Genomic DNA, 57,671 nt, shown 5'->3' with positions numbered 1-57,671 from the left:
GCACCAGCTGCTATCGCGGCTTCAATAACACCTTTATCAATTTCTCGTAAAGACGTTTCAACGATTCTCGCAAAAAACGGAATAGCTGCGACTGACAGCGATACGCTAGCAGCTGTTGGTCCAATCGTTGTCTTTACAACAAATTCGGTCAATGGCATAAGAGCAACCAATAAAATAATAAATGGTATTGATCGGACCAAATTGACGACAAATCCTAATATCCTCTGAACCGTTTTGTTTTCCCAAAATAAACCCTTTTCTGTCACATATAATAGAATTCCAACTGGTAAACCAATCACGATTGCGACAGCTAAAGAAATGGAAATCATGTAAATCGTCTGCAAAAATGCTGTGTTAATTTCAGGAATAAGCTCTATAAAGTGGTTGAAATCAAAGCCCATGTTGGAACACCTCCACTTCTGCCTCTCGACTTTCTATATAAGATATCGCTTTATTAATCTCTTCCTTCTGTCCGCGAAGCTCCATGATAAAAATACCTAAAGGCAATTCCTGAATATATTCAATTGAGCCATGAAGAAAATTGCCTTTTACATTAAATTGCTGAAGCGTATCCGATATGACTCCCTCACCGGCAACCGTTCCCCTAAACGTCACCTTGACAATCGGACCCTTGCAACTTTGGTAAATAGCGTCAGGTATATCGAACGAAACAACACTGTTAATGAATTCCTTCGTAAGATCGGCATGGGGTTTAGCAAAAATATCATACACCGAGCCTTCCTCAATGACCTTGCCATCCTGCATAATCGCCATTCGATTACAAATTTCCTTTACTACATTCATCTCATGTGTAATCAACACAATCGTAATATTGAGCTCCTTATTGATTTTTTTCAACAAATTCAATATTGATTTCGTTGTCGTCGGATCTAGTGCTGAGGTCGCCTCATCACAAAGGAGTACTGTCGGGTTATTCGCCAACGCCCTTGCAATCGCTACACGCTGCTTCTGTCCCCCACTTAGCTGCGAAGGATACACTTCACGCTTTTCAGCTAATCCGACCATTTTCAACAGTTCTTCTACTCGGTCTTGTATTTGAGTCTGCGGCACTTTTGCTGCCTTTAAAGAAAAAGCTATATTTTCAAAAACTGTTTTCTGGCTAATAAGATAAAAGTGCTGAAAAATCATCCCGATTTTTAAGCGTGCATGACGCAATTGCTTGCTTCTCAACTTAGCCAGATCAATTCCATCAACTGTGATATTTCCCGATGTTGGACGCTCCAACAAATTAATACAGCGTAGCAGCGAGCTTTTACCTGCTCCTGAGTACCCGACAATCCCGAATATCTCGCCTTTTTTAATTGTTAAGGAAACGTTGTCAACTCCATTTACTATACCGCTTTTAGTTTTGTAAATCTTATTAATATTCTGAATTTTTATCATATGCCAACCTCTATCTCTACACATTTTTTGAAACAAAAATGCCCCTCTCATCTGAAAGGGGCATCGAAATACATCTATCTCGACTTATCTTTCAGAATGTAATACATTCTGCAGGAATTGGCACCTTCCCTATTAAGGGGGTTGCCGGACGTCATAGGGCCTAGTCCCTCGGTCGCTCTCGATAAGCTATAGCTTTATTTGATTTGTTTATGATATTACAGACTTCAGAATAGTCTGTCAACAAAAACCTTTTTGACGTAAACTGTTGAACCGCTTTCATCATTGCAATTTCAATAAAATATTCCAATCCACATACATCGGATTAAAAAACTCCCCATTCTTCTTCGTAGGGCTGAACTGACGATAATGTAAAACTCTACATTTTCGCAAGCCGACTGAATAACACTTTCATCGCTCACTATTTTCATCTGCCAAACAAGCTCATTTAATGTATAGTCTCCACATTTCACATTTTCCGAAAAACAATCATTTCTGAAAAAGCTACCACACCCACTTCATCAAACGTTCCCCTATAATCTATGACTCAGCAAATCTAATAACCATTTACTACCGCTATATTCAAATTCTTTCAGCTCACTATAGACATTTCTAAATAAAGGTTATAGAATTTTATCTATTATTTAAATATTCAAAACTATATTCTCTTCGTAAAGGTGAATTATATGACATATTCAGAACGCTTAAAAAAACTGCCAGTCCAATTTTTTGCAACACTTGTCCTAAAAGTTAACAGCGCTATAGCTGAAGGCAGAGACATTATTAATCTCGGACAAGGAAATCCTGATCAACCTACTCCTGCGCATATCGTCAAAGCCCTGCAAGTGGCGGCTGAAGATGCACAAACTCATAAATATTCTCCATTTCGGGGTTTGGAAGAGTTGAAAGAAACGGCAGCACAATTTTATCACAAGCAATATGGCGTCGAGGTTGACCCTAAAACTGAAGTTGCCATCCTTTTTGGAACGAAGGCCGGACTAGTTGAGCTACCAATGTGCTTGCTCAACGATGGAGAGCTAATGCTCTTGCCAGACCCAGGCTATCCCGACTATTTATCTGGAGCTGTATTAGCAAACGTAAACTATGAAACTTTTCCACTAACAAAAGATAATCAATTTTTGCCGGATTATGAAAGCATCCCTTTAGAACAAAGAACCCATGCAAAGCTAATGTATTTAAACTACCCAAATAATCCTACCGGAGCTACCGCAGATCATGCTTTTTTTGAAAAAACAGTATCATTTGCAAAAGAAAATAACATTACCGTACTTCATGATTTTGCCTATGGAGCTATTGGCTTTGATGGACAAAAACCTATCAGTTTTCTTGAAACGGAGGGTGCAAAAGAAGTCGGCATTGAAATGTACACACTCTCGAAAACTTACAATATGGCAGGCTGGCGTGTTGGCTTTGCTATCGGAAACCCAGCTATCATCGAAGCACTCAATCTCATTCAAGATCATCTTTACGTCAGCCTCTTCCCTGCTGTACAAAAAGCGGCAATCGCAGCCTTGACAGGGGAGCAATCCTGCGTAGAAGAGCTTATCGAACGCTATGAACGACGACGAAATTCCCTCATTGGCGCTTGCAATAAAATCGGCTGGAAAGTCGAAGCCCCAACTGGTTCATTCTTTGCTTGGCTTCCTGTCCCTGCCGGTTTCAAGAGCGAGAGCTTTGCTGATTATTTGCTTGAAAAAGCAGATGTAGCCGTTGCAGCAGGAAAAGGCTTTGGTGAATACGGAGAAGGCTACATTCGTGTCGGCTTATTAGTAGACGAAGACCGGCTAATAGAAGCTATTGAACGTATTGGAAAGCTAGGAATATTCACTTAAACAACTGCGGTATTGAACTGCTCCCTGTCTAGTAAACAATGAATATAATAAAAGCAGAACCCTGAATTCTAAGGGGTTCTGCCGCTCAATCTCTATTGATAACGTTGTTACAGATGCTATTAACGCCTCTTTTAAAATTCGTTTTTTTAATAATACTATTCTATTTTACTGTGCCCCAAAATGAATCGCCCCATGTGATCAATACAGCGTTCTTTTTTTTGAGCACAGAAAAACTCCCCATTAGGTAAGCCAGATTTTTCAAACTGTCTTACCTAATGGGGAGCATAAAAAAAGACCGTCAACATGACAGCCTTGATTTTCTGCTATTGACCTGTTAATACAATAGCTACGGTTTACTTATAACTGGATATAGAGAGATTATATTCTCTAATTCTTTAATCAAATCATCTAAATATGATTGATTTGATACAAATTCAAAGGATAATACAGCACCACTTCCTGTCGGATAACAAGTCTCTCCAGACCATTCTATATGCCCCAACTTATCCATTTCACATTCAAAATAAATAAAGCTATCTAAATTTTTCAATATAGCTTTACCCGATAAATCCTTATTCATTAACTTCAAATCATTTAAAAAATCCCTAATGTCATCAGTTCTTAAACTAGCAATAAAATCAACATAATATCCAGGGATTTCAACTTTGTTTCCATCCCAATAATCAAAGCTATTCGGATATTCACGAGCTATGATATCTATTTCTACTTTAGCTTTTTCTCCCAATAGATGGAATTTCATTTTACCACCTCATATTTTATAACTTATTAGCTTTGGTCATCTTGTACTAATCTGTTCCTTTAACCGAATAGCAAAAAAGAGCTGATCAACCAGCCCTTGATATGAAAGTAATACCCTCGTTAGGGAATAAGACTATTTTTCTATAATTATATAATCTTTCGTTTTAGAATATGGAATACCATGTTTGTTAGCAAAATCAACTAATTCTTTGAAAACGTCGTTGGGATTGAAATTTACAATTCGGATGGTAAGTCCTTTTTTAACTTGCATAAAAGCACCTTTGGTATACCAATTGACTCGTTTAAATTTAATCTGTTTTATTTGATGGGGAAATATACTTGTTTTATATAAAGGCCATTTAAAAAACAATATTTGATACGTCAAATAGTCATTATTTATCACAAATTTATATCTGATACATAATAAAACAAGAATAACTAAAGAAAATATCATTTGGAAGTATAATAACCAATCGAAAAAGTCATTTATTGAAATTGTCAATATCATTAATAGCATTATATACCATAATGCTACTCTTTGAGTCTTTGCGAAATAAACCAACTATCTCTCCTCCCTACATGTTCACTTTAACATAAATATCCATACTCCATTGAAATATACTGCCCCTAGCTGCATAGCAAAAAAAGAGCTGATCAGTATTACACCCCAAAAGTCAGATTTCTAACTTATTGGGGTCACTACATCACAGCTCTGATATTGGAGCGGGTACTCCCGATAGTTTCAGTTTAATCTTTCACAAAGAGAGTTAGCATTAGCTAAGTGCTTCTTTTTCCTCAAAGTTTTACTTCAGCTGAGGATTAGCTCTCCCTTTTTCTTAAAAGTTGCAAAGTCCCTTTTTTCTGTTCTTTAAAGTCCTCTAATTGTCTAGGAACATTAGTTACTCCATGATATATTGCATAAAACTCTTCCCACGGTTTTCCATCCAAGCGATAATATTTTTCTAATATATCTATATAAGTAAACAAAGCCTGTTCCACCACAATTTCAGATAGCTCATACTCGCTTGGCAATTCCATATCCAATCTTTCGCATAACAATTTTTGTATTCTCTTTGCATACTTTATCTGTCCCATGGAAACATCTAGCTTCTCATATTCCTCTTTAATGCTCACTTTCATTTGGTTCCCTTCCGATAAAAAGTCGTTACAAATTATACTCTAATTATTAATTAAAAACAGATAATTTACAATACCTACTATTATATTAAGATAATAATCAATTTAGTTTCTAATCGATTTGCAAGTCATCCCACTAATTACTAAATGTTACAAAAATCAGCTATTTTCCACAAAATCATCAATTTTATTCCATGTATGGATTAATGTAGACTTGTTGATGTGCAAAAACACAAAAAATAAAGACAGCTATCATTATCCGATAACTGTCCTCCCTCTTAGTATTCAGTTAAAAATTGATCAATTAATTTAACATATTTTTCTTTTGGGTAACTCATATAGAGCCCTGAAGCCAATCTGACTGCGTCGCCAAAAAAGAATCGTTCATACAGGGATTGCCGCGATCCGAAAGCACTCATGGATATATCCCATGCCAACCGAAAAATCTTCACTTTTTCTTCTGCTCCAACGATGGCTCCCTGCAAATACAAATCAAGATCCGCACCGATTTCTGATGAAAAATCAGCTTCTGTTGGAATGGCCATAAGCCCACTCGCTCCGATTAATTGAAGTATTTCTGTACATCTTGGATACAAACGAGCAAACAATAAAATGGATGCCTGTAACGGATTTACATCCGGTACCATCGTTCCCCACTTATCCGCCTTGGCATTTACTTCAGATGCAAGCAGCAACGCCTTTAATGATTCCAAACCAACATATATTTCACTGATTTTATCATGTATATGCTGATACTCACCCACCTGAATGGAATCAATTAGCTTTTGAGCAAGCCCCAAAATCATCTTCAGCTTGACGATTCTCCTGCTTGTAACCTGATGCGCAGCCAGTAAATGGAAGCTGCTTTCCTGATAAATTTTCTGAGCTATAAGAGGATTCTCATAAAAGAGCACTCTATCCCAGGGAACCAATACCTGATCAAACACGACAATGGAATCCACCTCATCAAAACGGGAACCAAGCGGATGATCAAATGCCGAATCACGGTAGCTAAATGGTTCTCTGCATATAAATTTCAGTCCCGGCGTGTTGCTTGGAATGGAAAATCCATACGCAAAATCTTTATTATGGCTAGCACCATTAGAAGGAAATACCAGTAATTCATCCGTAATTCCTCCCTGTGTGGCTAAAAGCCTAGCTCCATTAATAACAATCCCATCATCCTTTATTTCTGTCGTCTGCGCAGATATTGTCTGGGTAAAATTTTCAACATAATAGGATGAGCGATTTACCTGTGGATTGATAAAAGTATGGGTGAAAGATAAATCTTGCTCGCGGGCATTCTCAAATATCGTCAGCATGTTTTTAGTGAAACGTTCATCCTGCTCAGAAAAAATAGCCGCGGCAGAAGCAAAGGACATCATCACAGTATTCATGTAATCGGGTGATCTGCCCAAAAACCCCCCGCTCGATTTAGCCCATACTTGTGTCATTAGTCTTCTTTTTTCTAAATCCTCTTTTGTTTTTGGTTCCAAAAAAGAGGTCCCAACCAGATTGCCAGTAACAGGTGAACGAAATGTCATGATATTTCGGTTGGATTCCTTTAATTGCAAATCATATAATGCCGCCTGACTCTTTATGACTCCTTTAAAAGCTTGATGTTCAGAAATTTTACCATTCACTTTTTGTCCATCTATCCATATCGATGAATGAAGATTATCTATTTTTTCGATGTATTCCGATCCAGATCTTGTCGGCATAAAACTCCACCCTTATATATTCAGATACAGTAGACTATGTACATACCATCATAATGTATGTACGAATGTCTAATAATTATCCAAAGGGCTTGGACTTTTTAGGAATGTTTATCCTCTGCCTGCCTGGAAACCCGGATATTGTGTCATTCCACCATCCACAAATAAGCTTAATCCTGTCACATAGCTTGATTCCTTAGAAGCGAGCCAAACTGCACATGCTGCAACCTCTTCAGGCTTACCGATATACCCCATCGGAATAAGATCAAGGACCTGTTTCTTCGCTTCAGGATCATTGAATTTTTCTTCATTGATAGGTGTATTGATTGCGCCCGGACATATATTATTTACGCGAATTCCTTTCGGAGCATACTCCAAGGCAAGCGTTTCACTCATTAGTTTAACCCCACCTTTACTTGCCGCATAGTGGACAAAATGGGGCCATGGAATTTGCTCATGTACAGATGACATATTAATGACGGAACCTTTTATCTTATGTTCAACCATATACTTAATGGCTTCTCTGCTTCCTAAAAAACATCCTGTTAAATTCGTGGAAATAACCTTATTCCAATCTTCAAGGCTTAATTCGTGTGAAGGCATTTCATTTTCAACTCCAGCATTATTAACCATGACATCAAGTGTACCAAATGTCTCAACTGCCTCATTTATTAACCTTTTAACGTCCTCTTCTTTCGAAATATCCGCCTGAACAGTGATGGCGTCCCCACCACAGGCTTTAATGATTCGAACAATCTCATCTAGATCTTTTTCAGTTGAACGATAATTAATAACTACTTTTGCTTTCTCTTCCCCAAAACGAAGGGCCATGGCCTTTCCAAGCCCTTTACTTGCTCCAGTTATAACAACAACTTTACCTTCTAAATCTTTATACATAGTACGTTTCTCCTCTCCACTATTTATTTTTTGGTATATCCCAATATAACGCCTCCGGCAATAACAAGGAGACAGCCTGCGATGACCATTATCAACCTTTTCTTATCCTTTTTCTCACCTAATAAGAAAATCCCCCCAAGCGTGGAAATCACAATACCAGTTTGAGAAAGAGAGTAACTTGTGGCTACTCCGATTTTTGGAACTGACAGAAGAAGTGCAATATTACCCGTTGCCCAAACAAGCCCCGAAAGCATATTTCTCACTGTATATTTATCAAACGCATGCTTCCAAAAGCCTATTACAAGACCAACAATTAGCATTCCGGTAGCCTGCGGAAGAATAGCTGACCAGCCATCAATTTCATACCATCTGATAATAACAACATAGCCTATATACCCTAATGATGATAATGTCAGAGTGATTAAGCCTTTTTTTAACTGACTTCCTTCTTCATCGCTATCATTTCCGACTGAATTAAGAATCACGCCTGCAATCAAACAGCAAAGAGCCAGTATCCCCATAATAATTTGAGCCTTCGTGCTCCATTCATTAAAAACAATCAAACCAAATAAAGAAGTTCCGATTAATTGCATGCCCGTTGAAATGGGTACTGTTTTCGATACACCTATATACTTGACGCTAATAAACTGCCCTGTTTGCCCAATTGCCCACAGTCCTCCTGAAATCAACCCTACAATCCAAACTGTAGGATTAAATACAGGTTCAGAAAAAAACAACATAATTACAGCAAAGAGAAATGCACCCAATGTGATTCCCAATGTTTGGCTATAAGCATTTCCACCAAGTTTTACGCTAATTAATACCAAGCTGCCCCAGCATACAGCAGCTAATAATGCTAGTAATATTCCCGACATACATATCCCACTTTCTACCCTTATAGAATCTTTTTACTTTTATATGGCTGTAAAATACCCTTATTTACCTATCCGGAAACGTTAGGCTGAATTTCCTATTTATATTTAATTCATAATTTTCCACTTGCTTATTATGTAAGCGCTAACATATAGTAATAATTGACAGAATTATCAAAATACTCCTTCACAAGAACTCGAACCCCGTCGCTTTGTCATGGACTACTTTTTATTTTAAGGAGGAATTGGTTTGAAATCGAAAGTAACAAATCTTATTTTGGTCACAGGATTAATCATTAGCTTTTTTGCTTTTTTGCCACAGACAAAGGCGAGTGCCGCTGAAAACCAAGGCAATGATTATCCTATCGTGTTTGTCCATGGTTTAGGTGGATGGGGAGAAGGCGAATTTTTAGGTTACAATTATTGGGGCGGACTAAAGGATGTTCCGGAGTACTTAGAAAGCATGGGCCATCAAACATTTGTAGCAAGTGTCAGTCCAGTAGCCAGCAACTATGATCGTTCAGTAGAACTCTATTATTATATTAAAGGCGGCACGGTAGATTACGGAGCGTCCCATGCCAAACAGCATGGACATTCACGTTATGGGCGCACCTATGAAGGGGTCTACCCTGAGTGGGATGCTGATCATCCGGTTCACCTTGTAGGCCACAGCATGGGAGGATTAACAACACGCAGTTTAGTTGATCTTCTAGAAGACGGCAGTGCAGAAGAACGTGACTATCATCAGGTCCACCCGAATGAAAGTATGTCCTCTCTTTTTGAAGGCAATAAATCGTGGGTGCACAGTGTGAGCAGCATTGCTACCCCACATAACGGTACAACATATGCAGATGATGAAAATAGAATAATATCTTTTGTTAAAGATCTAATCATTAATGTCGCCAGTGTTACAGGGATCAGCCAAGAAAACTTAGTATATGATTTTAAATTGGACCATTGGGGAATTCGCAGAGAACCCGGGGAGTCTTTTAAATCGTATCTCTCCAAAGTCATTAACAGTAAGATTTGGGAGAGTACTGATATAAGTGCATATGATTTAAGTACACCAGGGGCTGCTGTACTTAATCAAAAGGTAGAGACAAAATCAGATGTTTATTATTTCTCCTACACCGGTCAAACCTCCAAAAAGAGTATTTTGACAGGTCAGCATATACCATCTGCTTACACACATCTGTTTCTCCATCAACCTACCAGTTTCTTAGGGAAATTTAGTAGAACTAATCCACAAGATGGACCCATTATAGATAAAAGCTGGTGGCCAAACGATGGATTAGTCAGTACGGTTTCGTCTTTTTCGCCATTTGGACAACCAGCAAAAGCCTATAATGGGGTAGCAGAAAAAGGGAAATGGAACTACTACCCTATCATGAGCAATTGGGATCATATTGATTTTATCGGTATTCTCAGCCTTAGCAGCAAAACGCCAGCCTTTAACGTTTATCCGCTTTATAAAGATATAGCTGAAAATGTACACTCATTGGATGAATAACTGCACTTTGCTTGAAAAAAGGAAGTAAAAAAATGCTTATGCCAAGTTCACTTATTTGTGAATTTGGCTTTTTTATGCTCCATCGAAAGTTGTAGATTCTATCCGTAAAATTACGGATGTAATCTTCCATTTTTAAAAATAGAATAAGAAATAGAAACAATATTTCATGTTTTCTTAATTTATATTGAAATATTATCAGAATGTTATAAAATTACATAATGGGAAAAGGGGAGGGTCAACCATGGGTTTTAAACAGTTTCACCGTACAATTAAAATACGTATTATAGAGTCTTTTTTAAGTTCCGCCATTGGAGGTATGATATTTCCATTCATGGCGATTTATTTATCTTCACATTTCGGGGTAAAAATGGCGGGACTTTTATTGCTGATTAATGTGTTTGTCGGCATAGCGATTAATTTCTTTGGAGGATATTTTTCAGATAGCTTCGGCAGAAAAAAATTAATCGTATTTGCTGAATCGCTTCGATTTTTAGCATTCGTTACCATGATGATTTGCAATTCACCATGGTTTACAGAACCGCTGATTACATTCTTTATGATGACTGTTAACAGTATATGCTGGGGCTTAGCAGGGCCTGCAAATCAGGCAATGCTGATTGATGTCAGCCGTCCTGAGGAACGAAAATCGATGTATACCATTATGTATTGGGCAAATAATCTATCCATCGCTTTTGGCGGTGCCATTGGCGGATTTATGTTTAGAGAATACTTCTTTGAATTACTCCTCGCTCTTTCAATTACTTCATTGATTGCATGGACCTTAATTACATTTTTTATTGAAGAAAGCTACATACCAAATAAAACAGAGAAAAAAACACCACCCCAACATGTCAAACAATTATTTTCAAATTATCATTCTGTTTTTAAAGATAAACTCTTTGTCTTATACGTATTAGCAGGAATCTTTGTTCTATCAATGGAATTCCAATTAACAAGCTATATGAGTATTAGACTGTCAGAGGATCTATCCATTCAGAATCTATTAGGAATCGAATTTGGCGGGATTGAGATGGTCGGGTTCTTACGTACAGAAAATACGATTTTGGTTGTAATTTTAGCCCTGTTTGCGACAAAGCTTGTTTCTAATTTGAACGACCGAAATGTATTAATCACCAGCTGCATTGTCTTTGTAGCCGGCTATGCTGTGATTTCTTACTCTAATAATATCTGGTTCTTATTCGGAGCAATGTTCATCGCAACTGTTGCTGAAGTATTGCGTGTGCCCGTCCAGCAAAATTATATGGCTAATTTGCCCCCTGAACATGCGAGGAGCTCTTATTTAGCTGTAAACGGATTAACCTATAATGTGGCCAATTTAATTTGTTCTCTAACGATTACATTAAGTGCGTATCTATCCAATTTAGCTACATCCATTTTTATTACTGGTATCGGTGTAGCTGGTATTGTTATTTTTATCAAGATCGTTCCTGCTCTCGACAGAAGGATACATCCTGAAACTGAGGCAGAGATTAAGACTCCAATGAGCATAACCGATTAATCGATGAAGTAATCTGGTTTTAAGGTAAATGGAGAATTAACCCCATTCCTCATCTGTTTTATATTGAGTTTAGGGAATCCTCTTTAGCAGAGTAAATATGTAGTTGTACACGAAAATAAAGCTCAAAGCAAAATGCTTTGAGCTTTTTTCGGCGTAAGATAGTGAAATAGGTATTTATTCAAATAAGTCTTCCAAAAGATCTTGTACACGTTTTTTCCTTCTTTCAGTCTGCGTTAAATCAAGCTTATAGTTACCATCCTTTTCAATAAGGATATCTCCTTCCCTTACATCAACAGGCAATTTGCTCAACTCAACATCCACCATACTTTTATCAGTTTTCTCACAGACTGCCAAATTACCTTCTATTCGATTAACAATTAATATCATCGTTTGTTCCTCCTTATTGCTTTGTAAAAGATATTTGCATGTTATATGTCCTCATTTGTCTTTAAAAAAGGATTCTCTCTTTTCCCTCGGCGAGTAGTAATTGGCTGGATTTGTTGCGACTTTTCCGTATCCACCCAAATATCCCCTCAATTAGTTCAACGAAAAATAGACAATATCAGTTAGAGCCATTGCATAAAACAATTAATTATGATTAAATAACAAATCCTTTTACACTAATAATGATTAACGAAAAAAAGGTAATAAGAAAGAGGGATAGTATATCATCTTCCCTCTTTTTAACATTTATTACGCATTAATTTAGTATAATCATTTTTCCTTTTATTTCTTATCTTGGAGAACAAGTAGGATGCAGACATGAGTAAAATGATTATTGCCACTATCACGTATTCATTGATTCCACTAGAATATAAACCTGCTGGAATAAGGGCCAAGATAAAAAAATAAATAAAGTTTCCAACGGCCGTACCTAATATAAACTTTTGCAATGTAATTGAACTTAATCCTGCAATTATATTAATGATGCTGGTTGGTATAAAAGGAGTAACTCTAGCAACCAATATATAAGAAACACCTTTATCTTCAATTTTTTGTAATTGTTCAGGAGAAATTTTCGACGAAAAACGATCAGTGAATAGATACCTAATGAAGATAAAAATGATCATTGCCGCCAGAACACTTGTAAGCCAGCTCCAAATAAAGCCTTTAAAAAATCCAAATACAGTAATGTTGATAGTAATCACGAGAATCAGGGGAATAATTGTAAATGAGTTCTGGATAATCATGATAAACAGCATGAAAACGTAGACATATAGAATGGAGTCCAATACAGCTGTTTTTATATATTCGTGATTACCATTTATAATGGCCTTATAAAGGGTACTTTCCTGTATTTGAACAAAAAAGAAAATAGCAAATAGGAGTAAAAGAGTAATAAAGATTTTTCTGCCATTTAAATGATTATAAATGTTTTTCTTCATCTCTCACCATCTTCTCTTTTGCCTTTTTCTTTCCAGTTTGCACTGGAAAGACAGCATATTACCCTATACCCTAAAATTTAAACTTATAGACTATTTATTCATACATTCAATCCATATTCTTCAAAAAATATTATAATAACATTTCCCGGGTAATAAAAAAAGAAGGCTCAAATTTGTGCCTCCAATATAGCTTATGATTGATGAGTCCATACTGACTTTGTATAGGCTATTTTCAACCCTGCTCTTTCCATATTATTTTGACTGATACCGCCGAAGCTCGCCTGACCAACTATTACCTTACAATTATTTCGTTTTGCCTCTATAATCCGTCGTTGTATTAAAGCTCCCTGAACTCCTTTATTTCTATACTGCGGTATGGTTCCTGCTGCAGCTAAGTATGCCCCCCTCTCTCCCATAAATAGTACACCTATGCCCGCAGGTTTATCATTATAATTAGCTAAATAAAATTTCCATCCAGGCATACCATACAGTATTTCATTATTGCGGGCGATATTTTCTTTTAAAAATAACGGCATATCGAAAGCGTCTATATACAGCTCTGCAAATAAATCAAATTCGTTTGATTTAAACTCGCGTATTGAAACTGATGAATTTTCATCTCCATCTATTAATAACTTTTGTGGATCAGCATACAGATTGGTTAAAAAATCGGTGTGTAAATAGCCAAGGTTTGCAAGGGCCGAATAGAGAATGGATGTTGCATGTGCAGGGGTAATTTCAAATCTCGCTGGAACCCCTTTATCGTTGTATAATTGGATCAATTCATTCAATAAAGGAATATCTTTATCCATTATTCCTTTTATTTTGTTAAATGCTGGACCTGGGATATTTTGAGCCACAAAAGCTATCGCATTACCGAACTTCCGTATTTCTATACCCATAGGATTATCCGGAATTTTTTCTATTCTTGATAATCTCGAATAGAATGCGTCAGTTTCAACTTCTTCAATCCACTTTGCTAATTCGTTAGTTACTACTTGCATCATTACCCTCCCCCTTTACATTTATTGTAAAATATATCAAAAATAAAACAAGGGACTTCCGTTTTGGATGTCCCTTGTCCTTAATGCTTTAATATATAGGCGACCTTTTTAATTGCTTCCTGCATTTTTTTACTATTTTTTAGATACATCTGTTTTGCTTCATTGTCATCTGATGATAGTGCTAATAATTCTAAATCTGCCTGGCATTTTTTCATCGTGGCATATAATAGGGGTCTTTCCTGAGGAGATGGAACACGAATCTTATCGTCGAACAAATCGACTGTTAGTTCACCATATGTATTTACTTGTCCGATGAATACATTATCCAATGTCACATTCATTTTAGCTAATTCATTGTTCAGCCATGACTGATTTTTGCCAATCCGTATAAGTGGTTCAGATAAGATTACTCCATCCATTATAACCGTTTGTGGCTCTCTTTCTTTTGGAACCTTCATATTCAAGTCTTTTGCTGTTAATGGTCTATTTTCTTTTTTCAATAGGACATTCAATACTCCGTTTGCCTCTAATACAGCATAATCTACTTCTGAAATATCAAAAACACCATTCTTACGACACATCTCTAGTAATTCATCAGTAGTAACTTTCTCTTTCTTTAAATTACCTTCCAAAACCTTACCATCCTGCATTAAAACAGTACCATTGCCATCAACAAAGTCACGCAACTTCTTGCTTTTTAGAGTGATCCGGCCTGATACATAAGGAACAGCTGCTGTTGCAACAATCGCAATGATTCCCAGATGGATTTTTTGATCCAGGCCTGTCACAACTTCAGCTCCAATATTTCCTATTGTTATTCCTGTGACATATTCAAACATGGATAACTGGGCTATTTGCTTTTTCCCGAGTATTTTGGTGATGAAGAATAAAATTAGTAAAAAAAGAACGGATCTTACTATGACATCTAACCATTCTGGCATTTCCAATACACATCCTCCGAATGATAAAGAGTTTAGCTTGTTAATATTTCGACTCTTTTTTTAATATCTGTAACAATCTCTCCAACAAGCAACATTGCCTGATGCAAATCCGCAGCAGTCTCTTTTTGTTCTGTATTTAACGCTAAAATTGATAGACTAGCTTCAATTCCTTCAAGATTTGCCAGGCATATCCTTACTGTTGCTTTAACAGTCATCATTCCTACCTCCACTACATAAGGTAATTACCCATTTTATTTTAGTATGTGCTCTAATATTTCTTCTATACTGTCCTTGATGCAGAAGGGCCGGCTTTATTAGCCGTTCGAATATATGAGTATTCATTTGTGGCCTATTAAATCTTCCTCTTCCATTAAATCGGTTAGTATTACGGCGTTTTTTGCTATTGCTTCCTGGAAAAATGTTCGGTATTATACACACGATCTTTACTTAACGCTAAAGCTTCAAGGTTTCCCTGTTTATGTTTATGTATGCTTTTCAAAAATAAAAAAGAGTATATTTCATTTGAATATACTCTTCACTTATTATTCATAAATATTATTTTTTGCTATTTCCTTTAGCCTATTGAGATCCTTAACAAATAATTTACCATTCGATCTACTGATTATATCCTCATTGCAAAGGGTTTTTATTATACGGTTTAAATGTCGGTAGCTTGTTCCAACCATATCCGCAATATCCTTTAAACTTGAACCTACAGCTTCTTCATGATAAACCGGACGCTCACCATCTGTAGTTGTTGATAATAAAAAACTAGCTAATCTCACTTCAACAGGATATAAAAGATTTAATGTTGCTGCATCAGTTTTAGCACGAAATCTACGTGTAACCACGTCTAGTAAAAATGACAGAAACCTTGCGTCATTACCTACAGTATGTCTAATGGTATGAAACGGTATTTTTAACACCAGACAATCAGTACTAGCTTCAATCGTATGAAGTACAAGCGTACCTTGTATATATTCAATATCGCCAATAATTCCTAATGATTTTTGGAACCGCAATATTAAGCGTTTATCATCAGGGGTTATGGTATATATTTTAACTTTTCCTTCAACGAGAAAATACATATCATTGATTTCATCGCCTTTAGAACAAATCAACTGTCCTTTTTTTATTTGCACAACATCAATATCATTTAAATCAATGCCAGAAAAAATCTCGCACATATCATATTTTTTTAGATACTTTAAAATGAACTTCTCTCTTTCAGCTTTTTGCATCAGATGTTTCACCTTCAATTATTTAACCTTCGTTTGTCAGTAATCTTCCCTATTCCATCACGAATTACGAGTAGAAGTATAGCTTTTATATTTGAGATGGTAAATATATAATCATTTCCAACCAAAATAAGAGTGACCTTTTCTACCAAAGTCACTCTACTTTAAATCTATCAAATTATTATGCAATCAGTATATGTTCTTTAATCGTTTCGATCACGCCTGACTGATTATTTGTTTTTGTTTCAAATCTGGCTATGTCCTTTATTTGATCATGGGCATTTCCCATCGCAAAGCTATAATAAGCACTTTGCATCATTTCAAGGTCATTTAAATAATCACCGAATACCATTGTTTCATTATGGTGTATATTTAAAAGCTCTTGTACTCGCTTTATGGCGATGCCTTTATTGGCACCCGCATTCATAATATCCATCCAAAAATAGCCACCGATCGTCACTTGATAATCCTTTTTAAATGAAGTAAAGAAGGTTGCACTGTTTTGCTCAGCCCCCTTGAAATCAAGAAGGCTTACCTTTAAAATCTCATCTTCTACAAGCATTAAATCTTCAACCAAATCACATCGGGCATAATATTTATTTACTTCTGCAAGTGCCTCTGGTTCCGACCTTTCAATATAGGCTGCTTTTTTCCCACAAAGGACGATATGTACTCCCTCAATGGTTCTTGCTATTTTTATAAATTTTCTTGCCTCTTCAAGGTTTAGTGTATGAGAATATAACTCTTCCCCTTTATATACAACATATGTTCCATTCTCAGCAATAAATAGCATTTGTTCTTTTATATCATGAAATCTCTCTACAAGATTATAATATTGACGCCCACTGGCTGCTCCAAAAATAATCCCTTTCTTTTTTAATTTATAAAAAACTTCATAAAAATCCTCAGGGAATTGGTTATGATCATCTAAAAATGTGCCGTCCATATCTGTTGCTATTAATTTAATCATGTAATGCCCTCTCTCCTCGATGCTATTTATAAATTTATTATAAATGACTTCTACCTCTTTTACATGATTCAAAGCATTTTCCATCATCGGTCTCACTTTTTAGAAATTTTTTATATTTATTTTAAAGTCATTATTGGGACATATGTCCTTGTAAGTCAGTTTGTTATATAAGTATAATTCTTCAAGGCTAATGGTTATTTTTATTGCCATTGAGCAAAATGATTGTAAATAAATAAAAAGATTGAGAGGTTTTTTTAATGAGCATTATTCTCGGTATTCTCGGAATCGCATTGCTAATAGGAATTTCCTATTTATTTTCCAATGATAAAAAGAATATCAATTTTAAAGCTGTTGCCATCATGATTGGCTTCCAGTTAGTTCTAACTTTCTTATTACTAGGTACAACTGTCGGTTTAAAGGTAGTTGATGCAGTGGCTGGAGCGTTCAATAAATTATTAAGTTACTCCCAGGAAGGTATCGAATTCGTAATTGGTGGATGGATTCCTGAAGGAGGTTCTCCATTCTTTGTAAATGTCTTAATGCCTGTTATTTTTACATCTGCATTATTATCTGTACTTACACATTACAAAATTCTTCCTTATATTATCAAATATATTGGCGGACTTATTTCAAAAATCACTGGTTTACCTCAAGTAGAAAGCTTCAATGCTGTTAACTCTATATTTTTCGGTCAATCAGAAGCAATTCTTGCAATTAAAAGTCAAATTGGTAAGCTAAATTCAAACAGACTATTTATTGTTTCAACATCAGCAATGGCAAGCGTATCTGCAGCGTTGATTGCATCCTATATGACAATGCTGCCTGCGAAATTTGTATTAATCGCTATTTTCCTTAATATGTTCAGTGCATTAATCATTACTTCCATCATGACACCAGTTAAAGCAACGAAGGAAGATACTGAAATCGATATTAACGATATGGTTCAAACAAAAAATGTATTTGAAGCCATTGGTGCCGGAGCATTAGACGGTGGAAAAGTAGTCGTAATTGTTGCTGTAATGCTAGTTGCATATTTAGCAATCCTAGGACTTTTAAATGGTATTGTTGGCGGAATTGTTGGAGTTGATTTAACTACAATTGTAGGATATCTCTTATCTCCAATCGCTTTCATTATGGGTATTCCAGCAAGCGAAATGATCACAGCTGGATCTGTAATGGGTACAAAATTGTTAGCAAACGAATTTGCTGCGATTTTACAATTCCAACCTTTAATGGCTGACATGTCTGAGAAAGCAGTTGCTGTTATTTCCACATTCTTAATTTCATTTGCTAACTTCTCTTCTATTGGTATCATTAGCGGATCTATCCAAGCGATCAATGGTGCAAAAGCAAAAGAAGTAAGCGCATTTGGTTTCAAACTATTCATCGTAGCTACAATGGCATCTATCTTGTCTGCTACAATTGTAGGATTATTTATTTAATAATTACCTCGGATAGGATTCTTGGAGATAACCCAAGAATCCTATCTTTTTTTATAAAAATTAGCGATCCCTATTCCTACGATTTCTCCTAACTTGTACTTGTATATTTTCCCTTTAAAAATAGTAATGAAAAATCAAAGAAAGGTTACCCTAAGCTTAATCCACGAAAAGGAGTGAGTAATATGGGTAAAGACCGACAAGAAAAGAAGCTGAGAAACAGCAAGCGCGTTGAATCTGATCGTGATCAAGCACTACATAATAATGGTTCTACGCGTTTGGACACAGCTGATGAAGCACGAAAAGACCAATAATCTTGTAGCTTATATAAACTTCTTCACAGGAGGCGTCCAAATGTTTTTTACTCTCATGAAAACCTTACACCTCGGGATTATTGGCGGCGCTCTTTATTTGTTAGTAGAGCTAATATGGAGGGGACATACTCATTGGACAATGGGGGTGCTTGGTGGTATTTGCTTCACTCTGTTTGGGTTCCTGACTCTAATTAAGATCCCGCTGTATCTGAAAGCTTTGGCAGGTACTCTTTTAGTGACCTTCCTAGAGCTATGCGCCGGTCTTATTTTAAATATATGGCTAAAGCTATCTATATGGGATTATAGTGCCCTTCCTTTTAATCTTTATGGACAAATTTGTGTACCCTATGCTCTATTATGGTTGCCTTTATCAATAGCTGGAATTATCCTATATCCGCGTTTACACTCTTGGTTATTCCAGAAAAATCACTCAAACCTTCGCATAAATTAATAAAGGAGACCAATGAGCTTCATTGGTCCCTCACCTATTCAATCATCAATCTAAATTGTTCTTCCGTTATAATAGGCACTTTAAGAGATTTTGCCTTTCTATATTTGACTGTCCCTACCCCTTTTGACCCCATTAATAAGTAATCTGTTTGGTTCGTAACCGCTCCCGCCAGTACTCCACCAGCTTGTTCAATTAATTTCCTGAAATCATATCTTCTTATTGAAAGTGTACCAGTTATAACCACAGTCTTACCTTTTATTCCATGCTGCTCTCGATTGAATACCGGTTTATTCCTGCAATCGCTATTTGTACAATATAGTTGCTCACCATCATTCTTTACTTTATCCCCACAATTAGGGCAAAATTCAGGTAGGACAAAGCAAGTTTCTGTACCTGTCCGTTTTTCTATTTCCACCCCTATAATAGTTTGTACATCCGACATCAAAACCTGGTCGCCAATTCGAATATCCATTAACTTGATTAAAGAGAATCCATGCATCCGAAGGGAATAATAACGTTCTCCTGCTAGATCAATCGCTTTTATTCTGACAATAGACTCAATCCTTCCAGATGGAATTACCTCAGGACAAATATCATCAACTGTTAAAATTGCTTCATCAGATGAAAAAGGTAATATGAACCCTTCGTTGCAGTCATGTGAATCAGCAGAAAGTATTTGCAGACCTGATACGGAATAGCCTATCTCTTGACGGTGATACTCCATAAAAGTCTCGTAAAATAAATGAATTCCTTCAATACTATTTTCAATTTGCTCATAATAGACCACGTGAAATCCTTGATTCTTTAGAAACTCTACCTGTTCAATCTCATTATAACCACTGTCATTATCCAAGCCGAATATATCAACAATATTTGAAACAATGACCCTTAGCTTTCTTTGCTCATAATCCATCTGCTGCTGGAGTATTTTTTTCGTTAAATCTTTATGATGTAAATACAGGCCATTTCGATTCAACTTTTCAAAATCCGAGAAGGTGTGAATGACATGTGCCCTCACCTTTAATAATCCCTTAAACAAAATCTTGTCAGGGACATCTACACTGATTCGAACCACTTGAGTTACATCCACTTCAAAATGGTTTTGATCAACCATGATTACCTTATTAAGAAGTCCATTTTGATATGTCATTTCTACTGTTAAACCATTGATGAGTAATTTGATAAGCAAAGGATTGCCAGCTTGCTTTAAGTATTCTTTAAGTCGTAGTTGGTATTTATCTGTATGAGTCATTGTCAGTTCCTTTATAAAATCCTATTTGACTTGTAAATTGTATATCTATATTTTAACAGGTTGTTTGAACATTTTATTTATGGAAAATTTAACATCTACTATCTGTGATAACGTTCAATTTTTTCCTTCAAACAGGTCTTCCACTTATTCAGTCGCGCACTGGTACATAATCCTTACTGCATTATAGATAATTGAGGTAATTATAGATAAAGAAACCTTATACCAAAAAGTCATCTTTCGATGTATGATAGTTGTTATGACAACTTAGAAGAAGGATGTGGACTATGAAAAAGTGGATTGCGATTATCACCATACTCATACTAGCCATTCTGACTGCAGCCAGCTTCTACTTTTATAAAGTAGCCGTTTATCGTTCTGATAAGGATTTTCTAGATGATAATCCAGATTTAGATGTCTCAACCGACAACTCTCTACTGGAACAGGCACTTTCATGGATGAGCAAATCAAACTTTGAGACTGTATCAATCACTTCTATGGATGGTCTGAAATTAAAAGGCTATTATTTGGAAGCTAATGAACCAACCAATCAAACCGTTATTATTGCGCATGGATACGCAGGCAAGGCTAAGAATATGGCTGCATACGCAAAATATTATCATGAAACTTTAAATTATAATGTGCTTATGCCGGATGCGCGTGGACATGGTGCTAGCGAAGGGGATTATATTGGTTTTGGTTGGCCAGAGCGCAAGGATTATCTTCAATGGATTGATTATATAATCGATCGTAAAGGAGAAGATTCAAACATCGCCCTGCATGGTGTTTCGATGGGGGCATCTACTGTCTTAATGACAAGCGGCGAAGAGCTGACAAATCAAGTAAAAGCAATTATTGCCGATTGCGGATATACGTCTGCCAAAGATGTTCTATCCTATCAATTGAAAAGAATGTATCATCTTCCAAGCTTCCCAATTATCCAAACTACTAGTTTGTTAACAAAAATCCGGGCAGGGTACTCTTTTGGAGAAGCTTCAGCTATCGAGCAGGTCAAGAAGACAAATTTACCCATCCTCTATATCCATGGTGAAGCTGATACCTTTGTTCCAGTTGAAATGGTACATGAGCTTTATGAGGCTACTCCATCAGAAAAAGACCTCTATTCAGTACCGAAAGCAGAGCATGGCAATGCCTATGATATAAATCCAGCATTGTATGAAGAAAAAGTTAGTTCATTTTTAACAAACTATATGCCAAACAAATAATAAAAGCCCTTGTCCTCCATTTCATCTGGAGAATAAGGGCTTTTCAAGTTTACTTCCGTTCTTTTCTTTTTCGAATATACCAAACAATACACAGGATAAATAGCACAATGAGTATGACATAGATTACATTTGAGAAAGTGTCCATATAGTTTACAATCTCATGCCAATTTTCTCCCACACTTGCTCCCAGGTTGACCAGGATGGTATTCCAGACAACTGTCCCTATTGTTGTAAACAAAATGAATAATGGAAAATTCATATTGGACATCCCTGCAGGAATAGAAATTAGGCTCCGAATTAAGGGAATTAGACGGCAGAATAAGACTGTCCAAATACCATACTTATCAAACCAGGCATCAGCCTTATAAATGTCTTCTTTTGTAAGACGAAGGATCTTCCCATACCGATCAATTATTTTTTCCAAACGACTGACATCAAGCAATCGGCCAATGAAATATAAAATGATTGCACCGGAAACCGAACCTATTGTAGATACCAATATGACACCAACTACCGTTAACTGAGTTTCATGTGTCATATATCCTCCAAACGTTAAAATCACTTCAGACGGAATAGGAGGAAATACATTTTCTAAAGCAATTAGGAGAAACACTCCCCAATAACCAAATTGATTCATCAAGTCCATTATCCAAGACTCCAATTGGACCATCCTTTCTATGTATCAGTTATGTGTTATGACCAATCAGAAATACCTTTAAAGCACTATCATAATATTCCTTCTTTGGACAATCATAGTAATCTTCATTATACAATATCAACATAAAGCTAGGAGAAAGTAAAATAAATGCCCTTAGCCTCTCTTATAATATAGGCTAGGAAGAAAAACATATAGATGTATATTTCCAAATTACTGCTGGTGTCTATCATTATTATCATTATAGGGTCTCAACTCAGCAGATATATTTATGCAACCTATGAGTAAATCACGATACGTATTTGACTCCCTTTCTTTCCTGACTTGTCGGTATCATCTATGGAATATCGAAGAGAAGTGATTCTGCTGTTAAGGGGGCATAATAATTATGTTTTCAATCCTATTATTTATTGGTGCCCTTCTTTTTCTATATCTGTTTATGTATAGATTATTGTATGTAGTATATAACGAAATAGCTTTAAATTGGTTTCAAAAATCTATTGAAGTAATGTTTTCGATATTATATTATATTGAAATAATAATTACCAAGTTATACGAGGAGGATTAAATTATGCTTAAAAATCCAATCCTATGGACAAGCATCACAGCCATACTTACTGTTCTAGTTTATATCGATACTTTTTTTCTTGGCGTATTTTTATTCACTATTCCTATGGCAGTGGTAGTTGCTATTATTTCAACAATTATATCTGTACTACAAAAAAAATATAAATACATATTTTATAACTTAGTTTTAGCTATAATTGCATGTTTGTGTTATCTCATATTTCCGTGGTAGTAATAACTTTTCAAAGGATGCCTATTTGGGTGTCCTTTTTTAGTTGGCTAGTTTCCAGAAAAATGTCTTATTAATACGTTCACTCATTAATTAACATTCCTATATTCCGTAACCATTTCTTCAAACATTTGATACTTAAACTTTTTTAAATCTAAATATCTTTTATTATCAATCCTTTTTACCGCTTCCTCTTGATTTACCTTTTTAAATACACTTTTCATATTTATTAAATTCTTCGGTGGATCCAGCCAATTTGAATCTACAATCCTGATAAAACTGGTTAAGTCTGGGGTTATTGGACACACAATCTAGTCTTAAATACATATATCGACCGGAAAATTTCTCTTCAATCCACCGAATTATTTTACACCCCAGTCCCTGCCCTCTATATTCATTATTTACAGCAAGGCGATGTAAATATAAGGAACTATCCTCTTGATTCCCCCATAAATCGAGATCCCATTCACTTTGAATAGATGATAAAGTAAAGGTCCCTATTAGATTATTTTCATACTTTGCTACATAGGTCTCATTGTTGAGAATAGCACGCTCTATATCGAGATCCTCTCCTCCGGACAATAAATAAGACCATTGATCAATTTCCTCAGATTTGAGCCATGACGCAGCCCCTTTTAATAGTTCGATAATCTCCATGGTTTCTGAATCCTTGGCTAATCGAATTTGTAGTTTCATCTATCGCTTACTCCTTTGCGAATTTAATAAATCTGGTTACAGGTTAATAGACAAGGTATAGCTTTTATTCAGGGACAAACTCTCTGTGAATCACGTTTGAAAAAGTTTATATCTTAATCTTACGATTGAACTGAAACGTCGATTACTATCTATGTCTCTTTATAATACCTCAAAAATGCTTGTCCGATTATTGGGCGGACCTCCTTCACTACACGATTATATGCTGAAGGAGATAGAAAAATGAGTTTTAAGAAAATCAATACAGTGATATTGCCCGTAAGTACTTTAAAAATAAAACCAGCCGCGCAAAAAAACACAGCTGGTTTGCCTCTAATACAATCAATCTATGACTGGACTTCCGTTGTCCTTTCACGCCATACAAAGGAAATCAGCAAGCTAATTCCCAATAATATAGCCGCAAAAATATATGGGTAGATGAGATCAATATCAAATAAAATCCCACCAATTGCCGGTCCGATAATATTCCCAACACTCGTGAATGCTGAGTTCATACCACTGACAAATCCCTGATCTTTTCCGGCTATACGAGATAGATAAGTCGTTATTGCCGGTCTGATTAAGTCAAAAGCAAGGAATACCATAAACGTTACCGCCAACACGCTCCAATAAGCGGATGCTCTTGTTAAAAGGAACGCAAAAACAGCTCCTACCAGTAAACATAGCTTAACCAGCCATATTTCCCCGATTACTCTTGTAATTCTCTCGAATAAAAATACTTGTGCGATGACTCCTAATATGGCACTAACCGTAATGAGCATCGCTATATCTTTAGCAGTGAAGCCATATTTTTGATCAACGAATAAGCTATACATAGATTCAAAGGTAGATAGACCAAGTGAAGATGATAAGATAATTAGGAACGGAATAAGGTAAATAATCGTAAATAGCTTATGATATCCTTTCTTGCCAGGTACTTCTTTTGAAGAATTCGTTTCTACTGTGCGCTCAGGTTCCTTCAACATTAAAATGGAGAAGATTCCCGCGAAAATCCCTAGTCCAGCGGCGAAATAAAAAGGCACTCGCGTACCTATATCCGCTAAGAAACCACCAATTCCCGGTCCAATGATAAAGCCTGTATTAATTGCTGCTGATAAATACCCCAATGCTCTTGGACGTTCCTTCATTGTGGTAATATCTGCGATAAATGCTGTTACTGCAGGCATAATAAATGCCGCACTAACTCCACCTAAAATTCTGGACAGGAACAGTACCCATACCTGTTCTCCCAAACCGAATATCAACTCTGATATGCCAAATAAAAACATACCGATTATAATCATACGCTTACGTCCGTATAAATCCACCCATTTCCCTGCAAATGGTGAGAAAATGAGCTGTGCGACCGCAAACGCTGAAACGAGGTAGCCCATAATCGTGCCATCGAGGTTAAGTTCTCGCATAAGTGTAGGCATAACTGGTATTACAAGGCCAATCCCTAAAAATGCAATAAACATATTACTTAATAAAAGGATAAGTACTTTATTCTGATTCTTGCTGCCTGACATCGTTTTACTCCTTTTCTTGTATACTAGTTTATAATTCCTACTAATAAAAATAAACCCTATAGTTACTATAGGGTCAAGTAGATTTTATTCGTACTTTCAATTCAACGATAAAATCATCTTCATTGACTGCCGTATCGGTAAAAGGCATATACAACTCATAGACGATTTTATCAGTTGGTATTTTTCTGTTTATAATATAAGAATAAAGCGTCTCATAAGAGGATTCATATACTCCTTCTGCTGAATGGAAGGCAATACATACGTATTTACCAGCAGGTAATTCACCAATCTCCATATATTTATTTGAGACCGTGATTTCCTCGTCCGTGAGAACTGGTGTAAAGATAGACGTATATTGCCAATCAAGCATAGAATCATATTTTTTTAATGGATACGTCGCACAATAGACACTGTCAAATACCGTTCCATGGTCTTCTAATACTTTCATTAAATGGCCATATTCTTTTACTGGAATGATAGTGGCGGATGAAGGTGCCTGATTATAAGTAAGAATACGCTGTTTATCATATTTTTTTATATACACTTTTTCTAATTGTTCAGGAGAGGGTTGATTTAGTATTTGCTTCTTCTTATAACGCAGAATGGCCTTAACATCCTCCAGCCGACGCAGCTGCTGCTCAATTTTACTTTCCTGCGCATCTAAAAATTCAGCCATCTCCCCCGCTGATAACTGTAATACAGATTTTATCTCACTCAACGGGACTCCGACATGCTTCAGTGATTTAATGATATCCAAATAAAACAGCTGCGTATTGCTATAATATCGGTATTGGTTATCAGGATCGGTATAGGAAGGTTTAAATAAGCCAATCTTATCGTAAAACCGTAGTGTTTGAACGGATGTATTTGTAAGCTTTGACACTTCACCAATCAAAAAATATTGTTTCTCCATTTCTGACTCCTTATTGTCTCTTTCATGCAATTAGATATACTTCATTATAGACTATCAAAGACCGTTTATAAGCCAAAATAAAACTGATTCTAAACGAATCAATGCAATCTGCTCGAATCACCTTTAATTTGTAATCCGTTCAAACTCCAGTCCCAAAAGCTTCTCTTTTATATCAAGTCCACCCCCATAACCGACCAATTTTCCAGTAGCACCGATTACACGGTGGCAGGGAACGATAATAAAAATCGGATTCTTATTATTCGCCATTCCTACTGCTCGAGAGGCACTAGGATTCCCTATCCTCTCTGCCACCTGTTTATAGCTTCTTGTCTCTCCATAAGGAATCTGCAATAATTCCTTCCATACACTCTGTTGAAATGGAGTACCATGAGGATTCAGTTTTACAGAAAATTGTTGCCGTTCCCCTTTAAAATATTCCTCCAGTTGCATAACAGTTTCTTTAATTAACTGTGTTTCCTTAATCTCAGCTTTTATTGGCTTTTCACCTAAAAACACATCTGTAATCCCGATCCCATCTTCTGCGATTCCTACTTTACCTATTAGCGTCGTATAATAATAGGCATATTTATTCCCCACCTAAAATATCCTCCTTTACATTAATCATTCTGTTCATTATTATCTAAAATACCTAATAAATGAGTCATACTCATTATCTAAAGTAAAACCATTATTTTTATACAGTCTTCGCGCTTGTTCATTGTCAGGTGCTGTTTGAAGGGATAATGATTTTGCCCCCGTTTCCGTGCATAAGTTAATAGCTGCATCCATTAACAGCTGTCCAATTCCCTCTCGTCTTGCTTCTTGTATAACATACAAATCATTAAGTATCCAAGTTCGTTTCATGGCAATAGAGGAGAACGACGGGTAAAGCTGTATAAATCCCACATACCTTTTATGATTCACAGCCACAAAAATAATTGAATCCCTCTTTTCTAAGCGCTCACTAATAAAAGTCATTGCACCATCAAAATCACTTGGTTGATGATAAAATTCTCGATACGAATTAAATAATTGGCTAACCCCTTCACGATTCTTTAGAGTGGCCTGATAAATTTCCAACTATTTTATCCTCCTCTTGATTAATTAGTGATTGGAAAATCCATTGCACAGCATCCTTTAAATCTTCAGCAATATACTCTATTGTCATTCTCTTAATTTTTTTCTGATGTTTCAATAATGTCGCATGTCCTGATCCCGTTTTTACAAGTATTTTTAAACAATTTGCCTGTTTAGCTGCTGCCATATCACTCCATCTATCCCCAATCACAATGCAATTTTCTAAGTTTAATAGATGTTTAGAAGCAGCCTTCAATAACATTCCTATCCCTGGCTTTCTGCACTTACATCCATCTTCCGGAGAATGAGGACATATTAAAACATTATCGAAACCAAAGCCTTTTAACTCATCGATAAAATCTTGCTCGGTTGCCATTCCTCTAGAAATCCCTGGCTGATTTGTAAATGCGAAAATTTTTATATTATTTTCTTTAATCTGCTCGATACAAGAATGCGTAAAGGGAAAACACTCAAATTTACCCGGATAATGAATCGTATCATCTCCACCTATTGTTCCGTCTCGATCAATAAAAACTGCTTCAATTTTATTTATCTTATTCATAATATATAATCCCCTTCTTCTTACAATTTCTATATATCAATTACAAAATCCTTTTATATAAAAAACAGGAAGCAAATTGCTTCCTGCATCGTCTCTATTCTTTCACTCTCAACAATCTTAAACTATTTAATGTCACGATTAACGTCGCACCCATATCAGCAAAGATAGCAATCCATAATGTTAACCAGCCTGGAATGACTAATAATAGGGCAATCGCTTTAATTGCCAATGAGAAGGTGATGTTTTGTTTGATGATGGTCAGCGCCTTACGACTTAACTTAATTGTATATGGCAATTTACTTAAATCATCAGACATTAAAGCTATATCAGCTGTTTCCAAGGCTGTGTCTGTTCCAGCACCGCCCATGGCAACACCAAGATTAGCTGCAGCCAGCGCAGGAGCATCATTAATTCCATCTCCAATCATAGCTACACGCAAATTACTTTTACGGAGATTTTTAATATAGTTTAATTTATCCTCTGGTAGTAAGTCAGCCTTTATATCTGAAACACCAACTTCATGACCAATTGCTGCTGCTGTTCCTTCATTATCTCCTGTGAGCATAATCGTTTTTTGTATTCCAATTTGATGAAGCTTCTTAATAACCTCTTTAGAGGATTCCCTCACTTCATCAGCCACTGCAATGATAACTAATATTTCTTTTTCCGTACCAAGAATCATCATCGTTTTACCTTGGGTTTGAAGTGACTGAATCTGATTCCTTTGCTCTGTTTTAATCTGATCCATTAACAAATCTTCAAATAAGTGCAAGCTTCCTACATAATACGTTTCTTTATTAACGCTAGCCTTTATTCCCTTACCTGTAATGGATTGAAATTCATCCACGATTATATCTTTATAACTCAGACCCATTTCTTCAGCTTTTTTTGTTACCGCTGAGGCCAATGGATGCTGTGAACCATTTTCTATTGCAGCAGCAATCATGAATAACTCATTTTTATTTTCAGCAAAGGCGATATAATCTGTTACAGTAGGGATACCTTTTGTAAGGGTACCTGTTTTATCGAAGGCTATTGCATTTAAATGTCCAGCTTCTTCAAGATGAATACCACCTTTAATCAAAACACCATTTTTAGCAGCATTCCCTATGGCTGTTACAATAGCAACCGGTGTAGATACAACCAAAGCACATGGACAGCCTACCACTAAAGCAGCCAACCCTTGATAAATCCAAGCACTCCACTCCGCACCGAAAAATAATGGAGGTACAATGGCAATTAAGAACGCAATCACGATGATTGCAGGGGTGTAATACTTAGCAAATTTATCTACAAAAGCTTGTGAAGGAGCTTTTTCCGCTTGAGCCTCTTCTACTAAATGAATGATTTTAGATAATGTTGTATCTTCTACTCGTTTTGTAACCTCTACTTCGAGCAATCCCTCTTCATTTAATGTACCCGCATACACATCATCATCGATGGCTTTAAAAACCGGAACACTTTCACCCGTAATGGCTGCCTGATTTAAAGTTGACGTTCCTTTTATCACTTTACCGTCCATTGCTATTTTTTGTCCCGGCTTTACAATCATGACGTCACCGATCACAATATTTTCGACATCCACCATAATTTCATGATGCCCACGCCTAATCAAGGCTTCTTTCGGAGCAATATCCATTAAAGATTCAATCGATTGTCGCGCTTTATCCATTGAATAACGCTCCAATGCTTCACTAATGGCAAAAAGGACAACTACAGTAGCTCCTTCACTCCACTCCCCAATCAACGCTGCACCAATAATGGCAATGGTCATCAAGGTATTCATGTCAAAGGTTAATTTCCCTAAATTTTTCAGGCCGTTTATAAAAAGGGTATAACCACCTATTAAAATCGCTGCTCCATATCCAATTGTAGGAATTATCTGATCTTCACCATATATCTGGCCTAAAAACCAGCTAATCACTATTAATATAGCTGAGATATAAACTTTGTAGGTTTCTTTCTGTTTCCAAAACGGAGTCTTTTCGATTTTTTTCTCTTTTTCATCTCGTATTTTTAAATGCTCAAAAGCACCCGCTTTTTCTATATCTTCAATTGTAGCTGAGCCTTGCACATAAATCTTGGATGCTCCGAAATTCACCTTAGCTTCTTTGACTCCATCTAGATTTTTTACATTGTTCTCAAATATATTGGCACAATTAGCACAACTCAACCCTTCAATACGGTATGTTTTTTGATCTGTTTTTACATGTTCATTCATTTCATTTCACCTCTTTCTTGTGCGTTAAGGCAATCATGATGATTTGTTTAATATGTTCATCATCCAATGAATATAGAGCTAATTTGCCCTCTTTTCGATATTTAACAATGTCTTGTTTATAAAGAGTCCTTAGATGGTGAGAAGCAGTCGCAACTGATGAACCAATAATATTCGCTATATCACAAACACATAGCTCTTCATCCTGGCATAAAGCATACGTTATTTTCGCTCTATTCTCATCAGCTAGCGCTTTGAATAATTGAGCAACGCTGGACAAATTTTCTCTTTGTATATCTGTCCTTATGCGATCAACCTTAGTTTGATCAAACCCGTATACATCACATGTATCCTTTTTACTCATTATTTCACCCTCTTCATTCAAACCTTCGTTTGATTATATTATATATCCCTTCTACTTATCATTCAAATATATGTTTGAATATTGAAAAAGGTTTGGGTTATTTTATTATTTGAGCAAAAGTCTATTTCCTTTACTTTCTCGCAGGTATAATCTTATACGGTTATTTTCTAACCTTCCTACTTTCCCAATAATTTTGATTTGATGGTAAAATGAAATACAGAAATTCCCTGTAATCCAACAAAGAATAGAGATGGGGTTGATGGATTGTTGGCAAGGTGTACACACTGTAATTTCAAGTGGAAAGTTAAAGACATTTGGTCACTCGGCTTTACTAAGGAAGGAAAGGATTGTCCAAGCTGCAAAAACAAGCAATATGTATCTTTTAAAGATAGAGGTTTTATATTGGGGTTGGGTTATTTAAGCGGAACAATTGCTATACTAATTATTATTTTTTTCCCTTTTTTTATTAAATTAAGCAATCAGGATGAAACCATATTTTAATTGACGACACCGAGGAAGTTCTCCTGCTTTAAAGTCCCGGAAGTTTTCGTGCTAAGCGATATCTACAAAAAAAAAGACTGTCGACATTGTCGGCAGCCTCTAAATTGAACTAAGTAAATCTTTATTGTACAAAAAATTAATATTACAATTCAATCGGTTCATTTTGAACTTCACGGTTCCACCGCATCCTCATATTCGGATAAGCAATTCCGCATAAAATAATAATTACGCCTATCCATTGTGCTCCAGTTACTACTTCATTAAGCACAAGAGCAGACATTAATACAGCCATAGGCAATTCTGAAGCACTTAAGATAGTCCCGAGCCCACTTCCTATCTTAGGCATACCTATATTAAAGAATATAGGAGGAATTAAGGAAGCACATAAACCTGCAACTATACTATATATAAATAAGCCATCCATCAATGTACCATTTAGAAGGAATACTGGCGGGAATACGATTAAAATGAGTAACGCTGCCCCCGTTGTCATAAATGCACTCTTATAAATAGGATGAATTTCGATATTGCTGCGTCCACTTACTACAATGAAAGAGGCAAATGATGTCGCAGATAGGAGTCCCCAAACTATACCCACTAATGAAACTTCGCCATTACTTGCCAAGATACCTGATGCAAGAATGGATCCTAATAAAATGATCACAGTGGCAATAATATTTTTCTTACCAGGAGCCTTTTTATCGAAAATATATTGTAATACAAAACTAATCCATGTAAATTGCAAAAGCAAAATGATGGCAAACGATGCATCTACATAGGTCAGCGATTTATTATAAAAGATTCCCGTCAGTCCCATTGGGAAGCCGCTGATTAATAAAATTATTATTTGCTTACCTGACAACTTAACCTTAGGTACAAATAATGCTACAATCCACAGCATAACAGCACCCAACAAATACTGACTACCTGTAATTTCACCCTGAGTGAACCCTTCCCCATAGGCAAGTTTCACAAAAGTAGAAACCACCCCATACGAACAACCGCCTAAAAAAACAAGTAAAGCATATCTCCAAATCCCCATAAAAACCTCCTAAAATAAAAAGCTGAAACGGCTCGCTCAGAAACGAGGAGCATAAGAAAGAGACTCGAAGGGGAGGTTCATCCCCCGTAGAGGCTATGCTTATGTCCTGAGTTTCTAGCCGTTGAAGCTAGATTGCATATAAAGCTAAAACTCAAGGAACGAAGACTAAGAACGCCACGTCCTGTGGCAACGTCTTCATGACCTACATCCTGTAGGCCCGCGAGGAGTATAAGACAAAGGCACAGAGGGAGTTTCATCCCCGTAGTGGCTTTGCTTATGTCCCGAGCTCCTAGGCCCTGAAGCTGGATTAAATATAAAGCTGAAGCGACTGCCCAGGTCCGACAAGCATAAGAGGAGGTGCGTAAGGAGAGCGTTTTTTTCTCTCCTGCAGCAGCTACACTTATGTCTCGAGGACCTAGGAGCTGAAGCTGGCCAAAATAAAAAACACCCACCCCTTATAAAGGGATGGGTGGCGAAAACAAAACATTCAAAAATCCACCTGCCACACACTTGCTCTGCAGCTTTTAAAAAATTAGCATTCCATTTAGATTATAATGACTATTTCTTTGAATGTAAAATATAAACTCTAATCTTCTTTTGAGAATTCTCCTTTTAATAATTTTTCTTTTAACCAACTAATTAAACGCTAATATAAAAACATTCCTAAAAACAAGAAAGACATTGCACAAAATCGCAATGTCTTTTTTGTAATTATTTTACGAGTAATTTAACAACCTTGCTGCTTTTATCTTTATTCTTCGCTGATACTGTTAATTCTTTACCAGCCTTTTGATTCTTGATATTAATTATAAATTCTCCATTTTCATTAGCTTTTCCAGAACCAATTGTCTCTTTTCCTACTTTAACAGAAATGGTAGCTCCAGGTGCAGTCATTCCTTTTATTTTGGTAGACTTACTGGATACATCTTCGATTGTCAGCGGTAGGTATGGACTGTTTTCTTCTAGAATATCAAAAATAAATTTTGCTTGGTCTGTGTTATCTATTAAACCACTAAATCTATCTTTTTTAGGTCCATATGCAAAGACTGCCACATCGTCCCCAGTGTGTCCGCTTGTTGTCCAACCTGAATTTGAACGTGCATTATAAATGTTCTCAATCGCATTATCAATTTTTGTAACGTCTTTTACACCGTCAATCGGTTCAGCGGCTATCACTACCGTATCTAGCTCTTCACTCGTTAGTTCTAAGCCACTATGCTTATTTAGTGTTTCTTCAACAGATTTACCGGCTGCTATTTCTGCTGCCATGAAGTCTGGGGTTCTTTTTGCGCTTTGGACCGGTTCAGGAAACCAATTATATTCTCCGTTTGCTCCCATAGTATATCCACCAGTTGAATGGTCTGAAGTAAGGACAACCAAAGTTTCCTTATCTTTTTTAGCAAATTCTATTACAGCTTTAAATGCTTGTTCAAAATCCTCCATTTCGCTCATTGTACCTACAATATCGTTATCATGCGCAGCCCAGTCAATTTGCGACCCTTCTACCAATAAGAAAAATCCATCTTTATTTTTATTTAATTTATTTATTGCAACATTTGTCATTTCTTTTAATGATGGGATTTCTTTAGTACGATCGATCATTTTTGGAAGGCCACCATCCGCAAACAACCCTAGAATCTGTTTATTTTTATCCGAACTCATTTCGTTTTTATTTGTAACGTAACTATATCCTTTATTTTGGAATTCTTCTGTTAGATCACGATCAGTGCGTACAAAATTCTTTAGTCCGCCACCTAACATAACATCCACTTTATGTTTTCCATTAATCATTTCATCAAAATAATCATCGGCAATCTGATTCATATTATGCCTGGAAATATCATGGGCTCCAAAAGATGCTGGTGTTGCATGTGTTAATTCGGATGTAGCTACAAGTCCGGTTGATTTCCCAAGCGCTTTAGCTTCTTCCAGGACCGTTTTAACTTCATTTTGATGAACATCTACAGCGATTGCTGCATTGTATGTTTTAACACCTGAAGACATAGCTGTTGCTGCTGAAGCAGAGTCAGTAATGTTTTGTTCCTCATCATCAGCATACGTAGTTTGCATGCCTACCAAATATGAATCAAATGTTGTGTTTTCGATTATTTTTGTGTTTGGATTATCTTTCATATATCTGTGAGCAGCTAAAAATGGGACTCCCATTCCATCCCCCACCATAAAAATGATATTTTTAACTTCTGTTTTTTTCTTTCCTGCCGCTTCGGCATGTTCTTTTTTTTCAAGAGATAGAAAACCGGTACTTAAACCAATAAGCAAACATAGCGCTATAAATACAGATAAAACCTTTTTGTTAACCGCTTTCAATTCATCCACTCCCTAAAATAGTTTAACTATTATAAAGTATACATGTTAATTATTGGAATAAAGTTACAGAATATATAAGATTATGTTAAAATTTGTTATCTATATATTTTTATTTACATTTTTTGCTACTAAATTCATAAGTATCTTTATGAATATTACATTTACATGACATAACGTGTTAAAAGACCTACTATTTTCTCACTTTTCAACATTAATCACAGCAAAAAGGCGTTCAACAAATATTTTGTTGAACGCCTTTTTAAAAAGATTATTTAGATTTTCTTAACAAATTCTGATTTTAATTTCATTGGTCCGAAGCCATCGATTTTACAATCAATGTCATGATCAGCATCCACGAGACGAATATTCTTCACCTTAGTACCTTGTTTCAAAACCGAGGAGCTTCCTTTTACTTTTAAATCTTTGATAACAGTAACAGTGTCACCATCATTTAAAATATTCCCGTTAGCATCTTTATACACTTTCACATCTTCACTTTCAGATTCTAACGTCCACTCATGCCCGCATTCCGGACAAACTAAAAGCGGACCATCTTCATATGTGTATTCAGAATTACATTTAGGGCAATTTGGCAATGTTGTCATATTATTAACCTCCGAGCAATTAATACTATCTATACACTAATAGTATTCGCATTTTACATATTTTCATGTTTATCCATAAAGTAGATTATAACCATGACAACCAGCCTTTTAAAAGTAGTGTTTTATTGGTAAATAGTCACAATATATTTAGGTTGAGTTGAAATAAGGTTTCTATTTAACATTTTTGCTTCATGACTCTCCCTTTCAACTGTACGCACAAAATATCTACTCGGTAGAATCAAATAAAACCCGTATTGGCTTTGGGAGAAATCTTCTTTTATAAATGAATGACGTCAAATTGAGGATGAAGGTTGGAACTTTTTTAGGGAAATATTTTTTTGAGTACATCTGAAAATACGCTCTCTTCAAATCTTTCCACTGGTTATCTTTTTCCTGTTGCATGAAACGAGCAACATCAATCACTTTTACTCCTCCATCAGAAGTAATGATAATATTTTTAAGATGTATATCAGCGGGATTTAATCCAACTTCCTCCGCCATTTTTAAAGCTTTGCTTATCTCTTTAACTTTCTCTTCAGGTACAAAAATACCTTTTTGTAGACATTGAAACAATGTATAGCCCTCAATAAAATCAATGATAATATAATTATTACCATCATCATATAACGACGGATAATAATCTATATGCTGCAATTTACGGTAAATGGTCGCTTCCTCAAGGGCTATTCTCTTTTTATGAGGAAAATATATTTTTAAAGCCAAATCCTTATCTTTAATTTTAAATACAAAAGCACTCCTGCCTGTACCTATTAGTATTAGATTCTGGCTATATTTAATTAATCTTGGTTTAGATCCATTCATTTCAATCTCTACACTATCTGCTAAAGCTTTATAGGATATAGTAAACACCTCATTTTAAAATAAAAACCCCATATCATATAAGTCCAAAACTATCTAGGCTTATTTGAAATGGGGACTTCCTTTATTAATATTAAGAATTAGTATCATTATACTATATACCTTTGAAGTAATTAAAATTTCTGCTTTATATTATTTATTGGGTAAAAAAAACTATTCATTTAGAGATGTCCAAATTAACAATATCCATTTTTTCTTCAGCACTGGTAAACAGTTGATAAGATAGGTGAAAAGATTTGAAAATCTGTATATTAGAATATTCCAGATTACTTTTTGATAATGTCATTTTGTTTTAACAACAAGAAGTTTTAAAGCCTTACAGCATATCCAATTATTCGTATATTTCTATTAAAGAGATATACGAACTCCTAAAATACCTAAAGGGGATTAGTATATCCTATCCTACACTACGTTCCATTTGTACATTTTACTTGTTGAGCATATGGCTGAATAAAGGCCCTATTCCATATGGAATAGAGCCTTTCAGAATGCCTATTTCGTTATTAAATCAAAGAAAGACTCTCAAGGGAGAGTCTTTCTTAATAGCTTTGGCTATTATGCTTTTTGAACATTAGTAGCTTGGGGTCCACGTTGACCTTGTTCTACTTCAAATGTTACACTTTGACCTTCGTCTAAAGATTTGAAACCTTCGCCTTGGATTGCTGAGAAATGTACAAATACATCTTCTCCGCCTTCGCGTTCGATAAATCCAAAACCTTTTTCTGCATTAAACCATTTAACTTTACCTTGTTCCATGTTTGTTGCCTCCCAGTGTGTATATCACACAATGTATTAATATCCTTGCTCAAATTACCTTAGACGAAAAACAAAATCTTTTCTCAATCTGCTTAGAACAAAAATAATTCTTCTTAAGAATAACATGCTTTATAAAAATTAGCAAATTTTAGAATCTAAATGATAGAAACTACTTAAAATTATTTCAAGACAAATATAAAAAATCCTGCTTTAATACTCCTCATACTAGAGAATGGGTAATTATCTTTATTTATTCACAGTTTCATCTGCTCCTGTTCTAGATTATATCCATAAATCAAGGCTGATATATTCCCCATTTTCTTTATTATCCTTTCTGTATTTTCAGAAAATAACAAATTGATTGGAAGTTAACAAGAAGACCATAAGTATCTAACAGGTATGTTAGATATACAGAATCAAAAAAATATTATGCTAGTATAAAATCAAGAAAACTATGAGGTGACTATTATGAAGGAAACTATCGTAAATACAAGCTTAAAAAGCATGATTAATATAGAAATCTTAAAGGCTGCAAAGGCGGTTGACTCGGCTACAGATTCCTCTGAATACTATTATAAAATCAAGGAATATAAAAGAGCGAGAAAATTAAAAGAACTAATATCCGAATTAAATAAAGGTAATGATTATGTCTTACAAAGATTAAATGAACTATCCAACAGAAAATCAGCTTCTATATAAAAGTCAGCAGACAGGCTGACTTTTATCTTTTTTTATAAATTGGTATCCTATAAAGACCAGTAAAAAGGACCTTTCCACTGTAGATCTAAATCTCGTAAAATTAACAACCAAAGATTTAGTTCTTTACTTGAGTAAAATTCTTTAGATATTCGCTTTCATTTACAGATATCACTTTTTTTAAATCCGTCGTTCTTAATACAAACTCCTTAACACCAATAAATTCAGATTCTGCAATCAAATAAAACTCTGTTTCTTTTTTAAATCCCTTAAACGGTCTGTTTAATCTAAATAACTTCATTAAATAACTCCTGGCAATCAATTAAAATTCGATAAATAATTCCTGTCCATCTTCTGTTTCATAAAATTATTGCAACAATTTATTATACTTTACTAAGAGCTGCAGTACACTTCGAATTCAAGCTTCTTAAGTCAAATACAAAGTACCATATTTAAAAAATGTTGGTTACAAAGGTATTGGTGAACAATGGACTAATTTCCCCCTTGATTCTAATACATTCTTCCACTATTTTGCATTTAGGACACCCTGAATATTTTTCCATATTTATAGTCTACTAGAACGGGTAAATTAATTATAACAATATAATAATATCTGGAGGTGTGCAAAATGTTGGTTTTTCTTGTACTAGCCTTAATTATTGCCTTTATAGCCTTTTTGATATTATCCATTATTGGCTTTATCAAGAAGAATGGGAAAGGTAAAAAGAATTTAATTCTAGCGGGTGGCTGCTTTCTAGCTTCCTTTGTTTTTCTTATCATTGAATCCATTGTAAACCCTATTCCTATGGAAATCAGCCTGAATGTAACAAGTGAAATACCTGAAGAAGTGAAAACTACTCAGGATACTATCACTATTAAAGGTACTGTAGAACATGCTGATCAATTAAAGGTTAATGGTAAAACTGTAACTATCAAAGAAGACAGCTTTTCTACTGATGTGGTACTTGAGGAAGGAGAAAACCCAATTGTCATTTATGCCAATAACGAAGAGTATAGTAAAGAGTTAAAGTATGAAGTAGTGAGAGCGTATCCACCTATCGATTTGAATATTTCATATGATAGTCATATAGAAGTGCCTTCTTATACTTTAAAAGGCACCGTACAACCTGGGGCAACCGTCATATTAAATAAAGATGGCACAAAAAATGGAGAAGTTACCGCTGATGCAAATGGCACATTTTCCTTCAAACTTGATACAAAAGCTGAAGGTACCTACAACTATGTTGTAGATGCTAATAAAGAGGGATATACAGAAGAACATTTGAACATTTCCATAAACAGAACAATCCCTAATATTCCTCTTACTGTTACAAATGATAGCCAGATACAAGCACCTTCCTATACGATTAAAGGTAAAACAGAACCTGGTGCAACAGTAACGATTATGAAGGATGAAAAAAAGCTGGATCAAGCTACTGCCGGAAAAGATGGGACTTTCTCCTTTAATGTAAATACAAAAGAAAAAGGTGAATATAAATACACCATAAAAGCTACTAAAGAAAATTTCAAGGAACAAACAAAAGAAGTGGCTTTTACAAGAACCTTATCAGCAAAAGAAGAAGCACAAGCTAAGAGAGCAAATGCTAAAACCATTAGTTTTGACAAGCTGAATAAAAACCCTGACCGCTACAAAGGTGAATATGTAAAATATAGAGGTGAAATTGTTCAAATAATGGAAAGTGATGGAATGACTGCAATTCGTCTTTCTATTACTCCAACCTCTTACGGCTGGTCTGTATCTGATATTATTTATGTAGCTTACCTCGGTTATACAGATTTTGTTGATGAAGACGTTGTCACTATTTATGGTGAAGTAAACGGTTCCTTTACTTATACATCTCAAGCAGGATGGGATATTACACTCCCACTAGTAATTGCAGATTCCATTGAATAAATAAGAGAGAGCCAGGTGGCTCTCTCTTGTCATTGCATTCATTACATATCTAATTCTGTAAAAGCATATGGCACTAATTCTTTTAAAGTCAATTCTTTACATTCTTTCTTTGCATTCGTTAAATAAACTGGCATGTCAGGAGAACAAAATTCAACTAAAACCTGTCTGCAAATACTGCAAGGCGGTAAATAATCCTCTGTGGCCCCTGAAATAGCTATCGCCTGAAAATCACCTTTTTGATAACCTTTTGTAATTGCCGTAAAAATGGCTGTTCTTTCTGCACAGTTTGTTGCACCAAAAGATACGTTTTCAACATTTACACCATTGATAATACTTCCATCTTTAAGTAAAAGGGCAGCCCCAACAGGAAATTGAGAATACGGCATATAAGCATTTGATTTTACAGCACGGGCACTTTCCAATAATGTTTCTTTATTTACCATCTAGATCATCTCCAATTACAATAAATTGAAAAGACACTCATTTATACGATTGTACCAAATTAATAACGATATTTTCTTCTTGTCACTAAAATGATTATAATTGCTGGCAATGTAAAAATAGCCATTCCGGCAAAAGAGAGTCCTGGAGAAATATCATATAAAAATCCTCCTGCCAGTGTCAATATCGCTGTGCTAAAACTCATAGCAAAAGCCGAGTATACACCTTGTGCATTGGAATTTTGCTCTTTTGGCAGCGAGTTTGTTATATAAAGGATAAATGCATAATGTGCCAAAGCAAAGGATAGTGCATGCAAACTCTGCGATAACATGAAAATCCAAACATTCGGGAATACAGCTACCAATAACCAGCGCAGAGTTGATCCAGCAGCAGCTACCAATAATAAAGAAGATGGCTGCCATTTTCTAAACAGATGATCAGCCTTCGCAAAACAGATGATCTCAAAAATAACAGCAATATTAATGATCATACCGATATAGTATGTGTTTACACCTAAATCCTGTAAATAAATATAGCCATAATTATAATAAGATGCGTGAGCACCCTGAAGTAAAAATACGATTAGCAAAACAATTGAGAAGCTTTTAATCTTCCATAAGCTGCTCATTTTCATTGTATTTTTACTTTCATTTTTGATCGGTTTTTCAGTTAGTATATCCGGGCTAGGTAAAATATACTTGATAAGCATTAAAACAAGCATGAACATCATTGCCCATAAAATCCCACTATCCCCAAAATACCCAGTAACCATACTAATTACTAGCACAGAGACAATGAATCCAAGAGAGCCATATGAGCGAGCTTTTCCATATGCCCCATCCCCCTGTCTCATTAAAATACTAGCAGTACCTTCCACTGCGGGAAGTAAAGTTGGATAAAAGGCACTAAAAATAAGAGTGACAACAAATAGGGAAGTAAATGATGTCGATGGTATATATAGGATTGTCACTGCTAATGAGCAGATAATTAAAAGGAAAGCGACTTTATGAGCACTCCAGTATCTGGAGGCGATTGGATAAACAAAGAGCGCTGATAGCCCTCGTACCACCAATCCAAATCCCATAATTAAGCTTGCTTCTGATACTGTCAATCCTTTTCCTTGTACAAGATAACCTGTCCAATAAGGTAAAAATATACCCCATGTCATAAAAAATAAAAAAAAGTTCTGTGAAAACCAACGCGGATTGTTCATTCTTTCTCCCTCCATACTTATTGCATCATAGCATGTTTCACGCTTACAATAATGTGAGATATCTCATATTTTTTTAATAATTTGGAGGAAAAAAGTGCAGATTTTATCTGAACCATTGCGCAGCCAATATATTGATTTAAACAGTATCCAACCCTTTTCCAGTGTCTCGATAAAACCATTTATTCAAGTCCATGAATTTGAGCGTGGTGAATTCATTTACAAAGAAGGTTCTATACCAGAGTATCTATACCTTATTGTTGAAGGGAAAGCGAAACTATATATCACGCTTGAAAACGGAAAAGTATCTCTCCTTAATTTTATTGAAGCACCGTCACTTATTGGCGAACTCGAATTATTGGGAGTAGAGCAATATTCTATAGGGGTCCAAACATCAACAAAAACGGTCTGTTTAGCTATTCCCATGCATATATGTAAAAATCAATTATTAGAAGATCCGGTTTTCCTGAGGCATTTGTCCATATTTTTAAGCAAAAAAACACATTATCTTTCATTTAAATCTGTCCAAACTCAAATTTATCCGCTCGAAAATCGGTTAGCTTCATTTATTTTAATGTCAGCTGAAAATGATTTTTACAAAGAAAAACACACAGAAGTCAGTGAATATTTAGGAGTTTCCTACCGTCACTTATTACATGTTGTCTCACAATTCTGTAAGGGAAATCTTATAAAAAAATATGATCGTGGCTATATCATTTTGGATAGGGAGCGGCTTCAGGAATTAGCTAAAATTGATTAATGATACATATGTTGTCCAATTCACTGCCTAAGTAAAAAAAGCTAATCTAAATGATTAGCTTTTTTCATTACATTATCTTTAATAATTAACAGGCTTATTCCCCAGTTTTAGCAAACCAATCAATCCGATCCCTTATCTCATCGCGTACCCTTTGGAAGAATGCCCATTTTTCTTCCTCACTTCCTTCCGCTTTTGCCGGATCATCAAATCCCCAATGAACTCGTTTTACTCTGGGCGGTGTTACTGGGCAATGTTCATCTGCATGCCCACATAAAGTTACGACCAAATCTGCATGATTTAAAATATCCGGATCAATCACATCTGAAGTGTGATTAGTTATGTCTATATTTACTTCCTGCATCGCTTTCACTGCATTCGGATTTAATCCATGGGCTTCAAGTCCAGCACTTTTGACATTCCAGTCAGGCAGGATTTCCTTTGCCCACCCTTCCGCCATCTGACTGCGACACGAATTACCTGTACATAAAAAATAAAGTGTTTTTTTCTTTGGCATTAAATTATTCCCCCTGATTGAACTTTTGTTCAGACGTTTCTACTTTGTTCCTATGGAAGTATTTCTTTTCCCAGCGCAGTGCTACACTTACAAGTGCAATCAAAACAGGAACTTCCACCAATGGACCGATAACAGCTGCAAAAGCTACGCCGCTATTAATCCCAAACATAGCAACCGCAACTGCAATTGCCAATTCAAAGTTATTACTCGCTGCTGTAAAGGATAACGATGCCGTTACAGGATAGGATGCTCCTGCTTTTCTTGAAGCAAAAAATGATACAGCAAACATGATTAAAAAGTAAATGAGCAATGGTATAGCAATTCGAATGGCATCCAATGGGAGTTCAACAATTTTATCTCCTTTTAAGGAGAACATCATCACAATCGTAAATAATAAAGCAATAAGTGTAAGAGGAGAGATTTTAGGTAAAAAAGATTCTTGATACCACTTTTCCCCTTTTAATTTTAATCCAATGAATCGTGTTGCCATTCCTGCTATAAAAGGAATACCTAAATAAATGAGAACGCTTTTTGTAACTTCCCACATCGAAATGACAACAGTAAAATTCTCCAACCCAAATACGCCTGGCAAGATATTTAAGAAAAAGTAGGCAAATGCCGAATAAAATAGAATCTGAAATACAGAGTTAAAAGCGACAAGTCCAGCTACATATTCTCGGTCCCCGCGAGCCAGATCATTCCAAACAATAACCATAGCTATACAACGCGCAAGACCAATCATAATCAGGCCGGCCATATACTCAGGATAATCATGTAAAAAGATAATTGCTAAGAAGAACATTAGAACCGGACCGAGCAACCAGTTTTGGAATAAGGATAGCAATAATACCTTCCAATCCTTAAATACACGCCACATCTCTTCATACTTCACTTTTGCCAATGGCGGATACATCATTACAATCAATCCAATAGCAATTGGAATGGATGTCGTCCCTACGGACATAGTATCTAACATTGTTTTAAAATCAGGTACTAACAGCGCAATTAAAATACCCACTGCCATGGCTGCAAAGATCCATACCGTTAAATATCGATCTAAAAAAGACAGCCTTTTCGTCACACTTTTTTCTGCCATCTGGTTCTCCCCCACTCTTTGTTGATTTAACAATCTGATGAACAGCATTTCACACTAATTGGCTCCAGCTGGTCAATGATTGCCTGAATATACGGCTGTTGAGTTTCATTTAGGCGAAAATGTTTCCATGTGCCTTTTTTTCTTTCCAGAATAATTCCTGCATCTTTCAACTTTTTCACTTGTTGGCTGACTGCAGGCTGGGAAATTTGAAGAACATCCACAAAATCACAAACACATACCTCTCCCTTTTTCAGACAAGCCAATAATTTTAACCGATTCGGGTCACTGACTGCTTTTAATTGCTGAGCCATTTGCTCAATTGTATTCATATATACCTCCTTTATATAACCAAACGCTTATATAAGACATTACTTATATTATATGACTTAATAATTAAAATCAAGAAAATAAAAAACAGTAAGATAAAGTATCACCAGCTTACTGCTTCAACTTTCCAAAACCATAAGTAAAATCTCTTCTCGACTAGCAGTATTCTTATTAAAAATATCCACCTATACCAATAACCAGGTAAAACACAATGATTCCTGCTATCTTTGCCTTTGACTCTCTACTTTTAATAAGCAAAGCTGCACAAAGAATAGTAAACAGTATATAGGCGATTAATCTTAACTGCCCCGTATAGGGACCCATATTATGTAATAGAAAAACAATGATTGATATAAAGGCAAGTAGCCAATAAAACCATTTTTGTAATAAACTCAAATTACCGTCCCCTTATATGTTATTAGAAATACTCCTCAATCACGATATTATGAGTTCCGTCTTTTTCTTATCTTTACTATAGATCTTTTAGTATCATTTAACCCTTTCTTCAAGAGGTAGTTTAATATTTTGATTCTCTGTTTACCCTATTAGACTTTTTTCTCATAACCACTGCCCTAGTTGTCCTTATAATATATAAAACCAGAAACAAAGATTTCCATCTACAAACTTTATAACTACTAACCCATCCGTTTGCTTTTTTGACGAAGAATTCTACCATCAAAACTCATTTATTCGATTTTCCACTTTAATAAATAGCATATAACTAAAATATCTACTAATAAAACAAAAATAGTACGAGTAAAAGAATGATAAAAAAAATATAATTTACACATTGAAACCAAATCATAAAAGAGAATTCCGCAGATCTAACAAAGGAAGTCTCATTTGCTTTACTTAGGATTTTATAGAATTATCTGGTTATCTTAAATATGTAAGCGGTTTAGACTATCAGATAAAAGTATTAGAAATAATACGTTTATTTTTATAAAAATATTGTGTTAGGAGTGTTCAACATGAATAATCAACATACTACTGATACAGAAAAGAATGGACAGTTTCCATGGATGGACAAGTCATTGTCACCACGTGAGCGTGCTGAAAAGCTTGTAGCTGCAATGACATTGGAGCAAAAAATTGCCCAACTTCACGGCGCCATGAATACGATTAATATTTATGATATGCCATCTATGGATGAAATGAATGCCATGAGCCCTGAGGAACAAGATCGACTTATGGCCCAAATCCAGGTACAGCGCCATGTAAAAGGTATTGAAGAGTTAGGAATTCCACGTTTTCGTATTACCAACGGCCCTGTAGGCGTAGGTATGGGTGACGGACACCCAAGTCCACCAGCTACAGCATTGCCAATGTCCATCGGTGTTGCGGCTGGCTTCGATCCTGAGCTCGCACGTGAGTACGGTAATATCATTGGTTCTGAAACTGCAACACTTGGCCAGCATGTACTTGAGGGACCAGGTGTTTGCTTACACAGAACGCCAATTGCCGGACGTAACTTTGAATATTTTTCAGAAGATCCATATCTATCCGGAGTGATGGGCGTCGAGATTACCAAAGCTATCCAAGAACACGATGTTATCGCCATGGGTAAGCATTATGTGGTTAACGACCAGGAGTACGAACGTTTCCGTACGAGTGTTGAGTTGGATGAGCACGTATTGCGCGAGCTTTACCTGCTACCGTTCGAAATGTTGGTAAAAGACGGTGATATCGCTGCAATCATGAGCGCATACAACCGTGTTCGTGGTGTATACGCAACCGAAAACCGCTATATCCTTAACGATATTCTGCGTGACGAGTGGGGCTTCCAAGGTTACGTACAATCAGACTTCTGGTCATGTCGCTCTGCTGCCGCATCATTGAACGCTGGTATGGACCATGAAATGCCTGACGCTAAATGGTTAAACGAGACGAACGTCAAGAATGCACTCCAGGATACTAGCCTCGAGATTGAAACTGTTGACCGTGCATTGGTTCGCCGCTATACGCAAATGTTCCGTTTCGGTCAATTCGAGCGTCCTTACAATCCTGGTGAGATTGATGCAAAAGGCCATGGCGCCATTTCTCGTAAAATCGGCTCGCAGGCTGCTGTCCTTCTGAAAAATGAAGGTGAAATGCTTCCACTTGATCCGAAAGCTTATGACTCCATCGTAATCATTGGTCAATCTGAGTACGTGGATGACGCCTGCAACGGTGGTGGCGGTTCATCCAAGGTTACTCCGCTCTACACGGTACCACCGGTAGAAGGCATGCAAAATGTCCTTAAAGGTCTTGGTTCACACACGTCAGTCAGCAAGGTTACTGTCGCTAAAGATCTTTCAAATCTTGACGAAGCCAAAGAAGCTGCTGCTAAAGCTGATATGGTTATTCTAATGGCCGGCTTAGTTGCCTCTGAAGGTTTTGATTTACCTAGTCCAAACATGCTAAATGATCAGAATCGTATGATCGAAGAACTATTGGATATCAACCCGCAAACGGTTGTAGTCATGAAAGACAGCAGCCCTGTCATGATGCCATGGATCCAAAAGGCTAAAGCTGTTCTTGAGGCATGGAACCAAGGTACTGAAGATGGTCACGTCGTTGCCGATTTACTCTTTGGCGTTGTAAATCCATCCGGTAAAGTTCCTACCACATACGCAGCTTCTGAGGATGATCTTTTGTACGCAGGAAGACCTGAGCGCTATCCTGGTACAGATGAAGGCAATGGCTTCCCAGTTATCCGATATTCTGAGGGCCTTAACATGGGTTATCGTTGGTTCCAATCCCAAGGAATTAAGCCATTATTCCCGTTTGGATACGGTCTATCCTACACATCCTTTGAGCTTTCCGGATTCTCAGTAACACCATCACAAACAGATGGCAAATCCCCTATTACGGTAAAGGTGACCGTAACCAACACAGGAAAAGTTGCTGGAGCTGAGGTTGTTCAAGTATATCTAGGTATTCCTGTCCAAGGACAGCCACCTAAACGTCTTGTTGGTTTCCAAAAAGTTTACCTAGATCCTAATGAGTCACGTGAAGTTAGCATCACGATTGACCCAACTGCTACGAACCATCCAATGGGTGTATGGGACTACTACGAACACGATTTCGTGGTGAAACCTGGCGAGTACACTGTATATCTTGGTACATCCAGCGAAGATACTCCATACAAAGAAACAGTAGTCGTTGAATAAATAATATTAATTAATAGTTAGAAGGATTGAATCAACAATAGGATTCAATCCTTTTTTCTTGCTCTTAAAATAAGTTTTCCAAATGGAAGTACTCTATTAAAGGCTTTTTTCTTCCCTCGTTATGCCATTTATGATATTCTTTCAAAACTTGTTTGGGGTCATTATTAGCAACCTCTTCAACCAAATACTTTACTGCAAGAAAGCTTCGCCAGTAATCGAACATAATACTTGTTAAACTCCCTTGATAACTGTCACTTCCGAACTCCTCTAACGAATGGTTACCATATTTGTGCTTAAACAGACCCATCAATTCTATCTCAATATTTGTAATCTGCTTATTTTCTGTATCAGTTAGTAAGTATTTTAAGTACTCACACATTCCTTCCTCAAACCAAATACTGTTCTCTCATCATCAAATTCATCCAAAAACAAATCGGAGTGATGGATTAATTCGTGTCCAAGTATAGTTAATATATGGTTTTCAGACATATTAGTATAGAAGTCTTCTATTTTAGAATGTTTCTTTCCCTCTAATTGTGTAAGAAATAACCTCCTCCAGCTTACCAAATCAGGAGAAAGATAAATGAGATCTTTATTTGTAAAGGCTGGGATCGGTATATTGGAAAAAACAGTTGTGGCTAGTTCATCTGTTGTCCATACAACTCCTTTTGGCAATTCTTTGAGCTCATAATGATTTACTAATTCAAGCTGATAGCCTTTTATGTTTTTTGGAAAACCTCTCAATCAAATATTTGTATTCCTGAAAATCCTCTTCTTTCTCAAATGCAAATATATGCTTCAACACCAAAGACTCCCTCTACTATAAAATTCAAGTTAAACTTTGATATTATTTTAAATGAATTTTCTGTAAATAAATAGAAATAAGAAATCCTCTTATTAAATTATTTTGTTGAGGGAAAATCAGGCGCTATGATTATAATGTGTAAGAAGGAGTTGCCTTTTCCGTATTCAGAGCATAATAATTCGGTTGGAAGTCCCTTTATTCACTGGATGAGGAAACATTAGAAGATGTCCACGTGACTAATAAATAGAGCCAAAAGTGGGATAGAAGATTTGATAAAAAACCCCTTGCAAGTAAGCAGGTTTAAATTAGGGATTATTCAATCACTGTGCTATACTTAGCCTACCATTTGCTATACAGTTTCATTCTTTTGTTGTCTAAGCTCTATTCATTTCTTGAATAGGGCTTTTTTATTGCGCAAATTGATTTAAAAACAAAAAAAGACCCTGCATATGCAGGGTCTTTCATTAGCTCTTATTAAGCTTTTTGAACGTTTGTAGCTTGTGGGCCACGTTGTCCTTGTTCTACTTCAAACGTTACACTTTGACCTTCGTCTAAAGATTTGAAACCTTCGCTTTGGATAGCTGAGAAATGTACGAATACGTCTTCTCCGCCTTCACGTTCGATAAATCCAAAACCTTTTTCTGCATTAAACCATTTCACTTTACCTTGTTCCATAATTGTTGCCTCCTAGTGTGGATGTCCACACAATGTGTTACTATCCCTGCTCAAATACCTTAGACGAAAATCAAAATCGCTTCTCAATCTGAAACCGAACAAAAATAATTCTTCTTAAGAATAACAGGTAATTCCAATAATAGCAAACTATACGACCTCACCTTTTATAATTGGATATTTATCTATGATGCAATATATACTCTGAAACATTCAAGATGAACAACCACATGATATAACCCGTTTCGCAGAAAAATATAATTTGCCTGCGACGGAGAGAGGTTATCCTAAAAATAAGTGGTGATACCTCCTCGACCAATGGTGAGGGGGTATTCTCTAATGGTTAAGACACCAATAACGAGGGAAAAAGCCACATTTCCTTCGGCTAAGATAATGGTTTACTCTCATTCTAAGGGAATTTAAACAGATTCATCCCCTAGTCTGACTTAATCTTGAGATTCAAAGTAATCCTGTATAAAATATATTCTCACCAATGATCATTCCCATGTAGAGTATATATAGACATCTTGTTCATTAATAGGAAAGGTAGATATTGAAAGAATTAGAAAATTCCAACCGATTGTTTGTCGTGCCGATTATTGCTATTTTAATATTAGGGATTATTTTTATGACAGCCGTATTGCCAATGGTGAAAATGGAGACTTATTCTTTAGCCATGAAGTCATTAATAGTTTATAGTGTTGTTCTTCTTAGGGTGCTATTCGTGGCACTTATATTAGTTTGGATATCAATAATTTAGTAGAAAAAACAGATACGAAATATTCATCATAATAAATCCAGCCATTTTGCGCTTTTGCCAAAATGGTTTCTTCATGAAATAAAAAGGAAGGTAGAAAAATGGGATTTTCATTGTTTGGACCATATCATATTGCATGGCTCATTATAATAACGTTGACCGTTATCAAGGTTAGTAAGCATTTCAATAAATTAGATGCCAAAAGTCAGAGTATTGTACAACAAAGAATCGCATGGTTTATTTTATTATTTGAGATAATTAAGAATATCTATTTGATTAACAGAAATGAATTTACAGTTGACTATCTACCGTTTGAATTATGTAGTTTTGCGATTTTTGCGATTTTATATCATGCCTATACAAATAGCTTAATAATTGGTGAAAAGCTCTATAACTTATTCTTACCTGGTGCAATTGCAGCTTTATTATTTTGTAACTGGACACATCGCCCGATTTATGAATTTATGAGTTTATTTAGCTTTATTTTTCATTTTGCACTTGTTATGTATTGTGTCATGGTGTTATACGCTGGGATTGTAAAACCAAATAAAAAAAGAATAGTAGGTTCAGTCCTATTTTTAGCTGTGACAGGATCAATTATCTATCCATTAAATAAAATATGGGATACAAACTTTATGTTTTTAAATGTCCCCTCACCTGGTTCCCCACTTGTTCCGCTTGAAAAGGTACTTGGGAATCCCGGGTACATATTTGGTTTAGCTTGTATGATTGTTATTTTATGGGTTTTGATGTATTTACCATGGAATAAGCTTCAACGATTAAAAGAGACTAATGATTTCTCAACTCATTAAAATCGTTACTTCTTTTACTAGGTAATTTTTTTATTACTCGTTAAATTCATATAAAATTTGGAGAGTTGGAAATATGCCCGTGATTAGGGATTTTTGTTGACCAAATTGAATAAAAAACAAAAAAAGATCCTGCATATGCAGGATCTTTCATTAGCTTTATTAAGCTTTTTGAACGTTTGTAGCTTGTGGGCCACGTTGTCCTTGTTCTACTTCAAACGTTACGCTTTGACCTTCGTCTAAAGATTTGAAACCTTCACTTTGGATAGCTGAGAAATGTACGAATACGTCTTCTCCGCCTTCACGTTCGATAAATCCAAAACCTTTTTCTGCATTAAACCATTTCACTTTACCTTGTTCCATAATTGTTGCCTCCTAGTGTGGATGTCCACACAATGTGTTACTATCCCTGCTCAAATACCTTAGACGAAAATCAAAATCGCTTCTCAATCTGAAACCGAACAAAAATAATTCTTCTTAAGAATAACAGGTATATTTAAAAATAGCAAATAATACGACGCTCAACATTAATAATAAGATGTTTATCCGTGTGCAATATACTGCTTGGAAATGTTCTAAAGCTAAAAAGCCAGTGGTCTCTCGCTCTGACTCCTGATTGGTTAGCTGCTCATCACTAGAGGATAGTTGGACCTATATGGGATGTCGACTAAATATATAAATAGTGGCGATCGGCCATCGGAAGAAGTGATGAAGGAAATTCTATTAAATATGTTTAAAGAAGGATTTTCAGTAGATTAGTGACTGCATCGTAAAAAAATAATACAAACAATCCCTTTACAATTAAGTAGGTTTAAATTAGGGATTATTCAAGCACTGTGCTATACTTAGCCTACCATTTGCTATACTAGTTTCATTCGTTTGTTGTCTAAGCTCTATTCATTTCTTGAATAGGGCTTTTTTATGGACCAAATTTTTTATAAACAAAAAAAGATCCTGCATATGCAGGATCTTTCATTAGCTCTTATTAAGCTTTTTGAACGTTTGTAGCTTGTGGGCCACGTTGTCCTTGTTCTACTTCAAACGTTACGCTTTGACCTTCGTCTAAAGATTTGAATCCTTCGCTTTGGATAGCTGAGAAATGTACGAATACGTCTTCTCCGCCTTCACGTTCGATAAATCCAAAACCTTTTTCTGCATTAAACCATTTCACTTTACCTTGTTCCATAATTGTTGCCTCCTAGTGTGGATATCCACACAATGTGTTACTATCCTTGCTCAAATACCTTAGACGAAAATCAAAATCGCTTCTCAATCTGAAACCGAACAAAAATAATTCTTCTTAAGAATAACAGGTAATTCCAATAATAGCAAACCATACGATCTCACCTTTCATAATAGGATGGTTATCCTTGTGCAATATACTGCTTCGTAATGTCTAAAGAATTATGGAATCATTTATGGAGTTAGTAATTGAGAAGGATTTCAAGGATATTACTATAAAAGACATTACGCAACGAGCAACTGTTAATCGCGCAAATTGGAAACAGTCATCAGTGAAGATGTGTTGCAGGGAATATTAAAAGATGTAACTTCACATGAAGCATTTACACCCAAAATTGAAACTATCATAAAAGAAGAACTCGCAAGGGTATTTAAAGATTTATTAAAGAAAAAGTACCCCTCTTCGTCAAATGAAAAAGCAGACTTGCATAGCATTATGATTAGTTGGAGCCTATATGGAATGTCAACTAAATATGTAAAAAGTGGAGACCGTCCATCTGAAGAAGTGATGAAGGAAACTTTTGTTACCTTATTAAATGTTTAATGAAGGATTTTTAAGGAAGCTAGCAGTTATTGTATTCATAAAAAAGATTAGAAAAATACTCCCTTTGCAAGTAAGCAAGTTTAAATTAGGGATTATTCAAGCACTGTGCTATACTTAGCCTACCATTTGCTATACAGTTTCATTCTTTTGTTGTCTAAGCTCTATTCATTTCTTGAATAGGGCTTTTTTATTGCCCAAATTGAATAAAAAACAAAAAAAGACCCTGCATATGCAGGATCTTTCATTAGCTCTTATTAAGCTTTTTGAACGTTTGTAGCTTGTGGGCCACGTTGTCCTTGTTCTACTTCAAACGTTACGCTTTGACCTTCGTCTAAAGATTTGAATCCTTCGCTTTGGATAGCTGAGAAATGTACGAATACGTCTTCTCCGCCTTCACGTTCGATAAATCCAAAACCTTTTTCTGCATTAAACCATTTCACTTTACCTTGTTCCATAATATGTTGCCTCCTAGTGTGGTTGTCCACACAATGTGTTACTATCCTTGCTCAAATACCTTAGACGAAAATCAAAATCGCTTCTCAATCTGAAACCGAACAAAAATAATTCTTCTTAAGAATAACAGGTAATTCCAATAATAGCAAACCATACGACCTCACCTTTCATAATAGGATGTTTATTCGTGCGTAATAGTAGCAGAACCATCACCACAACCTATCGTCATATAGTAGCATCCTCTAATACCTCGTTCACATTCCCTATCCTCATCCTCTAAAAAAGACATCAAATATAAAGCACAGCTCAAATACCATCCGTTTTCCTAACAAAAATAGCTAATGATTGAGTAAACCTATTAATAAAAAATAAGCTTGGGATATCCCAAGCTTATAGATCTTTAACGAAGAACTATTCTCTCGTTCATCTAGTTTGTCTCAGAGTTAAAAGTGTTACTCCCCTACCATTCCATCATTATCGTTATCGCGCATATAAGGATATAACCAATGGTCACTCGTTATGGGCATACTGAAACCTGCATCTTTTGCTTCTTTAATTGTCACTTGTCCATTACCATTCACATCAACACTAGAAATATCACCTTTCGTGTTTGAACTAGTTGAACTACTAGAATTACTTGAACTAGTTGAATCAGAAGGCTTACTTTCTGTTAAACCGAGCGATGCGTTTACTTCATCAGGGTTTACATTGTCAAATTTATCCACAATCTCGTTACCCCTTATAGTATAGGAATACTGGTAATGGGAAGGGACCTGTGTTTTCGTATTCGGATAGGTGATAATTGCTTCGAAATTAGTAGCTCCACCCGCACGACGAATCGCATCTTCCATATAAGCTTGGTCACCATGTCGGTTGAGTGTACTATCCTGCGGGGTAATATTATAAGCATTCGATACCCCGCCGAGAGAATCAGCGATGATATGTCCTTCATCTAAATTATCACTCTCAACACCAGGAACTTTCGCCTCATCAGAGTAGTATCTTCCAGATGATGTTACAGGTTCGCTACGATCATCTTGCAGAATAATTTCGTCAGCAATGACCCGCACTAATTGGCCGTATTCATTCGTAAATGCCCAATATTCACGATCCCCAAAGCCAATGTCAACGACAACGTTAGCTTCACGATATCCAGACAAATCGCCACCATCAACTTCAATCCGTTTGTATCCTGAGAACCGTTCATCCTTTGATTGGTTTTTTGTTTCCTCTATTACCGGTTCATCAACTACTTGTTCCTCTACTGCTGGTTCATCACTAACCGTAGGGGTAGTTTCTTCTTTTTCTTCTTTTTGACTATTTTCTTCTGTATTAACTGTGGTTACTTCTTGTGATTCTTTTTCTACATCTGTAATAGATGTATCATCAGCATTCGAACAACTCACCAAAAAGATAATCGTTAAAAGTGAGATTATATAGTTTATTTTCTTTTTCATTCTAGGACTCCCCTATAATTAACGTTAATAACATGTAAGTAAATATTTTATCACATAATACTATTCTATTTTTACTTTCGTTTTCATTTGCCTTTCATTTCCACGATTTTTGATTTAGGATTCGCTGCATATAAATTAAATAAAGAAAAATAAATCACAACAAAAAAACGCACGCAGATTTCATATGCGAAATATTGTGCGTTTTGGCTGGATATTTACTAATATGTGGCTCACGAGTAATCCCAGCAAGAGAAGTCCAATTAACAAAATGTTCTTCATCTATCTCTTCCTATTGAATGGCATTTTTAAGAATGCAGCTCCATTTTCCAGATTTATCTATTAAAATAATTATAAAGCCTGCTTGAAATAAAGCAATATAAAAACAACTACCTCAAAATTTTAAATAATATTCTTTATAAATAACAAATTTACGGTAAGGTTATTTCGAAATACCAGTTGAATTAAAGTTATGTGGATTATAAGAGGAGGATGAGCAGTATGAACAGTTGGCGAACGGCTAAAGGATTTGGATTGGTTCTGTTCCTTCTGCTAGGGAGCCTGTCCTTTCCCACTACGGGAGAGGCTTTGAGCTGCGCGAAACCTGAACGTGCGGAAAAAGCTTTCAAGAACGCCGATTTCGTATTTAAAGGGATGGTAAAGGAGCAAAAAGGAGACAGTTACATTATTCAAGTGGACATGGTCTATAAAGGGGACCTGAAACCAAGGGCTAAAGTGAAAGACATGATTGGAGATTGGTTACAAGAAACCCTCAAAGAAGGCGGAAACTACCTCATCTACGGACATAAAAAAGGATTACACATTGAGGTTGATCCGTGCGGACGAACAGATGAATGGCCGAAGCTGACAACGGACGTGGAAAAGTTTCCAAACGGGGAACTGGCAGATTATGATGCAGATGACTTTTTAGAATATACCCGAAGCCGCGATCAAAGAATTGCTGGTACCATTGCAGGATTACTTCTCTTGTCAAACGTGTGGATTTGGCGAAGGAAACGAAGATAAACCAGCAATAGCTGGTTTTACTTGCTCAACCCTCCTGTAATGTTCCATTGAAATCTTTAGACAAAACAACTCCAGTCTCCCTTCTTCTAAGAATCTTCCTTGCTTAATTGATACAGCCACAATCTCACCAAGAAGAAGGAGATATTAAATGTAAAGAAATATCCTCTAAGCGGATTAACTTCCTTGATGACCAAACAGAGCAGTAGATTTTAATATGATGTGAAACCTGTAAGGTTTAGCATTAACCATGTAGGGGGAAATGTTGATGAACAAATGGTTGAAATGGGTTATCGGAATCTTATTGATTTTTACCGTTTCAGGGTGTTTTGCAGAGGATTATGATGTGGGGCTTCCAAGCGCTCGTTTAGAAGTAGGCGAGATGGATGGCCTCCTAGCATACCCGTTAACCGAAGCCAATATCAGCTGGAGCTCGTCGAGTGGCGAAGTAAAGAACGTTGTGTTAGATATTGAAGAATTCGGTCCTAATCAGAATAAAATATTTGCACATCCCAACCAGGAAGCCAGGATTGACATTATTGAAAATGAGGAAAATAGCGGAAGCAGTGGGGCCAGCTGGCCAGACTCCATTGCCGTCACATTGTGGAAAAATGGGGAAGATACCGATCTCGATGTGAATGAAGACGGGGAATTCACCTTCCCTAATACCGAAGGAACCTTCGTAATGGAAGTGATTACGAGAAACTCATCAAATAAGGCTCAGTATGTCGGATATGTCGAAATAAAAAAATAGATACCGAAACCAATTAAGTTAAAAGGTCAAAAAATCGTTTTATTACCATTAGATAACTCATTCAATTTCGAAATATTATACTTAACAATAAAAAGGAAGCCAATCGCTGATTGGCTTCTACTTTAACACACATATGAACACTAGAAATTACTCTCATGAAACGGAATCGTTTTTTTCGTGATCTACCTGGCGAATTGGAACCAGGTCACGCAGAACCCACCGAGTCTGCTTTGACCATGAACTGGTTTTTCCCTGTTTGATCAATGGCGTACCATATCCAGGTTCACCTCACCCCGCTCCTCATAGTCGGGTTTACCGGCCAAACCTGCAATACAGGATCATTCGTAGCAAACATTATCCATAAAATTAACAGAAATGAAGTTTTCACCTTTTATTTTTCACACTTTATCTATAATTAGTTTCATAATCTTATGCAAATCATCTTCTGCTATGGATGGATAATGCCTGTAACACCTAACAAAAAGAGTAGCAAAACTACTACTCTAGTCAAAAAAATTATTCTATTACTCTAGATTATCTATTGCATATTGAGCTTCTTCTGGAGTGAATTTTTCTCCATATTCAGAAACTAATTGGTCATATATAGCGCTTTTTGACATATCCATATCATCAGCATAAGAGTTTGCTTTCTTTAATGCATTTGCATTCCAATCAAATTCAAGATTATTAATAGCATATTGAGCTGCATCAGCAGGGAACTGTTCTCCATATTCAGAAACTAATTGGTCATATATAGCGTTCTTTGACATATGCATGCTCTCAGCATACTGTTCTGCTTTTTTCAATGCAGAACTAAATTCTCTTGAAACACTTACTTTTTCAGTTTTTGCTTCTTCTTTCGGTTCTTCTTTTGCTACTTCTTTAGTAGTTGTTTCTTCTTTTTCTTGTTCTTTGTTTTTAGTGTCATTAACTACACTTGTTTCTTTTACATCAGAAGAATCAACGGCCTTACTCTCCTCATTTTCTTCAGAAGTACCCACTGCTATAATCAATATGATCGCAATTAACCAAACCCACCATTTTTTATAAAATGGCTTTTTCTTCTTTTCTACTGCCCCCACTATATACACTCCTTTATACTTTCTATACAAACCACTTTAGCATATTTTTACTTTATTTACCGATGTTTGTGCTATTTTTCACAATTTATCCATTTGTTTTATCACAAGTATGGTGGCGTACTGGAATACAAGCTTTCTTATGTCACAAATGGAGAGCAGCACTCCTATATTAAAAGAAAAATAATATGAAAAAGTTTATGGCTGTGAATGAATATTTTTAAATAAAGCAAAATTAGGAAAGAGAAATACTGGTTATCCCTAACTGCAAAAAAAGCCAATCTTGGATTGGCTTCTTCTCATCACTCACACATACTTCCGACTCACACTCTTCCCATCATAACTAAACAAAATTCCCTTACCTTCCAACACCGTTTCCATATGAACCGTTCGTCCCCATAAATAATGCATATGCGGCAAAACTTTCTCTAGATATTTTACATCCAGCTCAATATCCTCAAACCAATGCTTCAGGTAAAGTTCCCCATTTTTTAAATAGTCCCCGTCATTCACCGTAATATACGGGAACCCTCCATTGACCCGCATGCCGACAAGCTGATCTCGTACCGCTTTCCATTGCTTATCGACAATCTTATAGTCGCGCCCTTTTTTCTGAAATAGATACATATCCTCGCGCATGACTAAATCCTTTGTGAGGTAATTACGGAGAAAGGAGATATCCGATTCAATCTCCCGCACTTCAAACATTTTCTCACGGCCTGAATTTGGTTTAACCCCTCGCCTTTTCATCTCTTCGTCTGGGTTGTTATACCTCTCTTCAATATCCTCAAACATCTTGATGCCCAAGTAATAAGGGTTAATGCCTGTTCTTGACGGCTGCACCACACCTGCATTGAGCTTCGCAAATTCGATCGATTCCCCGCTTGTTAAATCAAGTTCACGGAGAATGCGTTGGTGCCAGTAGCTCGCCCAGCCTTCGTTCTCCTAAGGATCTTCATTAATGGCGCTATTTATAAACATTATTTCTAATAAAAGAAGGTGCTTTTAAACTGTCTCTGTTATTCCATTAACGCCCCTGTTCGTATTATAAGGTTGACCAAGTTATTGGTTGACCTTTTTCTTTTAGGTCTAGAATACTAGAGGTAGCTGGGGTAGAACGACCGCCCCCGTGGGATTCCATCCCGACAACTAAACCGTTCGCCCCCT

59 protein-coding genes, 2 pseudogenes and 1 riboswitch (1 of these 62 running past the window's edge) are annotated in these 57,671 nt (G+C 36.0%); of the genes and pseudogenes, 15 read left to right on the top strand and 46 right to left on the bottom strand.

Annotation, left to right across the window (positions count from 1 at the left end; translation table 11 throughout):
- A protein-coding gene (locus FHY47_RS12735; RefSeq protein WP_066102014.1) for a methionine ABC transporter permease crosses the window boundary here: on the bottom strand, positions 1-401 show its 5' portion. 271 nt of this gene lie to the left of the window's left edge; only the first 401 of its 672 coding nucleotides appear in the window; the start codon lies at positions 399-401; its stop codon lies off the left edge, out of view.
- Complete coding sequence (locus tag FHY47_RS12730) at positions 391-1,404, bottom strand: methionine ABC transporter ATP-binding protein (RefSeq protein WP_066102017.1); 1,014 nt, start codon at positions 1,402-1,404, stop codon at positions 391-393. Before FHY47_RS12730 ends, FHY47_RS12735 begins: the two co-directional genes overlap by 11 nt.
- A gap of 81 nt (positions 1,405-1,485) precedes the next feature.
- Positions 1,486-1,592: riboswitch (SAM riboswitch) on the bottom strand.
- Between the two features lie 495 nt (positions 1,593-2,087).
- On the opposite strand from FHY47_RS12730, the gene FHY47_RS12725 reads away from it, so the two are divergent.
- Positions 2,088-3,254, top strand: a complete 1,167-nt coding sequence (locus tag FHY47_RS12725; RefSeq protein WP_148630816.1) for a pyridoxal phosphate-dependent aminotransferase — start codon at positions 2,088-2,090, stop codon at positions 3,252-3,254.
- A 346-nt stretch (positions 3,255-3,600) separates the two neighbouring features.
- On the opposite strand, the gene FHY47_RS12720 is transcribed toward FHY47_RS12725, so the two are convergent.
- The 5 genes from FHY47_RS12720 to FHY47_RS12700 form a co-directional block, all read right to left on the bottom strand.
- Entirely contained in the window at positions 3,601-4,014 is a 414-nt protein-coding gene (locus tag FHY47_RS12720; RefSeq protein ID WP_148630814.1) for a WapI family immunity protein, read from the bottom strand.
- Between the two features lie 818 nt (positions 4,015-4,832).
- Positions 4,833-5,153: a hypothetical protein gene (locus FHY47_RS12715; protein ID WP_066102026.1), complete on the bottom strand. Its 321-nt coding sequence runs from the start codon at positions 5,151-5,153 to the stop codon at positions 4,833-4,835.
- A gap of 275 nt (positions 5,154-5,428) precedes the next feature.
- Positions 5,429-6,871, bottom strand: coding sequence for a 4-hydroxyphenylacetate 3-monooxygenase, oxygenase component (hpaB, locus tag FHY47_RS12710; RefSeq protein ID WP_139891518.1), 1,443 nt, complete (start codon positions 6,869-6,871; stop codon positions 5,429-5,431).
- Between the two features lie 108 nt (positions 6,872-6,979).
- Positions 6,980-7,765, bottom strand: coding sequence for a glucose 1-dehydrogenase (locus FHY47_RS12705; RefSeq protein ID WP_139891519.1), 786 nt, complete (start codon positions 7,763-7,765; stop codon positions 6,980-6,982).
- A gap of 23 nt (positions 7,766-7,788) precedes the next feature.
- Positions 7,789-8,640 carry a GRP family sugar transporter gene (locus FHY47_RS12700; protein ID WP_066102037.1) on the bottom strand — a complete coding sequence of 284 codons (852 nt, stop codon included), beginning with the start codon at positions 8,638-8,640 and terminating at the stop codon, positions 7,789-7,791.
- A gap of 247 nt (positions 8,641-8,887) precedes the next feature.
- On the opposite strand from FHY47_RS12700, the gene FHY47_RS12695 reads away from it, so the two are divergent.
- The gene (locus FHY47_RS12695) at positions 8,888-10,147 is read left to right on the top strand and encodes an esterase/lipase family protein (protein WP_139891520.1); all 1,260 of its coding nucleotides are present in this window, start codon (positions 8,888-8,890) and stop codon (positions 10,145-10,147) included.
- A gap of 241 nt (positions 10,148-10,388) precedes the next feature.
- Complete coding sequence (locus FHY47_RS12690) at positions 10,389-11,666, top strand: MDR family MFS transporter (RefSeq protein ID WP_066102042.1); 1,278 nt, start codon at positions 10,389-10,391, stop codon at positions 11,664-11,666.
- Between the two features lie 174 nt (positions 11,667-11,840).
- On the opposite strand, the gene FHY47_RS12685 is transcribed toward FHY47_RS12690, so the two are convergent.
- From FHY47_RS12685 to FHY47_RS12655, 7 genes are all read right to left on the bottom strand, one after another.
- Positions 11,841-12,053 (bottom strand): DUF3006 domain-containing protein, encoded by a 213-nt coding sequence (locus FHY47_RS12685; RefSeq protein WP_066102047.1) that lies wholly within the window; start codon positions 12,051-12,053, stop codon positions 11,841-11,843.
- Positions 12,054-12,349: 296 nt separating this feature from the next.
- Positions 12,350-13,051 carry a TVP38/TMEM64 family protein gene (locus FHY47_RS12680; protein ID WP_148630812.1) on the bottom strand — a complete coding sequence of 234 codons (702 nt, stop codon included), beginning with the start codon at positions 13,049-13,051 and terminating at the stop codon, positions 12,350-12,352.
- A gap of 191 nt (positions 13,052-13,242) precedes the next feature.
- On the bottom strand, positions 13,243-14,058 hold the full coding sequence (locus FHY47_RS12675) for a GNAT family N-acetyltransferase (RefSeq protein WP_148630810.1): 816 nt from the start codon (positions 14,056-14,058) through the stop codon (positions 13,243-13,245).
- Positions 14,059-14,135: 77 nt separating this feature from the next.
- Positions 14,136-14,996 (bottom strand): DUF421 domain-containing protein, encoded by an 861-nt coding sequence (locus FHY47_RS12670; protein ID WP_066102419.1) that lies wholly within the window; start codon positions 14,994-14,996, stop codon positions 14,136-14,138.
- A gap of 32 nt (positions 14,997-15,028) precedes the next feature.
- Entirely contained in the window at positions 15,029-15,211 is a 183-nt protein-coding gene (locus FHY47_RS12665) for a DUF1657 domain-containing protein (protein ID WP_066102053.1), read from the bottom strand.
- 327 nt (positions 15,212-15,538) lie between these two features.
- Positions 15,539-16,237 carry a Crp/Fnr family transcriptional regulator gene (locus FHY47_RS12660; RefSeq protein WP_066102056.1) on the bottom strand — a complete coding sequence of 233 codons (699 nt, stop codon included), beginning with the start codon at positions 16,235-16,237 and terminating at the stop codon, positions 15,539-15,541.
- Between the two features lie 178 nt (positions 16,238-16,415).
- Positions 16,416-17,204: an HAD family hydrolase gene (locus tag FHY47_RS12655; RefSeq protein WP_066102422.1), complete on the bottom strand. Its 789-nt coding sequence runs from the start codon at positions 17,202-17,204 to the stop codon at positions 16,416-16,418.
- Positions 17,205-17,461: 257 nt separating this feature from the next.
- Here FHY47_RS12655 and FHY47_RS12650 point away from each other — a divergent pair, with 257 nt between their 5' ends.
- The 3 genes from FHY47_RS12650 (at position 17,462) to FHY47_RS12640 (ending at position 19,408) form a co-directional block, all read left to right on the top strand.
- Positions 17,462-18,646, top strand: coding sequence for a NupC/NupG family nucleoside CNT transporter (locus FHY47_RS12650; protein WP_066102060.1), 1,185 nt, complete (start codon positions 17,462-17,464; stop codon positions 18,644-18,646).
- A gap of 182 nt (positions 18,647-18,828) precedes the next feature.
- Positions 18,829-18,957, top strand: coding sequence for a YpzI family protein (locus tag FHY47_RS12645; protein ID WP_066102064.1), 129 nt, complete (start codon positions 18,829-18,831; stop codon positions 18,955-18,957).
- A 40-nt stretch (positions 18,958-18,997) separates the two neighbouring features.
- On the top strand, positions 18,998-19,408 hold the full coding sequence (locus FHY47_RS12640) for a putative ABC transporter permease (protein WP_066102067.1): 411 nt from the start codon (positions 18,998-19,000) through the stop codon (positions 19,406-19,408).
- Positions 19,409-19,442: 34 nt separating this feature from the next.
- Here FHY47_RS12640 and FHY47_RS12635 read toward each other — a convergent pair whose 3' ends face one another.
- A complete protein-coding gene (locus FHY47_RS12635) occupies positions 19,443-20,660 on the bottom strand; it encodes a BRCT domain-containing protein (RefSeq protein WP_148630808.1) in 1,218 nt (405 codons plus the stop codon).
- A gap of 284 nt (positions 20,661-20,944) precedes the next feature.
- Between FHY47_RS12635 and FHY47_RS12630 the strand changes: the two genes are divergently transcribed.
- Positions 20,945-21,883 (top strand): alpha/beta hydrolase, encoded by a 939-nt coding sequence (locus FHY47_RS12630; protein WP_139891526.1) that lies wholly within the window; start codon positions 20,945-20,947, stop codon positions 21,881-21,883.
- 49 nt (positions 21,884-21,932) lie between these two features.
- On the opposite strand, the gene FHY47_RS12625 is transcribed toward FHY47_RS12630, so the two are convergent.
- The 15 genes and pseudogenes from FHY47_RS12625 to FHY47_RS12555 form a co-directional block, all read right to left on the bottom strand.
- Positions 21,933-22,544 carry a DedA family protein gene (locus tag FHY47_RS12625; RefSeq protein ID WP_066102076.1) on the bottom strand — a complete coding sequence of 204 codons (612 nt, stop codon included), beginning with the start codon at positions 22,542-22,544 and terminating at the stop codon, positions 21,933-21,935.
- A gap of 997 nt (positions 22,545-23,541) precedes the next feature.
- Entirely contained in the window at positions 23,542-24,030 is a 489-nt protein-coding gene (locus FHY47_RS12620; RefSeq protein WP_066102086.1) for a GNAT family N-acetyltransferase, read from the bottom strand.
- Positions 24,031-24,374: 344 nt separating this feature from the next.
- On the bottom strand, positions 24,375-25,556 hold the full coding sequence (locus FHY47_RS12615) for an MFS transporter (RefSeq protein ID WP_066102090.1): 1,182 nt from the start codon (positions 25,554-25,556) through the stop codon (positions 24,375-24,377).
- Positions 25,557-25,629: 73 nt separating this feature from the next.
- The gene (locus FHY47_RS12610; protein WP_148630806.1) at positions 25,630-26,469 is read right to left on the bottom strand and encodes a MerR family transcriptional regulator; all 840 of its coding nucleotides are present in this window, start codon (positions 26,467-26,469) and stop codon (positions 25,630-25,632) included.
- Positions 26,470-26,592: 123 nt separating this feature from the next.
- Positions 26,593-27,066 carry a methylated-DNA--[protein]-cysteine S-methyltransferase gene (locus FHY47_RS12605; protein ID WP_066102096.1) on the bottom strand — a complete coding sequence of 158 codons (474 nt, stop codon included), beginning with the start codon at positions 27,064-27,066 and terminating at the stop codon, positions 26,593-26,595.
- 39 nt (positions 27,067-27,105) lie between these two features.
- Complete coding sequence (locus tag FHY47_RS12600; RefSeq protein WP_066102099.1) at positions 27,106-27,549, bottom strand: GNAT family N-acetyltransferase; 444 nt, start codon at positions 27,547-27,549, stop codon at positions 27,106-27,108.
- The gene (locus FHY47_RS12595) at positions 27,515-28,099 is read right to left on the bottom strand and encodes an HAD-IIIA family hydrolase (RefSeq protein WP_066102425.1); all 585 of its coding nucleotides are present in this window, start codon (positions 28,097-28,099) and stop codon (positions 27,515-27,517) included. The genes FHY47_RS12600 and FHY47_RS12595 overlap by 35 nt, the downstream gene beginning before the upstream one ends.
- A gap of 103 nt (positions 28,100-28,202) precedes the next feature.
- Complete coding sequence (locus tag FHY47_RS12590; protein WP_148630804.1) at positions 28,203-30,329, bottom strand: heavy metal translocating P-type ATPase; 2,127 nt, start codon at positions 30,327-30,329, stop codon at positions 28,203-28,205.
- A gap of 1 nt (position 30,330) precedes the next feature.
- The gene (locus FHY47_RS12585) at positions 30,331-30,690 is read right to left on the bottom strand and encodes an ArsR/SmtB family transcription factor (protein WP_066102105.1); all 360 of its coding nucleotides are present in this window, start codon (positions 30,688-30,690) and stop codon (positions 30,331-30,333) included.
- 643 nt (positions 30,691-31,333) lie between these two features.
- Positions 31,334-32,233, bottom strand: a complete 900-nt coding sequence (locus FHY47_RS12575) for an EamA family transporter (protein ID WP_140461115.1) — start codon at positions 32,231-32,233, stop codon at positions 31,334-31,336.
- Positions 32,234-32,944: 711 nt separating this feature from the next.
- A complete protein-coding gene (locus tag FHY47_RS19515; protein WP_262366019.1) occupies positions 32,945-33,166 on the bottom strand; it encodes an Ig-like domain-containing protein in 222 nt (73 codons plus the stop codon).
- Positions 33,167-33,187: 21 nt separating this feature from the next.
- A pseudogene (locus FHY47_RS12570) lies at positions 33,188-34,561 on the bottom strand (alkaline phosphatase); the annotation flags it as partial.
- A gap of 272 nt (positions 34,562-34,833) precedes the next feature.
- Positions 34,834-35,166: a zinc ribbon domain-containing protein YjdM gene (locus FHY47_RS12565; RefSeq protein ID WP_066102117.1), complete on the bottom strand. Its 333-nt coding sequence runs from the start codon at positions 35,164-35,166 to the stop codon at positions 34,834-34,836.
- Between the two features lie 225 nt (positions 35,167-35,391).
- Entirely contained in the window at positions 35,392-35,988 is a 597-nt protein-coding gene (locus tag FHY47_RS12560) for a protein kinase domain-containing protein (protein WP_140461114.1), read from the bottom strand.
- Between the two features lie 612 nt (positions 35,989-36,600).
- A complete protein-coding gene (locus tag FHY47_RS12555; RefSeq protein ID WP_066102120.1) occupies positions 36,601-36,801 on the bottom strand; it encodes a cold-shock protein in 201 nt (66 codons plus the stop codon).
- 468 nt (positions 36,802-37,269) lie between these two features.
- On the opposite strand from FHY47_RS12555, the gene FHY47_RS12550 reads away from it, so the two are divergent.
- On the top strand, positions 37,270-37,500 hold the full coding sequence (locus tag FHY47_RS12550) for a hypothetical protein (RefSeq protein WP_066102123.1): 231 nt from the start codon (positions 37,270-37,272) through the stop codon (positions 37,498-37,500).
- A 115-nt stretch (positions 37,501-37,615) separates the two neighbouring features.
- On the opposite strand, the gene FHY47_RS12545 is transcribed toward FHY47_RS12550, so the two are convergent.
- On the bottom strand, positions 37,616-37,798 hold the full coding sequence (locus FHY47_RS12545; RefSeq protein ID WP_066102125.1) for a hypothetical protein: 183 nt from the start codon (positions 37,796-37,798) through the stop codon (positions 37,616-37,618).
- Positions 37,799-38,125: 327 nt separating this feature from the next.
- Between FHY47_RS12545 and FHY47_RS12540 the strand changes: the two genes are divergently transcribed.
- Complete coding sequence (locus tag FHY47_RS12540; protein ID WP_148630802.1) at positions 38,126-39,412, top strand: Ig-like domain-containing protein; 1,287 nt, start codon at positions 38,126-38,128, stop codon at positions 39,410-39,412.
- Between the two features lie 41 nt (positions 39,413-39,453).
- Here the strand turns inward: FHY47_RS12540 and FHY47_RS12535 are convergent, their stop codons facing one another.
- Both FHY47_RS12535 and FHY47_RS12530 read right to left on the bottom strand, forming a co-directional pair.
- Entirely contained in the window at positions 39,454-39,855 is a 402-nt protein-coding gene (locus FHY47_RS12535) for a cytidine deaminase (protein WP_066102130.1), read from the bottom strand.
- A gap of 59 nt (positions 39,856-39,914) precedes the next feature.
- On the bottom strand, positions 39,915-41,066 hold the full coding sequence (locus FHY47_RS12530) for an MFS transporter (protein WP_139891540.1): 1,152 nt from the start codon (positions 41,064-41,066) through the stop codon (positions 39,915-39,917).
- Between the two features lie 94 nt (positions 41,067-41,160).
- On the opposite strand from FHY47_RS12530, the gene yeiL reads away from it, so the two are divergent.
- Positions 41,161-41,823, top strand: a complete 663-nt coding sequence (gene yeiL, locus FHY47_RS12525) for a transcriptional regulator YeiL (protein WP_148630800.1) — start codon at positions 41,161-41,163, stop codon at positions 41,821-41,823.
- 94 nt (positions 41,824-41,917) lie between these two features.
- On the opposite strand, the gene arsC is transcribed toward yeiL, so the two are convergent.
- From arsC to FHY47_RS12505, 4 genes are all read right to left on the bottom strand, one after another.
- Positions 41,918-42,337 (bottom strand): arsenate reductase (thioredoxin), encoded by a 420-nt coding sequence (arsC, locus tag FHY47_RS12520; protein ID WP_139891542.1) that lies wholly within the window; start codon positions 42,335-42,337, stop codon positions 41,918-41,920.
- Positions 42,338-42,341: 4 nt separating this feature from the next.
- Positions 42,342-43,433 (bottom strand): ACR3 family arsenite efflux transporter, encoded by a 1,092-nt coding sequence (arsB, locus tag FHY47_RS12515; protein WP_066102138.1) that lies wholly within the window; start codon positions 43,431-43,433, stop codon positions 42,342-42,344.
- A gap of 26 nt (positions 43,434-43,459) precedes the next feature.
- A complete protein-coding gene (locus FHY47_RS12510) occupies positions 43,460-43,762 on the bottom strand; it encodes an ArsR/SmtB family transcription factor (protein ID WP_066102141.1) in 303 nt (100 codons plus the stop codon).
- Between the two features lie 169 nt (positions 43,763-43,931).
- On the bottom strand, positions 43,932-44,156 hold the full coding sequence (locus tag FHY47_RS12505; protein WP_066102144.1) for a hypothetical protein: 225 nt from the start codon (positions 44,154-44,156) through the stop codon (positions 43,932-43,934).
- 575 nt (positions 44,157-44,731) lie between these two features.
- Here FHY47_RS12505 and FHY47_RS12500 point away from each other — a divergent pair.
- Positions 44,732-46,912: a beta-glucosidase family protein gene (locus FHY47_RS12500; protein ID WP_148630798.1), complete on the top strand. Its 2,181-nt coding sequence runs from the start codon at positions 44,732-44,734 to the stop codon at positions 46,910-46,912.
- Positions 46,913-46,976: 64 nt separating this feature from the next.
- Here the strand turns inward: FHY47_RS12500 and FHY47_RS19275 are convergent, their stop codons facing one another.
- The 3 genes from FHY47_RS19275 to FHY47_RS12490 all read right to left on the bottom strand — a co-directional run bounded on the left by FHY47_RS19275 (position 46,977) and on the right by FHY47_RS12490 (position 48,392).
- Positions 46,977-47,291, bottom strand: a complete 315-nt coding sequence (locus FHY47_RS19275; protein WP_262366014.1) for a hypothetical protein — start codon at positions 47,289-47,291, stop codon at positions 46,977-46,979.
- On the bottom strand, positions 47,276-47,656 hold the full coding sequence (locus tag FHY47_RS19270) for a hypothetical protein (RefSeq protein WP_262366013.1): 381 nt from the start codon (positions 47,654-47,656) through the stop codon (positions 47,276-47,278). Before FHY47_RS19270 ends, FHY47_RS19275 begins: the two co-directional genes overlap by 16 nt.
- A 535-nt stretch (positions 47,657-48,191) precedes the next feature.
- Complete coding sequence (locus FHY47_RS12490; RefSeq protein WP_066102150.1) at positions 48,192-48,392, bottom strand: cold-shock protein; 201 nt, start codon at positions 48,390-48,392, stop codon at positions 48,192-48,194.
- 855 nt (positions 48,393-49,247) lie between these two features.
- Between FHY47_RS12490 and FHY47_RS12485 the strand changes: the two genes are divergently transcribed.
- Entirely contained in the window at positions 49,248-49,958 is a 711-nt protein-coding gene (locus FHY47_RS12485; protein WP_140461111.1) for a YwaF family protein, read from the top strand.
- Between the two features lie 159 nt (positions 49,959-50,117).
- On the opposite strand, the gene FHY47_RS12480 is transcribed toward FHY47_RS12485, so the two are convergent.
- Both FHY47_RS12480 and FHY47_RS12475 read right to left on the bottom strand, forming a co-directional pair.
- On the bottom strand, positions 50,118-50,318 hold the full coding sequence (locus FHY47_RS12480) for a cold-shock protein (RefSeq protein ID WP_066102150.1): 201 nt from the start codon (positions 50,316-50,318) through the stop codon (positions 50,118-50,120).
- A gap of 622 nt (positions 50,319-50,940) precedes the next feature.
- On the bottom strand, positions 50,941-51,141 hold the full coding sequence (locus tag FHY47_RS12475) for a cold-shock protein (RefSeq protein ID WP_066102150.1): 201 nt from the start codon (positions 51,139-51,141) through the stop codon (positions 50,941-50,943).
- Positions 51,142-51,453: 312 nt separating this feature from the next.
- Between FHY47_RS12475 and FHY47_RS12470 the strand changes: the two genes are divergently transcribed.
- Positions 51,454-51,741, top strand: a complete 288-nt coding sequence (locus tag FHY47_RS12470) for a hypothetical protein (RefSeq protein WP_066102166.1) — start codon at positions 51,454-51,456, stop codon at positions 51,739-51,741.
- A 254-nt stretch (positions 51,742-51,995) separates the two neighbouring features.
- Here FHY47_RS12470 and FHY47_RS12465 read toward each other — a convergent pair whose 3' ends face one another.
- Complete coding sequence (locus tag FHY47_RS12465) at positions 51,996-52,196, bottom strand: cold-shock protein (protein ID WP_066102150.1); 201 nt, start codon at positions 52,194-52,196, stop codon at positions 51,996-51,998.
- A gap of 450 nt (positions 52,197-52,646) precedes the next feature.
- On the bottom strand, positions 52,647-53,651 hold the full coding sequence (locus FHY47_RS12460; RefSeq protein WP_066102169.1) for a DNA/RNA non-specific endonuclease: 1,005 nt from the start codon (positions 53,649-53,651) through the stop codon (positions 52,647-52,649).
- Between the two features lie 498 nt (positions 53,652-54,149).
- Here FHY47_RS12460 and FHY47_RS12455 point away from each other — a divergent pair, with 498 nt between their 5' ends.
- Together FHY47_RS12455 and FHY47_RS12450 are read left to right on the top strand one after the other, a co-directional pair.
- Entirely contained in the window at positions 54,150-54,674 is a 525-nt protein-coding gene (locus FHY47_RS12455) for a hypothetical protein (protein ID WP_148630796.1), read from the top strand.
- Between the two features lie 265 nt (positions 54,675-54,939).
- Positions 54,940-55,425 (top strand): hypothetical protein, encoded by a 486-nt coding sequence (locus tag FHY47_RS12450; RefSeq protein WP_077247977.1) that lies wholly within the window; start codon positions 54,940-54,942, stop codon positions 55,423-55,425.
- Between the two features lie 524 nt (positions 55,426-55,949).
- Here FHY47_RS12450 and FHY47_RS12445 read toward each other — a convergent pair.
- Both FHY47_RS12445 and FHY47_RS12440 read right to left on the bottom strand, forming a co-directional pair.
- Positions 55,950-56,507 carry an Ltp family lipoprotein gene (locus tag FHY47_RS12445; RefSeq protein WP_066102175.1) on the bottom strand — a complete coding sequence of 186 codons (558 nt, stop codon included), beginning with the start codon at positions 56,505-56,507 and terminating at the stop codon, positions 55,950-55,952.
- A 303-nt stretch (positions 56,508-56,810) separates the two neighbouring features.
- Positions 56,811-57,446, bottom strand: a pseudogene (locus FHY47_RS12440) (SpoVR family protein); the annotation flags it as partial.
- Between the last annotated feature and the right edge of the window lie 225 nt (positions 57,447-57,671).

Source organism: Bacillus sp. E214, assembly GCF_008087365.1.
Lineage (GTDB): Bacteria > Bacillota > Bacilli > Bacillales > Pradoshiaceae > Pradoshia.
The sequence above is the reverse complement of the archived record's forward strand: the minus strand, read 5'-3'. Positions and strand labels throughout refer to the sequence as shown.

What these genes read in the sequence shown, in the direction of transcription:
- FHY47_RS12730 (WP_066102017.1), bottom strand. Translation starts at nt 1,404, where the DNA reads ATGATAAAAATTCAGAATATTAATAAGATTTACAAAACTAAAAGCGGT.
- FHY47_RS12725 (WP_148630816.1), top strand. Translation starts at nt 2,088, where the DNA reads ATGACATATTCAGAACGCTTAAAAAAACTGCCAGTCCAATTTTTTGCA.
- FHY47_RS12720 (WP_148630814.1), bottom strand. Translation starts at nt 4,014, where the DNA reads ATGAAATTCCATCTATTGGGAGAAAAAGCTAAAGTAGAAATAGATATC.
- FHY47_RS12715 (WP_066102026.1), bottom strand. Translation starts at nt 5,153, where the DNA reads ATGAAAGTGAGCATTAAAGAGGAATATGAGAAGCTAGATGTTTCCATG.
- hpaB (WP_139891518.1), bottom strand. Translation starts at nt 6,871, where the DNA reads ATGCCGACAAGATCTGGATCGGAATACATCGAAAAAATAGATAATCTT.
- FHY47_RS12705 (WP_139891519.1), bottom strand. Translation starts at nt 7,765, where the DNA reads ATGTATAAAGATTTAGAAGGTAAAGTTGTTGTTATAACTGGAGCAAGT.
- FHY47_RS12700 (WP_066102037.1), bottom strand. Translation starts at nt 8,640, where the DNA reads ATGTCGGGAATATTACTAGCATTATTAGCTGCTGTATGCTGGGGCAGC.
- FHY47_RS12690 (WP_066102042.1), top strand. Translation starts at nt 10,389, where the DNA reads ATGGGTTTTAAACAGTTTCACCGTACAATTAAAATACGTATTATAGAG.
- FHY47_RS12685 (WP_066102047.1), bottom strand. Translation starts at nt 12,053, where the DNA reads ATGATATTAATTGTTAATCGAATAGAAGGTAATTTGGCAGTCTGTGAG.
- FHY47_RS12680 (WP_148630812.1), bottom strand. Translation starts at nt 13,051, where the DNA reads ATGAAGAAAAACATTTATAATCATTTAAATGGCAGAAAAATCTTTATT.
- FHY47_RS12675 (WP_148630810.1), bottom strand. Translation starts at nt 14,058, where the DNA reads ATGATGCAAGTAGTAACTAACGAATTAGCAAAGTGGATTGAAGAAGTT.
- FHY47_RS12670 (WP_066102419.1), bottom strand. Translation starts at nt 14,996, where the DNA reads ATGCCAGAATGGTTAGATGTCATAGTAAGATCCGTTCTTTTTTTACTA.
- FHY47_RS12665 (WP_066102053.1), bottom strand. Translation starts at nt 15,211, where the DNA reads ATGACTGTTAAAGCAACAGTAAGGATATGCCTGGCAAATCTTGAAGGA.
- FHY47_RS12660 (WP_066102056.1), bottom strand. Translation starts at nt 16,237, where the DNA reads ATGCAAAAAGCTGAAAGAGAGAAGTTCATTTTAAAGTATCTAAAAAAA.
- FHY47_RS12655 (WP_066102422.1), bottom strand. Translation starts at nt 17,204, where the DNA reads ATGATTAAATTAATAGCAACAGATATGGACGGCACATTTTTAGATGAT.
- FHY47_RS12650 (WP_066102060.1), top strand. Translation starts at nt 17,462, where the DNA reads ATGAGCATTATTCTCGGTATTCTCGGAATCGCATTGCTAATAGGAATT.
- FHY47_RS12645 (WP_066102064.1), top strand. Translation starts at nt 18,829, where the DNA reads ATGGGTAAAGACCGACAAGAAAAGAAGCTGAGAAACAGCAAGCGCGTT.
- FHY47_RS12640 (WP_066102067.1), top strand. Translation starts at nt 18,998, where the DNA reads ATGTTTTTTACTCTCATGAAAACCTTACACCTCGGGATTATTGGCGGC.
- FHY47_RS12635 (WP_148630808.1), bottom strand. Translation starts at nt 20,660, where the DNA reads ATGACTCATACAGATAAATACCAACTACGACTTAAAGAATACTTAAAG.
- FHY47_RS12630 (WP_139891526.1), top strand. Translation starts at nt 20,945, where the DNA reads ATGAAAAAGTGGATTGCGATTATCACCATACTCATACTAGCCATTCTG.
- FHY47_RS12620 (WP_066102086.1), bottom strand. Translation starts at nt 24,030, where the DNA reads ATGAAACTACAAATTCGATTAGCCAAGGATTCAGAAACCATGGAGATT.
- FHY47_RS12615 (WP_066102090.1), bottom strand. Translation starts at nt 25,556, where the DNA reads ATGTCAGGCAGCAAGAATCAGAATAAAGTACTTATCCTTTTATTAAGT.
- FHY47_RS12610 (WP_148630806.1), bottom strand. Translation starts at nt 26,469, where the DNA reads ATGGAGAAACAATATTTTTTGATTGGTGAAGTGTCAAAGCTTACAAAT.
- FHY47_RS12590 (WP_148630804.1), bottom strand. Translation starts at nt 30,329, where the DNA reads ATGAATGAACATGTAAAAACAGATCAAAAAACATACCGTATTGAAGGG.
- FHY47_RS12585 (WP_066102105.1), bottom strand. Translation starts at nt 30,690, where the DNA reads ATGAGTAAAAAGGATACATGTGATGTATACGGGTTTGATCAAACTAAG.
- FHY47_RS12575 (WP_140461115.1), bottom strand. Translation starts at nt 32,233, where the DNA reads ATGGGGATTTGGAGATATGCTTTACTTGTTTTTTTAGGCGGTTGTTCG.
- FHY47_RS12565 (WP_066102117.1), bottom strand. Translation starts at nt 35,166, where the DNA reads ATGACAACATTGCCAAATTGCCCTAAATGTAATTCTGAATACACATAT.
- FHY47_RS12560 (WP_140461114.1), bottom strand. Translation starts at nt 35,988, where the DNA reads ATGAATGGATCTAAACCAAGATTAATTAAATATAGCCAGAATCTAATA.
- FHY47_RS12555 (WP_066102120.1), bottom strand. Translation starts at nt 36,801, where the DNA reads ATGGAACAAGGTAAAGTTAAATGGTTTAATGCAGAAAAAGGTTTTGGA.
- FHY47_RS12550 (WP_066102123.1), top strand. Translation starts at nt 37,270, where the DNA reads ATGAAGGAAACTATCGTAAATACAAGCTTAAAAAGCATGATTAATATA.
- FHY47_RS12545 (WP_066102125.1), bottom strand. Translation starts at nt 37,798, where the DNA reads ATGAAGTTATTTAGATTAAACAGACCGTTTAAGGGATTTAAAAAAGAA.
- FHY47_RS12540 (WP_148630802.1), top strand. Translation starts at nt 38,126, where the DNA reads ATGTTGGTTTTTCTTGTACTAGCCTTAATTATTGCCTTTATAGCCTTT.
- FHY47_RS12535 (WP_066102130.1), bottom strand. Translation starts at nt 39,855, where the DNA reads ATGGTAAATAAAGAAACATTATTGGAAAGTGCCCGTGCTGTAAAATCA.
- FHY47_RS12530 (WP_139891540.1), bottom strand. Translation starts at nt 41,066, where the DNA reads ATGAACAATCCGCGTTGGTTTTCACAGAACTTTTTTTTATTTTTTATG.
- arsC (WP_139891542.1), bottom strand. Translation starts at nt 42,337, where the DNA reads ATGCCAAAGAAAAAAACACTTTATTTTTTATGTACAGGTAATTCGTGT.
- arsB (WP_066102138.1), bottom strand. Translation starts at nt 43,433, where the DNA reads ATGGCAGAAAAAAGTGTGACGAAAAGGCTGTCTTTTTTAGATCGATAT.
- FHY47_RS12510 (WP_066102141.1), bottom strand. Translation starts at nt 43,762, where the DNA reads ATGAATACAATTGAGCAAATGGCTCAGCAATTAAAAGCAGTCAGTGAC.
- FHY47_RS12500 (WP_148630798.1), top strand. Translation starts at nt 44,732, where the DNA reads ATGAATAATCAACATACTACTGATACAGAAAAGAATGGACAGTTTCCA.
- FHY47_RS19275 (WP_262366014.1), bottom strand. Translation starts at nt 47,291, where the DNA reads ATGTGTGAGTACTTAAAATACTTACTAACTGATACAGAAAATAAGCAG.
- FHY47_RS12490 (WP_066102150.1), bottom strand. Translation starts at nt 48,392, where the DNA reads ATGGAACAAGGTAAAGTGAAATGGTTTAATGCAGAAAAAGGTTTTGGA.
- FHY47_RS12485 (WP_140461111.1), top strand. Translation starts at nt 49,248, where the DNA reads ATGGGATTTTCATTGTTTGGACCATATCATATTGCATGGCTCATTATA.
- FHY47_RS12480 (WP_066102150.1), bottom strand. Translation starts at nt 50,318, where the DNA reads ATGGAACAAGGTAAAGTGAAATGGTTTAATGCAGAAAAAGGTTTTGGA.
- FHY47_RS12475 (WP_066102150.1), bottom strand. Translation starts at nt 51,141, where the DNA reads ATGGAACAAGGTAAAGTGAAATGGTTTAATGCAGAAAAAGGTTTTGGA.
- FHY47_RS12465 (WP_066102150.1), bottom strand. Translation starts at nt 52,196, where the DNA reads ATGGAACAAGGTAAAGTGAAATGGTTTAATGCAGAAAAAGGTTTTGGA.
- FHY47_RS12460 (WP_066102169.1), bottom strand. Translation starts at nt 53,651, where the DNA reads ATGAAAAAGAAAATAAACTATATAATCTCACTTTTAACGATTATCTTT.
- FHY47_RS12455 (WP_148630796.1), top strand. Translation starts at nt 54,150, where the DNA reads ATGAACAGTTGGCGAACGGCTAAAGGATTTGGATTGGTTCTGTTCCTT.
- FHY47_RS12450 (WP_077247977.1), top strand. Translation starts at nt 54,940, where the DNA reads ATGAACAAATGGTTGAAATGGGTTATCGGAATCTTATTGATTTTTACC.